This is a genomic window from Azospirillum thiophilum (assembly GCF_001305595.1).
In the GTDB taxonomy this organism is placed as follows: domain Bacteria; phylum Pseudomonadota; class Alphaproteobacteria; order Azospirillales; family Azospirillaceae; genus Azospirillum; species Azospirillum thiophilum.
Map to the genome: position 1 here is coordinate 57672 of NZ_CP012406.1, position 57307 is coordinate 114978.

A 57307-nucleotide genomic window follows, 5' to 3' on the forward strand; every position below is an offset into this window, starting at 1 on the left:
GCGGTGCGCTATCCCTATCTGGATTATTCGACGGTGGAGAAACGCCATGCGGCCTGCGTGGCGGAACTGGCGGTCAACCGCCGCACCGCGCCGTCGCTCTACCGCGGGCTGCTCGCCGTCCGCAGCGGGGCCGGCGGCCGGCTGACCCTCGATCCCGAACCGGTCGAGGATGTTGGGGCGGCTCCGGCGGACGGGGCAGCGGCAGGGGCAGCGGCGGGCGAACCGGTGGACTGGCTGGTGGCGATGGCCCGCTTTCCCGCCGACGCCCTGCTGGACCGCATGGCCGGGCGTCACGCCCTGACCCCGGCCCTGATGCGCCGGCTGGCCGAACGCATCGCCGCCTTCCACGCCGAGGCGGAGCCCCGGCCCGACGGCGGCGGGGTGGCGGCGATGCGCGCGGTGGCGGACGGCAATCTGCTGGATCTGCGCGCCGCCCCCGACCTGTTCCCGGAACGGGAGGTGGAGCGGCTGGCGGAGCGCACCGCGGCGGCGCTCGACCGGCTGGCGCCGCTGCTGGAGGAGCGGCGGCGGGCCGGCTTGGTCCGGCATGGCCATGGCGACCTGCATCTGCGCAACATCGTCCTGCTGGACGGCGAGCCGACCCTGTTCGACGCCATCGAGTTCGACGAGGCGCTGGCGGTCGCCGACGTCTTCTACGACCTCGCCTTCCTGCTGATGGACCTCGACCATCGCGGCCTGCGGCCCTTGGGCAATGCGGTGCTGAACCGCTATCTGGAAGAGACGGCCGATTACGGTGGGCTGGCGGCGCTGCCGCTGTTCCTGTCGCTCCGTGCCGCGGTCCGTGCCAAGGTGCTGGCCGCCGCGTTGCGGCTCGGCGGCGGCGGGGGCGAGGAGGGGGCGGTGGCGGAGGCGCGGCGCTACCTGGAATTGGCGCTGGCGGCGCTCGATCCCGTGCCGGCGCGGCTGGTCGCGGTCGGCGGCCTGTCGGGAACCGGCAAGACCCGGCTGGCCGAAGGGCTGGCGCCCGGGCTGGGCCCGGCGCCCGGCGCGGTGGTGCTGCGCAGCGACGTCCTGCGCAAGCGGCTGTGCGGCGTTGCCGACACCGGCCGCCTGCCGGCGGAGGGCTATGCGCCGGCGATGACCGGGCGCGTCTATGACGAGCTGTACCGGCGGGCGGCGGCGGTGCTGGCCGCCGGCCATGCGGCGGTGGCCGACGCGGTCAGCGCCCGGCCCGACGAGCGCCGCCGCCTGGAGGCGGTGGCGGCGGCGGCAGGGGTGCGGTTCGACGGGCTGTGGCTGGAGGCGCCGCTGGCCACGCGGGTCGAGCGTGTGACAGATCGTCGCAATGATGCCTCCGACGCCGATGCGGGCGTGGCCGAACGGCAGGACTCCTACGATCTGGGGAGGATCGGCTGGACGCGCCTGGATTCTGGCAGGGTTGCAGCGGATGTGCTGGACGACGCCCGTGGAAGGTTGTCCTAATTCCGGAACGGACGGCGTGTCAGGGCCGGGAGTGGAGAGTTGGGGGGTTGCGGCTTCGCCCCGGGCCGCGGACCGTCGCGTCGATGGGATGCATCGATGGGGCAAATGACGGCTGGGGGAATCGTCCGTCGCACCGGCGGGCGGACCGCCGCCGTCCGGGAAGGGCCGCTCGAACCGGTCCGGGAGGAGTCCATGACCTACAAGACCATCCTTGTGCCGCTGTGCGGCAGTGACAACGATCCGGTGGCCCTGAAAGGCGCGGTCGCGGTGGCGCGCGATTTCGACGCCCATCTCGTCGCCCTGTTCGTCCGCCTCGACCCGCGCGATGCCGTGCCGATGCTGGGCGAGGGCATGTCCGGCGCCATGGTCGACGAGATCATGCGCGCGGCCGAGACGGAATCGGACAACCACCGTGTCGCCGCCCGCCGCCATTTCGATGCGGCCATCGCCGCCGCCGGATTCGAGTTGCGCGACGCCCCCAGCGGGATCGAGGCGCCGTCGGCGTCCTGGCGCGAGGTCGTCGGCCGGATCGAGGACGTGGTGCCGGCCGAAGGCCGCCTGTCCGACCTGATCGTCTGCGCCCACACCACCGTCGAGGCCGACACCCAGGGCTACACCACCATGGAGACGGCCCTGCTGGGATCGGCCCGGCCGGTTCTGCTGGTGCCGAAGGAACTGCCGCCGGAGATAGGCCGCAGCGTCGCAATCGCCTGGAACGGCAAGATCGAATCCACCCGCGCCGTCGCCGCCGCGCTGCCCTTCCTGCGCAGCGCCGACCGCACCGTCGTGCTGACCGCCGAGACCTCGGTGACGGAGGCCGCGACCGGACGTCGCATCGCCGATTATCTCGCTTGGCAAGGGGTTAATCCTGAGTTAACGGTATTGCATCCGGGATCCGAGTCGGTTGGAGAGGCGGTCACCAAGAAAGCCGTCGGGCTGGGCGCCGACCTGTTGGTCATGGGCGGCTACGGTCACAGCCGGATGCGTGAGATGATCCTGGGCGGTGTCACGCGCTACGTGCTGAATCATGCCGGGCTGCCGGTTCTGATGGCCCACTGATAGTCAGCCGATCCTGCCGCATGGGGTTCCTGCCGCCTGAGTTAGGCGGGGGTTCCATGCGGCGATGGCCGTTTCCGCCGGATCGGCATGTCCCTGGCCGCAGGGAGGCCCGGCCGTTCCCGGGAGGAACGCGCCATGTTGACGATCAAGGACTGCATCGCTCTCAGCGACCTGACAGAGGCCGAGATCGACGCGATTGCCGAACACGAACACCTGCCGGAGATGGTGGCGGTGGAGATGGGCCATTGCCTGGCCCACTGCGCCGGCGGCCCGGACCGCATCGCCCACATCATCGCCGACGACATCGCGGAGGCCTGCGCCCACGGGCGCACCGCCCACGCGGTGGAGTTGATGCACACGCTGCGGGAATTCGTCGATACGCATCCTCAAGGGCATTCGGAGGAGCATCGGGAGGGTTGAAGTTCCGGAGCGGCCGGGCGGGAACAGTCGGGGTCCGGCGGGGTTCTTCTGGCAACCCTTCACGCAATGCCCCCAGACTTCCAAGGACCCCGACGATGGCCCGCAAGACCACCGAAGCCCAGCCCGATAGCAACATCTTCGCCCGCATCAAGGCCGATCACGACACCATCCGCAGCCTTCTCGACCGCACCGAGGAGGCCAACGGCAGCGGCCGTGCCGTGTTCGAAGACCTCCAGCGCGAACTGTGGGCCCATTCCAAGGTCGAGGAAGGCGTGTTCTACGCCTCGCTGAAGAAGGCGAAGGAGGCGAGGTCCGAGACCATCGAGGGGCTGAACGAGCATCACCTGATCAACGGCCTGCTCGACGAGCTGAACGCGATGAAGACGACCGACAGCGGTTGGAAGGAAAAGCTCCAGGTGCTGGGCGAACTGGTCCGCCACCACCTCGACGAGGAGGAGGAGGAACTGTTCGAGGAGGCCAGGGACGTCCTGGACGACGACCGCGCCGCCGAGCTTGGCAGCCTCTATGCCGACCGCAAGGACCACATGATGGCCGGCCTGGCGCCGCTGTAAGGCGCCCGAATCTCCGGAGATCCCCTCCCCGATGCAGGAAAGGCCCCTCTCCGGCATCGGGGAGGGGCCTTTCGCGCGTCAAGGAACCGGCACCCGCGCCGCCTTAGGAATCGTAGGCCATCAGCGAGACGCTGGGCACGTCGATGCGGTCGCGGCCATTCAGGAAGGTCAACTCGACCAGGAAGGCGGCGGCGCACACGTCGGCGCCGACCTGGCGCAGCAGGCTGATGGCGGCGGCCATGGTGCCGCCGGTCGCCAGCAGATCGTCGAGAACCACCACGCGCTGTCCCGGCTTCACGGCGTCGGCCTGTACCTCGATGGTGTCAGTGCCGTATTCCAGGTCGTAGGAATGAGCGATCTTGTCGCCGGGCAGCTTGCCGTGCTTTCGCACCATCACGAAGCCGATGCCGAGCGCCAGCGCCAGCGGGGCGGCGACCAGGAAGCCGCGCGACTCGATGCCGACCAGAAGCTCCGGCCGGTGCGGGCGCACGGCGTCGGCAAGCCGGTCGATCGCCGCTTTCCAGGCCTCGCCGTTCGCCAGCAGCGGCGAGACGTCGTAGAACAGGATGCCGGGCTTCGGAAAATCCGGAATGCCGCGGATGTGGTCTTTCAGGTTCATCACGTAACCGGTCCAAGTAGGAATAAAGCATTTCTTTTAATTCCAGATGCGCCTTCCGGGAAAGGAAATTTCTAAATTCTGCGATAACTATATAAATAAGCTGCAAAGCTATGAATAAATAAATCAAAAATTTTGATTCCATCAATAATTCATGAATAATATTCATGCAATACAAACGTATTCACCGAGATAATATTGGCAGTTCTCAAAAATTTAACTTTTTCTGGATATATATGCATATGATAAAATTGGAATTTTTACCAAAAGGAGAATCTCTGTGGCCAAAAAATCCGATCCCTCTTTGATAAAAAAGCTGTCATCCGTCTTGTTCAAGAAAGATTCTATTGTGATGTCGCAGGATTACCTCGCCTATTATGACGTGATGATGGGGCATCATCCAGGTATCGATTATGCCAGTCCAACAGGAACTCCGGTTTATTCTCCATTCGATGGAAAGATATCCGTCTCCGGAGATACCAATAGGGATGGGGTGCCGGATGATAAATATGGATGCGTGATAATGGAGATAACGGTAACGCCTAATCAGAAATATGCTTTCATGTTTGCGCATCTCTCGGTGATATCTGTAAAGAAGGACAATTACGTATATCGGGGCGATATTATTGGTTACAGCGGGAAAAGAGGCACCGGTCGGTCTCATCTTCATGTCGAATGTAGAGTGAGCGGGAAAAAAATGATGGCAAAATATTTTCCGACTGAGAAAGATAATAAAACAAACTACAATCCAACGTTTATATTGGAACTATGGGAGGCTTATAACCTGAAAGAGACTGAAATTCCCTTTCCGATCAGAAGGCCGGTGTATCTGGCTTAAAAGTGATTTGGAATAAAAAATCGACCGGAATCTTGACCCGGAAGCCCATTATCGGCCATTCCTGACGACACAAACCTGCTTTGTGTAGAGAAAAATGGCTGATGCGTCTGCCCGGCCCGGTCACGGCAGCACCGATGTGGGTTGGATCGAGTCCGGACCGATGGATGGATCCGGATGGCGGATCGGCGCGTCCGGACGCTGGACGCTGGCCGCCGCCGGACCGGCGTCGGACGCGCTGGAGCGGGCGCCCCGGCCGGCCGGCGGGGCCGCGGTGCGGCTCGACCTCGCACGGGTCGAGGCGCTCGACACCGTCGGCGCCTATCTGCTGAACCGGGCGGCCGAGCGGTTGTCGGCGGCCGGCCATGCGGTGGCGGTGGTCGGGCTGCGGCCGGAGCATGCCGCCCTGTTCGGCGCGGTGCGCGATGCCGGCAAGGCGCCGCCCCACCCGATCGAGCGCGAGCATCACCCGATCATCGACATGATCGTCCGCACCGGCGAGACGACGGTGAATGCAGCCAGGGAGGTGCTCGACCTCGTCGGTTTCCTCGGGCTGGTCACCGTCACCTTCGCCCGGCTGATCCTGCGCCCGTCGCGCCTGCGCCTGACCTCGGTGATGTTCCACATCGAGCAGACCGGGCTGAACGCCCTGCCGATCCTGGGGCTGCTGTCCTTCCTGATCGGCGTGGTGCTGGCCTTCCAGGGGGCGGACCAGCTGAAGCGCTTCGGGGCGGAGTTGTATGTGGTCAACCTGCTGGGCATCTCGGTCCTGCGCGAGATCGGCATCCTGATGACGGCGATCATCGTCGCCGGCCGCTCCGGCTCGGCCTTCACCGCCCAGATCGGCACCATGAAGGTCAACCAGGAGATCGACGCCATCGGCACCATGGGGCTGGATCCGGTGGAGCTGCTGGTGGTGCCGCGGGCGCTGGCCCTGATGATCACCCTGCCGCTGCTGGCCTTCTACGCCGACGTGATGGGGCTGTTCGGCGGCGCGGTGATGGCCTATGCCACGCTGGACATCACCTTCGGCCAGTTCATCCGCCAGCTCCATGTCGCGGTCGGCATCAACACCGTCCTCGCCGGGCTGATCAAGGCGCCGGTCTTCGCCCTGGTCATCGCCATGGTCGGCTGCTACGAGGGGCTGAAGGTCTCCGGCAGCGCCGAGAGCGTCGGCATCATGACCACCAAGGCGGTGGTGGAGGGCATCTTCCTGGTGATCGTCATCGACGCGGTGTTCTCCGTCCTCTTCTCGATGCTGGGGGTGTGATGGACGCGTCCGCGCAAGGGAACGGCGCCGGCGGGCACAGGCCAGTCATCCGCGTGCGCGGGCTGGTCACCCGTTTCGGGACGCAGACCGTCCATGACGGGCTCGACCTTGACGTCGAGAGGGGCGAGGTGCTGGGCGTCGTCGGCGGCTCCGGCACCGGCAAGTCGGTGCTGCTGAAGGAGATCCTGGGCCTGATCGAGCCGGCGGACGGCCGGATCGAGCTGCTGGGCCACGACATCGCCGGCCTCGACCGCGCCGAGCGCACCGCGCTGCAGGCCCGCACCGGGGTTCTGTTCCAGAACGGCGCGCTGTTCAGCTCGATGACGGTGGCGGAGAACGTCATGCTGCCGCTGAAGGAGCACACGGACCTGCCCCCGTCGCTGATCGCCGAGCTGGCGCGGGTCAAGATCGCCATGGCCGGCCTGCCGCCCGATGCCGGGACCAAGCATCCGTCGCAGCTGTCGGGCGGCATGATCAAGCGCGCCGGGCTGGCGCGCGCCCTGGCGCTCGACCCCGACATCCTGTTCCTCGACGAGCCGACCGCCGGCCTCGACCCCATCGGCGCCGCCGCCTTCGACACGCTGATCCGCGGCCTGCAGCGCAGCCTGGGGCTGACCGTCTTCATGGTCACCCACGACCTGGACAGCCTGACCTCGATCTGCGACCGCATCGCCGTGCTGGTGGACAGGAAGATCCGGGTGGGGACGCTGGCGCAGCATCTGGCCGATCCGCACCCCTGGATCCACGATTACTTCCACGGACCGCGCGGCCGCGCGGCCCTCGACGCGAAAGAGCGCAACGACGCTCCGCGCCTTGCGAAAGGGTAAGGTCACGCCATGGAAACCCGCGCCAGCTACATCCTGGTCGGCAGCTTCGTGCTGGCGCTGGTCGCCGGCCTGCTGGTCTTCACCGCCTGGATCGCCAAGGTCCAGCTGGACGAAACGCGCGAGACCTACCGCATCTACTTCACCGGATCGGTCACCGGGCTCCAGCAGGGCAGCCCGGTGCGCTACCGCGGCGTGCCGGTCGGCACCGTGTCGGACATCCGGCTCGACCCCGACAACGTGACCAGGGTGCGGGTGACCGTCCAGGTGCAGAACGGCACGCCGGTCATGTCCGATTCCATCGCCTCGCTGGAGGTGCAGGGCATCACCGGCGGCGCCTATGTCCAGATCACCGGCGGGGCGGAGGGGGGCAAGCGGCTGACCGCCACCGATGCCGACGGGGTGCTGACCATCCCGTCGCGCCCCAGCTCGCTGACCGCGGTGGTGGACAGCGCGCCGCAACTGGTCAACCGGTCGCTGGAGGTCATCACCCGGCTGGGCGACCTGCTGAACGGCGAGAACCAGAAGGCCATCGGCGACATTCTGGCCAATGCCCGCACCGCCAGCGCCGAGCTCGCCCGGGCCAGCGCCGGGCTGGAGGAGACGATGGCGCAGGCGCGGCGGACGCTGAACGGCTTCGAGGCATCCGGCCCGCAGTTCGACCGCACGATGGAGCAGGCGCGCGACACGCTGGCAACCGTCGATGCCGCCGCCAAGAGCCTGACCGGCGAGACGCGCGAGCTGATGCGGTCGCTGAAGCGCAGCTCGGACACCCTGAACGGCATGCTGGCCGAGAATCGCGAACCGGTGCGCGACTTTACCGCCACCGGCCTGTATGAACTGACCCTGCTGATCTCCCAGCTGCGCGACCTGTCCGGGCAGCTGTCGCGGGTGGTCACGCGGATCGAGAACGACCCGTCGAACTTCCTCTTCGGCGGGACGCGGCAAGGCGTGGAGGTGCGTGGGAAATGAGGCGGACGGCGAACGGGCGCGGGATGGCGTGGGGTGCGGTGTTGGGAGTGGCGGGTGCAGCCCGGCGCGGGATGCCGGGGCGCCGGATATGGTCCGCCCTGCTGTTGCTGGGGCTGGCCGCCTGTTCCACGCTGAACCCGACGGCACCGCAGCTCTACACCCTGACCCCGCGCGCCGCGGTCGGCCCCGGCCCCAGGGCCGACTGGCAGTTGCTGGTCGAGACCCCGGCGGCGGCGGCGGGGATCGACACGCCGCGCATCGCGCTGGCCCGCACGCCGACCTCGCTCGACTATTTCGCCGACGTGTCCTGGGCCGACCGGGCGCCGAACATGGTGCAGGGGCTGATCGTCCAGACCTTCGAGGACAGCGGGCGCATCGTCTCGGTCGGGCGCGACACCGTCGGGCTGCGCTCCGACTATGTGCTGAAGTCGGAACTGCGCGATTTCCAGGCCGAATACGCCGATCCGGGGGCCGCCCTGCCGGACCGCGTGCATGTCCGGCTGTCGGCCAAGCTGGTCGCCATGCCGCGCCGGTCCATCGAGGCGGGCGAGACCTTCGAGGCGACGGCACCGGTGCGCGGCCGGTCCTTCACCGACGTCGTCGCCGCCTTCGACGAGGCGCTGGGCCGCGTTACCGGTGATCTGGCGGGCTGGGCGCTGTCGCAGCGGCTGAAGCCGGCAGGGAGCTGACCGGCAAGCCGGCAGCCCGGCTGCAACCGCAGGTGCCCGAGCTGAAAACCCCTTGTCACGTCATCATATCCGCGTACGTAATAGGGGTGTTCGCGCAGCGCAGGATCGGGCGATGACGGATTTGTCGGAAGTGTCCCGCGAGGAGTTGGAGGCGATGGCCGAGGCGGGGCAAGAGGTGCGCCTGTGCCAGCGCGTCCTCGCCAAGACCGGGGACACGGTGGTCGGCGAGCTTCTGCGCGGCCACGGCACGCTTTACGAGTGGAAGCATTATCCGCCGGGCGACGTCTACGACGCCGAGTTCCACGCCCAATACTACTATCACTGCCATCCCGAGGGCGAACGGCCGCCGGGCGAGCATGGCCATTTCCACAGCTTCCTGCGCCCGCACGGCATGCCACCGGGGGTGCGGCCGGCGGAACTGCCCGATTTCCAGCCGCCCGACAACGACAACGACGCGCTGTCGCACCTGATCGGCATCGCCATGGATCCGGCCGGCCAGCCGGTGCGGCTGTTCACCACCAACCGCTGGGTGACGGGGGAGACCTGGTACAAGGCCGACGACGTCATCGCCATGCTCGACGCCTTCGAGATCGACCATGCCCGGCCGTCCTGGCCGGCCAACCGCTGGATCACCGCGATGATGCGGCTGTTCCGCCCGACCATCGTCGAACTGCTGCGCGAGCGCGACGGCGCCGTCCGGCGCTGGGCCGACGCCCACCCCGACGCCTATGTCTACGAGGACCGCGGGTTGGAGGTCGCCTCCCAGCGCCACATCTCCGTCGAGGAGCAGATCGCCGGAGTGGCGCTGCACCTGCGCGGCGCGCGGCGCCGCCGCTCCATCCTGCCGGAACCGCCCAGCTTCGCCGACGCGTCCTGAGCGCTCCCCCATATGGCTGGAAGGCCTATGACGCAGGAGCGTTAAGGAAGGCTCAACCGTTTGGGAAGATCCTGGGAGCCGTGGGCATGTCTCCGCCCGCAGGCCCGCGGGTACGGCGTCTTCCGCAAAGGACAGATGGAGACGGACCAGGGCAGGAAATCAGGGCAGGAAGGGTCCGGGACCCATGAGCGACGCTTTCAAGACGGCTTATCTGAGCAAGGGCGACGTGGCGCGGCTGCTGGCCGATCCGTCGCCGAACAGCAGGACCGATCTGGCCGCCAAGATCGCGCATCAGTTCGACAGCCCCGAGCTGTCCGAGGCGGAGCGCAAGCTGGCGGAGGACATCATCCGCCTGATGGTCAACGACACGGTGCTGCGCGTCCGCCAGACCCTGGCCGAGAACCTGAAATCCAGCCCGTCCCTGCCGCGGGAGATCGCCCTGACGCTGGCCCGCGACGTCGAGGCGGTGGCGATCCCGGTGCTGAGCGTCTCCACCGTGCTGACCCCGGCCGATCTGGTGGAGATCCTGCACTCGGGCGCCGAGGCCAAGAGCACGGCGATCGCCCGGCGCCCGACGGTTCCGGCCGAGGTCGCCGACGCGCTGATCGAAAGCGGATCCGAACGCGCGGTGGCGGCATTGGTCGCCAACGAGGGGGCGGAGCTGGGCGAACACAGCCTCAGCCGCGTCATCGACCGTTTCGGAGCCAGCGAGGCGGTGCAGGACCCGCTGGTCCACCGCTCCAGGCTGCCGATCACCATCGCCGAGCGGCTGGTCGCCGTGGTGTCGGAGCGGCTGCGCCAGCATCTGGTCGCGCATCACGAGCTGCCGTCGAAGGTCGCGTCGGAGCTGATCCTGCAAAGCCGCGAGCGGGCGACCGTGGCACTGTTCACCGGGGAGAACGACGAGGCCGCGCTCGACCGGCTGGTGGTCCAGCTCGCCGGTACCGGCCGGCTGACCCCGTCGCTGCTGGTCCGCTCGCTGTGCACCGGCGACATCGCCTTCTTCGAAACCGCCATGTCGCGCATGGCCAACGTGCCGATGACCAACGCCCGGCTGCTGATCCACGATGCCGGCCGGCTGGGGCTGAAGTCCCTGTACGACAAGGCGAAGCTGCCGCCGGCGCTGCTGCCGGCCTGCCGCATCGCCATCGACGTGCTGAAGGAGACCCCCTATGACGGCGAGCCCGGCGACCGCGAGCGCCACCGTCGCCGCGTCATCGAGCGCATCCTGACCCAGTACGAGGATCTGGCACCGGAGGATCTGGAATTCCTGCTGGCCAAGCTGGGCGACATGATGCAGCCGGAAAACGCATCGGCGTGACCGGCCCGACCGTTCCCGCCGATGCGCCCGCTCCGGCCGGCAATTCCCCGGCTGCGCCGGCCGAGGCCTCGCCGGAAGACACCATCCGGCGGCTGGAGCGGCGCGTCGCCGAGCTGGAGGCGGGATTCGGCCACTGCGAGGCGCGGGCGGGCGATGCGCGGTTCCGCTCCCTGGTGCAGACGGCGGCCAGCATCATCCTGGTCCTGGACGACGACGGCCGCATCCAGGAGGCCAACCGCGAGGCGGAACGCGCCTTCGGGCTGGAGCATGGCCGAGCCGTCGGCCGGTTCCTGACCGAGATGATGGACGAACGGCCGGCCGGCGTCTTCGCCGCCCAGCTCGCCGTCGCCATGGAAGGCACGGAAATCCGCAATTTCGAGCAGCTGCTGCGCGGGCAGGACTGCATGAACGAACGGGTGCTGCTGTGGAACCTCAACCGCCTGCCGGAAGCCGACGGCGTGCCGCCGGGCATCCTCTGCGTCGGCCAGGACATCACCCGGCGCAAACGGGCGGAACTGGCGCTGCGGCAGGCACGCGACGAGCTGGAGATGCGCGTCGCCGAGCGCACCCGCGCCCTGATGCAGGAGGTCCAGGAACGCCGCCGGGCCGAACAGGCGCTGATCCAGGCCAAGGAGCTGGCGGAGCTGGCCAACCGGGCCAAGAGCGAATTCCTGGCCAACATGAGCCATGAGCTGCGCACGCCGTTGAACGCCATCATCGGCTTTTCCTCGATGATGGAGAGCGAGATCGTCGGGCCGCTCGGCCATCCCAAATATCTCGACTATGCCAAGGTGATCGGCAAGTCGGGCCAGCATCTGCTGGCGGTCATCAGCGACATCCTGGACGTCGCCAAGATCGAGGCCGGCAAGCTGGAGATGCACCCGCAGCCGATGGACGTCCGCGACGCGGTGGAAAGCTCGCTGCTGCTGATCGCCGAACGGGCGGAGGAGGGCGGCCTCAGCCTGATCCACGCCATCGCCCCCGACACGCCCCGGCTGCTGGGCGACCCGGTCCGGGTGAAGCAGATCCTGCTGAACCTGCTGTCGAATGCCGTGAAGTTCACCCCGGCCGGCGGAAGTGTCGCCCTGCGGGTCCGCCCCGACCGTGGCCGCATCCTGGTCGAGATCGCCGACACCGGCATCGGCATGAGCGCCGAAGGCATCGCCGTCGCGCTGCAACCCTTCGGTCAGGTCGACAGCCAGCTGTCCCGCCGGTCGGGCGGCACCGGGCTGGGCCTGCCGCTGGTGCGCTCCTTCGTCGACCTGCTGAACGGGACGCTGGACATCCGCAGCCGCGAGGGCGAAGGCACGACGGTCAGCGTGCGGCTGCCGGTCGCCCCGCCCTATGACGGGGAATAGGGCGGTTCCTGTTCAGCCGGCAGCCCCTTGGGCACCGTGAAGCGCTCCGTCGGGATCTCCCTGCGGATTTTTCTGCCGTTGCAGGCGAGCGCCGCCTGCACTACCTCCATGCTCACGGCCGGTGGCCGGTATCGGCTCAGTGCGCGGCCATCGGGGTCGGCGCCGGTGGCTTTCGCCAGAATGTGCAGCGGATCACAAGCCTCCGGCCATGGGAGGCGTTGCACGGGGGCAAGGCCATTCAATCGGGATTCCTGAAGATGCAGTCCGCCGCCATGGCGCACGGAACGGTGCAGGCGCATTCCCCGGCGGCACCGTCCGCCCCGGCCGTCGCCGTGGTGCTGGGCATCTCCGGCGTCGATCCGCTGGAGTGGGATGTCTGCGCGGCCGGCCATGGGCCGTTCGTCAGCCACGCCTATCTGCGGGCGGCGGAGGACAGCGGGCTGGCCGGGCCGGCGAACGGCTGGCGGCCCGTCCACCTCATCGCGCGGGAGCCGTGCGGCGAGGCCGGGCCGGGCCGGCTGCTCGGCGCGGCGCCTCTTTATGTGCGCGACCGGTCCACCGACGAATATTGGCCGGACCAGGCCTGGGTCGATGGCTTCGCGGCGGCCGGTGGCCGCTATTTCCCCAAGCTGTTGACGGCGGTTCCCTTCGCGCCGGTGACCGGGCCCCGGATCCTGCTGCGGGACGGCGCCCCGCCCGGCGTCGCCGATGCGCTGGTCGGCGCGATGGTGTCGCTCGCCCATCGCCACGGCATGTCCTCCATCCATGCGACCTTTCCGGACGAAGCCGACCGCGCCCGTTTCGAGACGGCGGGATGGCTGACCCGCCATACCATCCATTACGAGTGGCTGAACGACGGCTACCGGGATTTCGCCGACTTCACCGCCGCCCTGTCGAAGCACCGGCGCGAGAGGCTGCTGTGGGAGCGTCGCAAGGTGCTGGCCAGCGGGGTGCGGTTCCGCGATGTGCCGGGCAGCCGGGTGAGCGAAGCCGATGTGGCGACGTTCCTGGAATTGTTCGACGACCTTCACGCCCGCCGGTCGACCCGCCAACCGCTGACCGCCGGATTCATCCTGCGGCTGTGCGCCGGTCTGGGCGATGCCGTGATGCTGACCTTCGCGGAAGCCGGCGGCGTGGCGGTCGGGGCGCTGCTGACCGTCGAAGGGGACGGCCGTCTTCATGTCCGCAACTGGGGCTGCCGGGAAGAGGCCCGCCTGATCCATTTCGAAGCCTGCTATTACCGCAAGATCGAGCGGGCGATCGACCGCGGCCTGCCCGTGGTGGACGGTGGTCACGGCGGACCGCACAAGGTGGCGCGCGGCTTCCGGCCCAAGCTGGTCCATGCCTGCCACTGGTTCCTCCATTCCAACATGCACAGCGCCGTGGCCGAGGGAATCGACCTGCATAACGCCAAGATCCTTCCCGTCTTCGCCCAGGAACAGGCCCGGTCCCCCTTCCGGCTGCCGGTCTTTCAAAATCCGGCTGGCCGATAGCCGCTTGCGCGGTTCCGTCCGGCGCGCCACTTTCCCGTTTCTGGATGGCAAGACGGACGGGGTGGGACATGGCGACGAGCCGCGACGGGCTGAAGACGCGCATCGGGCAGGCGCTGGGCGAGGCGAAGGCCGATCTGGTCATCAAGAACACCCGCTTCCTCAATGTCGTGACCGGCGAGATCGCCGCGGGCGACATCGCCGTCTGCGGCGAGGTCATCGTCGGCACCTATGAGTCCTATGACGGGGTTGAGGAGATCGACGGGCGCGGGCTGACCGTGGTTCCGGGATTCATCGACACCCATGTCCATTGCGAATCCACCTGCGTCACCCCGCAGGAGTTCGACCGCTGCGTCCTGCCGCGCGGCACCACCACGGCAATCTGCGACCCGCACGAGATCTGCAACGTGCTGGGCGAGCAGGGCCTGCGCTATTTCCTCGACAGCGCCGGCGGGACGGCGCTCGACCTGTTCGTACAGCTGTCCTCCTGCGTGCCGGCGACCGAGCTGGAGACCTCGGGCGCCCGGCTGGAGGCGCCGGACCTGATCCGGCACATGGACCATCCCCGCGTGATCGGGCTGGCCGAATTCATGAATTTCCCCGGCGTCTTCCACAAAATCGACGGGGTGCTGGACAAGCTGGCCGCCTTCGACGGCCGCCACATCGACGGCCATGCCCCGCTGGTGAGCGGGAAGGAGCTGAACGCCTATCTGTCCTGCGGCATCCGCAACTGCCACGAGACCACCAGCGCTGCGGAAGCGATGGAAAAGCTGCGCAAGGGCATGCAGGTGCTGATCCGCGACGGCTCGGTGTCGAAGGACGTCCACGCCCTGGCCGAGGTGATTTCGCCGGAAACCTCGCCCTTCCTCGGCTTCTGCACCGACGACCGCAACCCGCTGGACATCGCCGAGGAAGGGCACATGGATCACCTGATCCGCAGCGCCATCCGGCTCGGCGCCCCGGTCGCCCATGTCTACCGCGCCGCCACCTGGTCGGCCGCCCGCGGCTTCCGGCTGTACGACCGCGGGCTGGTGGCGCCGGGGCACCGCGCCGACCTCGTCCTGCTCGACGACCTGGAGGAGTGCGCGGTCAACCGCGTCATCCGCAGCGGCCGGGTCGTCGGCCCGCACAGCTTCGAGGGCCGCCCGGCGGTGACGCCGGTCGGGCTCGACTCCGTCCGGCTCGACCCGGTGGCGGTGGAGGATTTCGCGGTGCCGGCCGGCGGGTCGGTCCAGTCGGTGATCGGACTGGAACCGGGAAAGATCCTCACCGAACACCGCCGCATCGAGGTGCCGGCGGTGGATGGCCGGATGGTCGCCGATCCGTCGCGCGACCTTCTCAAGATCTGTGTCTTCGCCCGCCACGGCAGCAACCGCAACATCGGCCGCGGCTTCGTCCAGGGCTTCGGCTTCACGGAGGGGGCGCTGGCCTCCTCGGTCGGGCATGACAGCCACAACATCTGCACCGTGGGGGCCAAGGACGAGGACATGGCCATCGCGGTCAACCGGCTGATCGAGCTGCAGGGCGGCTTCGTCGCCGTGCGCGACGGCCGCGTCGTCGGCGAACTGGCGCTGCCGCTGGCCGGGCTGATGAGCCTCGACCCGTTCGAGACGGTGGAGGCGAAGCTGCGCGCCTTGCGCGCCGCCGTCCGCGCCATGGGCTGCCCGCTGGCCGAGCCCTTCCTGCAACTGGCCTTCCTGCCGCTGCCGGTCATCCCGCACCTGAAGATCACCGACCGCGGCATGGTCGATGTCGACCGCTTCGAGCTGATTGCCGCATGATTCACCTTCTTGCTTAATGTGCAGGCAAAAGCCTGGAGGTTGGGCGGGCGGTGGCGGGGGCTGCCCATTGGATGAGCGAGGAAATGCCGCTGGCTGACCACTGGCACGGGCTTTGCCAAGTGGTCATATTATTCGACGTCCGTCATCGAGCGAGCCCGACCCGCCATGACCCATCTGGCCCCGATGATCCATCAGTCGCATGACCTGCTGCCGGTCCGGCCGCCGGAAACCGTGTCGATGCGGACACGCGACGGCGTGCGGCTGGATGCCGACCTCTACCGGCCCGACGCCGCCGGCAGCTGGCCGGTGCTGCTGCTGCGCGTCGCCTGCGGCCGGCGCACGGCGCTGACCAGCCATTACGCCCATCCGCGCTGGTACGCCGCGCGCGGCTATGTCGTGGTGGTGCAGGACGTGCGCGGCTGCGGCACCTCGGACGGCCGCTTCCGCCCCTTCGAGGCCGAGCGGGAGGACGGCGCCGACGCCGTCGCCTGGGCGGCCTCGCTGCCGGGGTCGTCGGGGGGGGTGGCGACGTATGGCTGCGGCTATGCCGGGATGGCGCAGTGGCTGGCGCTGGCCGAGGCGCCGCCGGCCCTGCGGGCGGTGGCGCCGGCCTTCGCCGGCTGGGACGTCTTTTCCGACTGGGCCTATGAGGGCGGCGCCTTCCGGCTGGCCGACGCCATGGGCTGGGCGTTGCGCGCCGCCGCCGAGGCCGCCCGCCGGGTGGAGGACGGCACCGGCCACCGGCTGCTGTCCGACGCGGCGCGGCGGCTGCCGATCGACGACGAGATCCCGTCGCGGCCCCAGGCGCTGCGCGATTACGCCCGCTATTCCCATTACGACGACTGGCTGACCAATCCGGTGCCCGGTCCGGCCTGGGCCGCGCTGTCGCCCAAGGCGATGGCGGCGGCGATGCCGGCCGAGGTGGCGGTGCTGCAGGTCGGCGGCTGGTACGACCCGCGGCTGGCCGGCACGCTCGACGCCCATGACCTGCTGGCGGCGCGCGGGCGTGCGCCGGTTCGGCTGGTCGTCGGCCCCTGGACCGCCGACGGCCCCGCCGCCGCGCCGGGCGAGACGCCGACGCTCGACACGCTGCACCTGTCCTGGTTCGACCGGGTGCTGAAGGGGGAGGGCGCGGACCGCGGCGGCCCGGTGCGGCTGCACGATGTCGAGACCGGGCGCTGGCACGATTTGCCGGCGATCCCGCCGGCCGAGGCGGTGCTGCATCTGGCCAGCGATGGGCTCGCCAACCGGCAGGGCGGGCGGCTCGGCCTGGAGCTGCCCGATCTGGCCGGGCTCGACGTGGTGGTGCACGACCCGCGCAGGCCGGTGCCGACGGTTGGCGGCCATGCGGTGCCGGAGGCTGCCGGCCGGCCCGACCGCGCCGCAATCGACCGCCGGCCGGACGTCGCCACCTACGGCAGCCTGCCGCTGGACGAGCCGCTGACTCTGGCCGGCCGGGTGGCGCTGGATCTGTGGGTGGAGGCCGACGCCCCGTCCTTCGACATCAGCGCCGTGCTGTCGGTGGTACGCCCCGACGGGCGGGTGCTGCCGCTGACCCAGGGCCATGCACGGGTGGAGCCGGGCGACCCGACCCGGCCGCTGACCATCGCCATGCGGGCGGTCTGCGCCACGCTGGCACCGGGATCGGCGCTGCGGCTCAGCCTTGCGGGCTCCTGCTTCCCGGCCTATCCGGTCAATCCCGGCACCGGGGCCGAGCCGGGCGAGACCCGCCGGGTCGACGCGCTGCCGATCACCCTGCTGATCCACAGCGGCCCCGACCGCCCGTCGCGCCTGCGGCTGCCCGCCGGTCCGCAAGGGCGGGGTTGAAGTCCGGGGTCAGGGCGTTCCGCTCTCTCCCTTGGCCACGGCATCGAGGCAGAAATCCAGGCTCTGCGACAGGAAGCGCAGCATCAGGTCGCGGAACGGCGTCTTGTCGCCGACCGACCAGGCCCGCTCGACCAGATCGAGGTAGAGGCTGCGGTCCTCCGCCCCCACCACCACCGGGGGGTAGCCGGCGCGGTTCAGGATCAGGTTGCACAGCAGCAGCGCCGTGGCCCGGTTGCCGGTCTCGAACGGGCGGATCGCGCTCAGCCGGTGATGCGCCTCGAAGGCGATGTCGGGTGGCGTGTCCGGGCCGGCTTCCGCCTTGCGCATCCAGGTCGACAGCGCCGACATCGAGACGCGCAGCTTGGCCGGGTCGGGCGCGGTGCCGGCCGGATCGTCCTTGGGCGGACCGTTGCGGTACTTGCCGGCGGCATCCTCGATGCCGTGGTAGAGCACGGCATGGAAGCCGGCGACGGTGCGTTCGGTCACCGCGCCGGCCGGCGGATCGAAGGACAGGCGGGCCATCAACTCCAGCGCGCCGCGGTGGTTGAGGACGAAACGCTGCTCGTCCACCGCGCGGTGGCGCAGGATGCTGCCGCGCTCCAGGATCGTCTTGATCTCGGCGCGCTTGACCGGCACCTCCTCCAGCGCCGCGGCGGCGGCGGTGAGGTCCAGCTCGAACCGGTCGGCGATGCCGTGGACGACCTCCTGCGGCAGGGGCCGCGCCTCGTCCAGCGCCCGTTTCTTCTCCGCGATCTCGTCGAGCAGGGCCATCGGGTCACTCTGTTGCTGGGGACGGGGGCTTGGGGGCTGTGGAGCTGGAGGGGCCTTTGCGCATCGTGCCGCGCCTCCCTGCGGGGATTTGCCGCCTGGACGGGCACGGTTGCCGGTTTTAGGATCCCTGTCAAGCTGTCCACAATCCAGCCATGGCCGGCCGCAACCGCTTGATTCCGCGGATATGGGTGGGGGAGATCGCTGCGATGACCTACGTCGCCTGGGACGAATCCATGAGCGTCGGCGTGCCCGTGCTGGACGACGAGCACCGGCGCCTCCTCGACCTGTTCAACGGCCTGCTGGAAAGCGGCATCACCCCCGACAACCACGCCGAACTGTCGAGCCTGCTCGCCAGCCTGCGCGACTATGTCGCCGTCCATTTCGCCCGCGAGGAGGCGATGATGGAGCGATGCGGCTATCCCGACCTGGACAGCCACCTCGCCGCCCACCGCTATTTCGCCGACGAGGTGGAGAAGCTGGGCCGCGACTTCGACGGCGACAACGCGACCATGCTGCGGGTCGACCTGATCCTGCTGCTGAAGGACTGGTTCGTCGAACACATCCAGCGGACCGACAGCCGGTACAAGCCCTTCGTCACCGGCGCCTGACTCTCCGTCCCCGTGCGTCCCCCTCGGGGGCTCTCCCTCACTGCTTCGCCGCCGCCTTGCGGTCCGGCATGCCGGTTTCCAGCTTGGCCTGGATCGCCGCCTTGTCGGTGTCCTCGTCGGCGTTGCGCAGCGCGCGCATCCATTGGAAGCGGGCCTCGTTGCGGCGGCCGGCCCGCCAATAGGCGTCGCCCAGATGGTCGTTGATGGTCGGGTCGCCCGGCTTCAGCTCCACCGCCCGCTCCAGCCTGGCGACCGCCCCCTCGTAATCGCCCAGCGTGTAGAGCGCCCAGCCCAGGCTGTCGACGATGTAGCCGTCGCGCGGGCGCAGCGCCACCGCGCGCTCCACCATCGCCTTGGCCTTGTCCAGATTCTGGCCGCGGTCGATCCAGCTGTAGCCGAGGAAGTTGAGCAGCGACGGCTCGTCCGGCTTCAGCGTCAGCGCGGTCCGCAGGTCTGCCTCCGCCTGGGCCCACTGGTTCGTCTTCTCGTAGGACATGGCGCGGGCGTACAGCAGCGGCCAATGCCGCTCCTGCGGCGTGCCGATGCGCTCCAACGCGGTGCCGTAGGCGGTGATCGCCTCGCCATAGCGCTTGGCGTAGCGGTAGATGTCGCCCAGCCGGGAGACCGCGTCGGTGCGCTCCGGCCGTTCGGCCGACAGGGCCTTGAGAAGCGCGATGGCATCGTCGTCGCGGTCCATGCGGGCGAGGCTGTCGGACTGGCGCATGCGGGCGGTCCAGCCCAGCAGCGGATCCGCCTCCAGCGGCCGGTATTCGGCCAGCGCCTCCTCATGGTGGTCGCGCGCCGCCATGATGTCGCCGATCAGCAGGTGGGCGAGCGCCAGATCGTCGCGCAGATGCAGGGCGATGCGGCCGAACAGCAGCGCCGGCTCGTCGGCATTCTCGTGATGCAGGGCGCTGCCCAGGTCGAACAGTGCCTCCGCCAGGCCGGATCGGGCGTCCGGCACCGGGCGGACGCCGTCCGGCGCGTTCGTCATGGTGGCGATCGCCGGCTCCACCAGCAGCCCGTCGGGGTTGGTGGCCTGGAAGGTCTGGTAGAGCTTGCGCGCCTCGTCCCTGCGGCCGGTGCGTTGCATGAAGTTGCCGACGATCTGCACCACCCGCAGCGGCGCGTCGGTGTCCGTCACCTTGGCGTAGCGGGCCGCCGCCTCGTCGTTGCGGCCGGCGAGGTCGAGGATCAGCCCGGCATGCAGGTTGTAGAGCGCGCCGAAGCCCTGGATGGGGGCCAGCGGCTCCAGCGCCGCCAGCGCCTCGTCGGTCCTGCCGCGCGCGACCAGCAGCCATGCCCGGGTCAGAGGCGTCAGGAACCGGCCCAGCCCGTCGGACGGCAGGCGGGCGGCATAGCCGTCGGCCTCGTCCAGCCGGCCCTTGGCGAGCGCGTCGGCGGTCAGCAGGGTCAGCGCCATCTGCGGTTCGCCCTGATTGGCCGGACCGTCCTGATTGGCCGGACCGCCCTGGCCGCCGAGCAGCCGGCCGGCATAGCCGAGCGCCGTGTCGATCCGTCCCTCGCCCAGCCGCAACAGGAAGCTGCGGCGCAGCAGGGCCGCGTCGTCGGGGTCGGCGGCCAGCGCCTGGGCGGTGAAGCGCGCCGCCGCGCTCCAGTCGTCCTGGTGCTGGGCGTAGCGGCCGGCCAGATAGCTGCCGGTGGCCGAACCGGTGCCGTCCCCCGGCTGCCCGGCGGCAAAGGCGGGGGTGAGGGCGGCGGGCGCCAGTACACCCCCGGCGATCAGGGCGGCCAGGGGGATCGCCAGCAACCGGCTTCGGAAACTCGTCATGCTCTCGTCACCTCGTCTTCCGAGTCGGTATCCCATCATCTTCGGTGCGCCATGGGCAAGTGACTTTCGTCTCCTGTTCCCCTTCTCCCCCCTGGGGAGAAGGCCGGGATGAGGGGGTTCGGCGACGCCGAAGGCGTTCGGCCATGCCGCCCCCCTCACCCTAACCCTCTCCCCGGGGGGGAGAGGGGATCACGTCGATCCAGTCCCGCCGCACCCGTTCGATCCGCCCGGCGCGCAGGACGTCGGCGGCGTGGGCGTCCATGTGGGCGCGCAGGGGCTCCGGCATGCCCGGCGACAGGGTGGCGCCCTCCACCGACCAGCGGGCCATCCAGGACAGGGTGCGCAGCCAGACCAGCCGGCGCAGCGGCTTCAGCCAGGGCCGCACCTCGTCGGCGAGGTCGCCCGGCACCGCCATCGCCCAGGCATCGACGAAGGCGTCGATGTCGGCCGGCGCCAGCTCCGCATCCACCGCCGGATCCCACCTTGTCGAGGTGTAGAGGCTGGCATGGGCGAGGTCGGCGGCGGGATGGCCGTATTGCAGCTTCTCCAGGTCGGTGAACCACGCCTTGCCATGGCCGTCGATCAGGAAATTGCCGGGATGCACGTCGATCCCGACCGCGGTCAGCGGCATCGGGGTGTCCCGCGGCGGGGCGAGGTCGCCGGCACGGGCCGCCGCCAGCTCCTCCGCGATCAGGGCCCTGGCGTCGGGCGACAGGCCCGCGCGGTCGAACCACTCGGCCTGCCGCTCGACCTGGGCCAGCAGGGCGGCGACCGGATCGGGCGGGGCGGGAAGCGGCTCGAAGACGTCCGGCGGCGCCATGCGGTGCAGCGCGGCGAGCGCGCGGGCGATGGCCGCCATGTCGGCGGGCAGGACGGGGCTGCGTCCCTCCACCTCGCCGACCACGAGTGCGCCCAGCGGCAGCCCGTCGCCCGGCGGCAGCAGGCCGGCGAAGCGCGGGGTGTGGCCCGACGGCTCGGCCCGCCGGAAGGCGGCGGCCTGCCGCTCCAGCGCCGTCCAGGGATCGAGGCCGAGCTGGCTCCAGCGCGGGATGCGGGCGACGAGGCGTCGGCCCTTCAGGCGCACATGGTCGTGGGCGACACCCTTCAGCGGCATCGGCTCCAGCATGCCGGGGTCGAGGTCGGCCAGCCGCGGCAGCGTCGTCAATGCTGCATGCAGCGCCTGCGGCGTGAAGCCCCCGGTTCCGCTCACGCCATGTGCTCGCGCAGGCGGGGCATCAGCTCCACGAGGTTGCAGGGGCGGTGGCGGTTGTCGAGCTGCCAGACCAGGATGTCGTCCCAGGCGTCGCGGCAGGCGCTGGGCGAGCCGGGCAGGGCGAAGATGTAGGTGCCGTTGGCGACGCCGCCGGTCGCCCGGCTCTGGATGGTCGAGGTGCCGACCTTGGCGTAGCTGAGGTAACGGAACAGCTCGCCGAAGCCGGGGATCGCCTTCTCATAGAGCGCCTCGACCGCTTCCGGCGTCACGTCGCGGCCGGTGACGCCGGTGCCGCCGGTGGTCAGCACCACGTCGATCCGCGGATCGGCGATGAAGGCCTGGACCTGGGCGCGGATCGCGGCGATGTCGTCCTTGACGATGGTGCGGGCGGCGACATGATGGCCGGCCCCGGCGATCCGCTCGGCCAGCGCGTCGCCGGAGCGGTCGTCGGCGGCGACGCGGGTGTCGGACACCGTGACCACGGCGATGTTCACGGGAAGGAAGGGGCGGCTCTCGTCGATCTTCGGCATGGCGGCGCGCTTATGTCCTCGTGTCGGGCCGGAGCCCGACACGAGGGCACCAGCGGTCAGGGTATCGGGTCGGTCTCGCTCCGTTCGGCGACCGTTTCAACCGGGGCGGCGGGCTTGGCCGCCGGCACCATGTCCGGCTGGACCGCGACCTGGGTCGGGCGCACTTCCACGGACAGGTAGGACGGCCATTTCCCGTCGGCGACGGCGTCGAGCGAGGCGGTCTCCTGGCCCAGCCGGAGCCGGTAGATCCAGAAGTTCGCCATCACCTTCTCCACATAGTCGCGCGTCTCGCCGAAGGGAAGGCTTTCGATGAACAGCAGCGGGTCGGTGATGTCGCTCAACTCGCGGCGCCAGCGCGCCAGCGTCCCCGGCCCGGCATTATAGGCGGCGGCGGCCAGGAACAGGTTGCCGTTGATGTCCGGCATGCCCAGCAGCTCGGTCAGGTAGCGCTGGCCGAGTTCCATGTTGCGCGACGGGTCGAACAGCGCGTCCCGGCCGGCATCCTCGCCGCTGATGTCGGCGTTGCGCTCGCGGACATGCTGGGCGGTGCTGGGCAGGATCTGCATCAGCCCGGCCGCCCCGGCGGAACTGACCAGCCGCGGGTCGAAGCGCGATTCCTGGCGCATCACCGCGAAGACCAGCGCGCGGTCGATCGCGAAGCCGTCGCGCGGCGTCCAGTAGGGCAGCGGATAGAGCGCCGCGGCATAGGGCGCGCCGTCCGGACCGGCGACCGCGTTGCCCAGGCGCAGAGACAGGGTCGGCAGGCCGGCACGGTCGGCCAGCGCCACCATCGCCTGTTCCACCAGCGGGTCGCCCTGCGGGTGGATGCGTTGCAGCTCCAGCCCGGCCAGTTCGCGTTGGCCGACCTGCAACAGGGCAATGGCGCGGGCGCCGGCCGGCTTGGCCGCCACCGCAGCCAGCTGCCGCCCGCTCAGGTCCGGGGCCTGCCAGCGCACCTCGGCCAAGCTGCCCAGGCCCAGGCTGTCCAGCCTGCGCAGAGCGATCAGGCCGTAGAAGGTGTGGGGATAGCGGGCGGCGGCGGTCAGATGCTCCGCCGCCTCCTTCGCCTTGCCCTTGCGGGCCAGCGCGCGGGCGGCCCAGTAATCGGCGGCCGCCGCCCTCCAGGGCGAGCGCGGGCCGGCGGCGGCCATGCCCTCGAAATGGCGGGCGGCGCGGTCGGTCTGCTTCAGCCGCCATGCCGCCAGCCCGGCGATCCAGTGGGCTTCCGGCAGCACGTCGCCGGAACGGGCGGCGCTGGCCGAGGCCAGGGTCAGCGCCTGCGCCGTCTCGCCAGAGTAATAGAGTGCCGAGGCGATGCGGGCGCGGGCGGCGTCGTATTGCACGGTGTCGAGCTTGCCGCCGAACTCGTCCTCGCCCAGCAGGCTCAGCGCGCTGCCGGTGCGGCCGGACCGCAGCAGCTCCTCGACCCGGGCGACGGCGGCGCGGTCGCTGCGGGCGCGCGACACGGTGCGGCTGCGCGGCGCAACGGTGACGCTGTCGTCGTTGTCGCCGTCATCCTCGTTGGCGGCTACGGTGCGCAGGCCGCCCAGCCGTTCGAGCGAACCGACGAGACGAACGCGCTCCTCCCCCCGCGGCGGCTTCGGCGCCCGCTGGCCGGCGGGCTGGCGCTTCTGGGCGAGGCTGTGGACGCGCTCCGCCCCGGCGAGGTCGCCGTAATCCTGCATCCAGCGGGCGAGTTCCTCGTAGCCGGCGCGGCGGTCGGGGTGGAGGTAGCGCTGGCGCAGCACGTAGCCGACCAGCCGGCGGTCCTTCAACTGGCGCAGCTCGGCGTCGGCGGCGTCCCAATCGGCCCTCTCCTGGAGGGCGAAGATGCGGCGGTAGCGGCCGGCATCCTCGGCGTCGAGCTGCACCGCGCGGGCCTCGGCATCGTCGGCGAGCAGCAGGGCCGGGGCGGCGGGATCCGCAGCGGGGTTTCCAGCGGTGTCGGTCGCCGGGTCGATGGCGGGGGCATCTTCGGCGGTCGGCGCGGTGGGGGCGGCATCGCCGTATAGGCTGCCGATGTCTGTACCGATGTCCGGAACGCCGAAGTCGGGCGGGCCGAAAGCGGGCGCGACGGGTTTGGGGTATCCGAAATCGAACTCGTCCGGATCGGGCAGGCTGGGATCGGGCAGGCCGGGATTGGCCAGGGCGGCGCTGGGCCGGGCGGAATTGGGCACGGAATCCGGGCCGGGCGGGACGACGGCGTGACCGTCCGGCGCGTGGATGATGAGGGCGGCGCAAGCGGGCCGGAACCCGACCGCACCGTTGGACCCCATGGTGTATGCCACCGTGAGACCCAGCACCCCCAGAAGGTTCCGCCGCAGCGGGACCGCGTTCGCGGCCCGGTATGCTGCACTGCAAAATATCCGGAGCATGGCAATGAGATACCCCACCATCCGGCGATCCGCAAGCAACGGATTCAAACGGATTGTGCCTCGCCGGGTAATCGCCAGTGCAAACAACGGGTTAAGGGGGCTGGGAAAAAGGCTCTAGCCCGATGGGAAGGTGCCTTCCGGCTTCGCTCCATTACATTTGTGTCATACAACCTGCCGAGTCATACGAACGATTTTGCCGGCGCTGTGACATTGCGGCTTTGTTTATGGATACTTGATTTCTTCTTCGGCAATTCTTTGCTGCAACGCAAGCATGTCCCGCCACGCTTCCCGCTTTGCAATCGGGTTGCGCAGGAGGTACGCCGGATGGAGCATCGGCATCAGCGGAATGGGGGTGCCGGCGCCCTCGTAGCTGCGCCACTGGCCGCGCAGGCGGGTGATGCCCTCGGCCCGGTTCAGCAGCGTCTTGGCCGACACGCCGCCCAGCGCCACCAGCAGCTTCGGCCGTACCAGCTCCACATGCCGTTCCAGGAAGGGCAGGCAGGCGGCGATCTCCGACTGGGTCGGGCTGCGGTTGCCGGGCGGGCGCCAGGGCAGGATGTTGGCGATGTAGACCTTGCCGCGGTCCAGCCCGATCTGCGCCAGCATGCGGTCCAGCAGCTTGCCGCTGACCCCGACGAAGGGCTTGCCCTGCCGGTCCTCGTCCTCGCCCGGCGCCTCGCCGATCAGCATCACCGGGGCCTGCGGGTTGCCGTCGGCGAAGACGGTGTTCATCGCCGTCGCCTTCAGCGGGCAGCCGTCGAAGGCGCGCAGCGCCGCTTCCAGCGCGTCGAGCGACTGCGCTTCGCCGGCGCGGGCGCGGGCATGGATGCCGGCCTCGCTGGCGCCCAGCGGCTGGTCGGGCGACTCGAACGGCAGCGCCGGCCGGGGGGCAGGACGGGGGGCGCCCGGGATCCCGCCGCTTCCCATTCCTCCGGCCATTCCTCCGGCCGTCTGGGCACCTGGAGTCATGCCCGGCGGCGCCGCGCGCAGGGGGGTGCGGGCGGTGAAGGCGGACCAGTCGATCGGCTCGTCGCCGATGGCCTCGTCGCAGCCGACATCGGCATGCCAGCGCAGCGCGTCGAGGATGTCGCATACGTCAATCATCGTTTGACCTTACCACAGATCGTGTGGTCTTTCATGTCCAGATACCCAATTTGGGTGCGGGGCAAACCGTGCTACAAGCACGCGCCCGCAAAACAAGGGCGTCCGAGGGGACAAACACCCGAACGAGACCGGTGGGAGAGATGGTGTGATGGAACGCGAACCGCGCGAGGTCATGGAGTATGATGTTCTGATCGTCGGCGCCGGCCCTGCCGGGTTGAGCGCGGCGATCCGCCTGCGCCAGCGCGCGGTCGAGACCGGCCAGGAGATCAGCGTCTGCGTGATCGAGAAGGGGTCGGAGGTGGGCGCCCACCTGCTGTCCGGCGCCGTCTTCGAACCGCACGCGCTCGACGAGCTGATCCCCGACTGGAAGGAGAAGGGCGCCCCCCTCACCACCAAGGCGCGCGAGGACCATTTCCTGTTCCTGACCGAGACGAAGGCCTTCAAGTCGCCCTTCGCCCCGCCGCAGATGAACAATCACGGCAACTACATCATCAGTCTCGGCAACCTCGCCCGCTGGCTGGCCACCCAGGCCGAGGAGCTGGGCGTCGAGATCTATCCGGGCTTCGCCGCCGCGGAAGTGCTGTACGACGATGCCGGCGCCGTCAAGGGCGTCGCCACCGGCGACATGGGCATCGGCAAGGACGGCGAGAAGACCGGCAACTATACGCCCGGCATGGAACTGCACGCCAAGCAGACCATCTTCGCCGAAGGCTGCCGCGGTTCGCTGACCAAGACCCTGTTCGAGAAATTCGACCTGCGCCGCGACTGCCAGCCGCAGACCTACGGCCTCGGCATCAAGGAGCTGTGGGAGATCGACCCGGCCAAGTCGAAGCCCGGCCTGATCGTCCACACCATCGGCTGGCCGATGGACCCCAAGACCTATGGCGGCTCCTGGCTCTACCACATGGAGGGGAATCTGGTGTCGGTCGGCTTCGTCGTCGGCCTCGACTACTGGAACCCGCACATGAGCCCGTTCGAGGAGTTCCAGCGCTACAAGACCCATCCGGCGATCCGCCCGACCTTCGAGGGCGGCCGGCGGCTGGCCTATGGCGCCCGCGCCCTGAACGAGGGCGGCTTCCAGTCGATCCCGAAGCTGACCTTCCCCGGCGGCCTGCTGATCGGCGACGGCGCCGGCTTCCTCAACGTGCCCAAGATCAAGGGCAACCACACCGCCATGAAGTCCGGCATGGTCGCGGCGGAGTCGGTGTTCGACCATCTGACCGGCGGTGCCGAGGGTGCCGAGGTCATCGCCTATCCGGAGCGGCTGAAGCAGTCCTGGGTGTGGCCGGAACTGAATGCGGTGCGCAACATCCGCCCCGGCTTCCAGAAGGGCCTGTGGGCCGGCCTCGCCAACGCCGCCTACGAGACGGCGCTGAAGGGCAAGTCGCCCTGGACACTGAAGCACCATGCCGACAACACCACCCTGGTGAAGGCCAGCGAGGCGCCGAAGATCGTCTACCCCAAGCCGGACGGCAAGGTGACGTTCGACCGTCTGTCCTCGGTCTACCTGTCCAACACCAACCATGAGGAAGACCAGCCGGCGCACCTGACGCTGAAGGACAAGTCGGTTCCGATCAGCGTCAACCTCGCGCTGTACGACGCGCCGGAGCAGCGCTATTGCCCGGCCGGCGTCTATGAGATCGTGCGGAACGAGGACGGCTCCGACCCGCGGTTGCAGATCAACGCGCAGAACTGCGTCCACTGCAAGACCTGCGACATCAAGGATCCGACCCAGAACATCAACTGGGTGGTGCCGGAAGGCGGCGGGGGGCCGAACTATCCGGGCGGCATGTAAGGCAGGCGTATGTGAGGGCCGGGGCGACGTCGCGGAGAGGCCGCAAGCGAAGGGATAGGGAGTGCCCGCCTCCGGTGCCGGTTGCGTCGCCGGGCACTCCTATCTATAAGGCAAGCGGCAACCTTTCTGCGACGGCGCGATGATCGTTTCCTGCCCGACCTGTTCGACGCGCTACACCCTGTCCGACGAGTCGCTCGGACCCGATGGCCGCAAGGTGCGCTGCGCCCGCTGCGGCCACACCTGGTGGCAGATGCCGGAGGGGCAGGAGCAGGACGCGGTGGTGGCCGACGCGCCGACGGAGATCCGGCCAGCCAAATCCGCCACCAAATCCGCGGCCAAGCCCGCCGGCAAACCGGCTGCAAAGGGCAAGTCGCCGAAGGCCCCGCGGGCGAAGCCGACACGCGGCACGGTGATCGGCTTCGCCCTGCTGGCCGCCCTGCTGGCCGGCACCGCCGCCGGGGCCTATCTGGGGCGCGACGCGATCGTGCAGCGCTGGCCGGCAACGGCCCTGCTCTATGAAACGGCCGGGCTGCCGGTCGAGCCGCCGGGCTTCGGGCTGGAGCTGCGCAACATCCGTTCCGAACAGAAGCTGGAGGGCGGGGCGGCCGTCCTGCTGCTGGACGGCGAGGTCGCCAACACCAGCGATGTGGAGCGCATGGTGCCGCCGTTGCGTGCCATCACGCTCGGTCCCGACCGCAAGCCCCTGCAAAGCTGGACCATGGAGCCTTCCGCCGCCACGCTGGCGCCGGGTGCGGTGGCGACCTTCCATCACAGCCAGCCCGGCCCCGGCGCGGTGACCGAGGTCACCATCACCTTCGGCAGCCCGCCGCCCGGCCTGGACGCCGCCGGCCACCCGGTGGAAACGCCGGCCGAAAAGGCCGCGGAGAAGCCGGCGGCTGCGCCGGCTGCCGACAAGCACGCCGCGCCGGCCAAGCCGTCCGGGCATTGAGTTTACGGCCTCAGCGGTCCGGGATGCCGTATTTCCGCAGCTTGTTGGCGATCATCGTGTGCGAGGTCGCGAGCCGGGCCGCCAGCTTGCGGCTGGAGGGGAAGCGCGGGTAGAGCCGGCGCAGCAGCGTCCGCTCGAACCCCGCCATCGCGTCCTCCCAGCTGTCCGCCCAGTTCTCCGCTTGGTCGGCGGGCCCCGCCGACGCCGGTATGCCGGCCCCGGCCAGCTCCAGGTCGGCGGCGTCGAGCGTGCCGCCGTCGCTCATGGTCACGGCGCGGAAGATGACGTTTTCCAGCTGGCGGACATTGCCGGGCCAGCGGTTGGCCAGCAGCGCCGCGGAGGCCGCCGGGGTCAGCCGGCCGGGCGGCCGGCGGGCCTGGGCCGCAGCGCGGGCGATGAAGTGGCGGGCCAGCAACAGGATGTCGCCGCCGCGCTCGCGCAGCGGCGGCACGTCCAGCGTCAGCACGTTGAGGCGGTAGAACAGATCCTCGCGGAAGCTGTGGTCGGCGACCATCGCGTCCAGCGAGCGATGGGTGGCGCTGACGACGCGCACATCCACCTTCTGCTCGCGCTCGCCGCCGACCCGGCGGAAGCTGCCGTCATTGAGGAAGCGCAGCAGCTTGGCCTGGAGATAGGCGGACATCTCGCCGATCTCGTCGAGGAAGACGGTGCCGCCATGGGCCAGCTCCAGCAGCCCCGGCTTGCCGCCGCGCTGCGCCCCGGTGAAGGAGCCGGGGGCGTAGCCGAACAGCTCGCTCTCCGCCAGATTCTCCGGCACCGCGGCGCAGTTCAGCGCCAGGAAGGGCTTGTCGCGGCGCGGGCTGGCGCGGTGGCAGGCATGGGCGATCAGCTCCTTGCCGGTTCCGGTCTCGCCCAGGATCAGCAGCGGCGCCTCCATCGCGGCGACCCGCGCCGCCCGCGCCTTCAATGCCCGCACCGGCGGCGATTCGCCGAGGATGCGGTCGAAGCCGCCGCCCGATCCGAACTCGTCGAAATTCTGGATCGCGTCCAGCCTTTCGCCCAGGCGCGAGGGGGTGAACAGGGTGACGACCGCGCCCGCCGCCTCGACATCGACGATCGGCGTCACCTCCAGCAGGAAGGGCTGGCCGTTCAGCGTCACCTCGCGGCCGGACATGCGGAAGCCGCCGCCGGTCAGCTCGGCCGTCAGGCCGGGTTCGCCGAACAGCGCGCCGAGGTCGAGGCCGGCCAGCCGCGATTCCGGCACCCCGGCCACCGCGGCGGCGGCGGCGCTCGCCACCACCACCCGGCCGGCGCGGTCGACCGCCAGCACCGGGTCGGGCAGCGCCGCCAGCAGCGCGTCGAGATGCAGCCGCCGCCGGGTGCCCGGCAGCATGTCGATGGCGGCAACCGAGCGCACCCCGGCGATGGTGCGCAGGGCATCCGCCAGGGCGGGCAGCGCCGCCGGGTCGAGGCCGGGGGCGTCGATGTGGATCAGCGGCGGATCGACCTCGACGCCGACGACGTTGAGCCGGCGGATCGCCAGCACGGCGAGGATCTCATGGGCGATGCCGACGCGGTCGGTGAAGATGACTTCGATGCGCATGGGGCGAGGGGGGTGTCGTGGATGGAACGGTGTGGCCCCCTCCCTAACCCTCTCCCGCCCAGCGGGGGAGGGTTAGGGAGGGGGCATCCGGCAACCACTGTACACAAAACGTTACGCCGTATCAAAATCTTTACACCGACTCAACCCATTGAATCACAACGATCTTGGGCGGATCGTCCATTATTCCGTAAACATCCGCATACACCCCACTCCCCACCACACCCGCCGCACCGCAGCAAAACCGCCATTTCCCGGTCTGGCACGCCGTTTGCGAACCCTGTCGCCCAAGCGAAGTCATCCATCCCTCGGGAGCCAGTCTCATGCGCGTCATCGTTCTGGGCAGCGGCGTCATCGGTGTCACCACCGCCTATTATCTGGCGCGGGCCGGGCATGAGGTGACCGTCGTCGACCGTCAGGCCGGCCCGGCGCTGGAGACCAGCTATGCCAATGCGGGCGAGGTGTCGCCGGGCTATTCCGCCCCCTGGGCGGCGCCGGGCCTGATCCTGAAGGCCGCCAAATGGATGCTGATGAAGCATTCGCCGCTGGTGATCCGGCCGAAGCTGGATCCGGCCATGTGGTCCTGGTGCCTGAAGCTGCTCGCCAACGCCAACGAGGCGAGCTACCAGCTCAACAAGAGCCGGATGGTCCGCGTCGCCGAATACAGCCGCGACTGCCTGAAGGCGCTGCGCGCCGAGACCGGCATCACCTATGACGAGCGCACCCAGGGCACGCTGCAGGTCTTCCGCACCCAGAAGCAGATGGACGCCGCCGGCTACGACATGGCGGTGCTGGAGCGCTACGGCGTTCCCTACAGCCTGTTCGACCGCGACGGCCTGACCTCGGTCGAGCCGGCCCTGGCCCATGTGAAGGACAAGCTGGTCGGCGCGCTGCACCTGCCGGGCGACGAGACCGGCGATTGCTTCCAGTTCACCGGCAAGCTGGCCGACTATGCCGCCAAGCGCGGGGTCGAGTTCCGCTACGGCGTCTCGATCCGCGGGCTGGAGAGCGACGGGCGCAAGATCACCGGCGTCCTGACCGACCAGGGCACGCTGACCGCCGACAGCTACATCGTCGCCATGGGCAGCTATTCGCCCAAGCTGGTGAAGCCGCTGGGCATCGACCTGCCGGTCTATCCGGTGAAGGGTTATTCCCTGACCCTGCCGATCACCGACGCCGCCCACGCCCCGGAATCGACGGTGATGGACGAGACGCACAAGATCGCCGTCACCCGGCTGGGCGACCGCATCCGCGTCGGCGGCACGGCGGAGCTGGCCGGCTTCGACCTGACCTTGCGCCAGGGCCGCCGCGGGGCGCTGGACCATGTCGTCAGCGACCTGTTCCCCAAGGGCGGCGATCTGTCCAAGGCCGAGTTCTGGACCGGCCTGCGCCCCAACACCCCGGACGGCACGCCGATCCTGGGGCCGACCCATGTCCGCAACCTCTACCTCAACACCGGCCACGGCACGCTGGGCTGGACGATGTCCGCCGGCTCGGCCCGCGTGCTTGCCGATCTGGTCGGCGGCCGCCGGACCGAGATCGACATGGAGGGCCTCAGCGTCGAGCGCTACGGCCGCAAGGCCGCGGTCGCGGTGACGCGCCCGGCCGCCGTCCGCCCGGCCTGAACGGCCTTTTCCACCTTTGCGACCCGCGCCGCCCGGCGGACGCGGGTCATCGCCAGCTCCAGCAGGGCGGCGTCGGCGATCTCGGCCCCATCGAGCCGGTGACGCCCGCGCCGCCCTTCGCATTTCTCCACCCGGTGGCCGAGCCGCCGCAGATGCAGGATCGCCTCGTAGAGCCGGGTCGCCGGTTCGGCGGTGGGGCGATGCGTGCTCATGGCCGCACCACCAGGACGATCAGCCGCTTGGGTCCATGGACGCCGTAGGCCAGCGTCTGCTCGATGTCGGCGGTCTTGCTGGGGCCGGAGACCAGCAGCGCGTTGGTCGGCATCGCCTGTGCCCAGTCCTGCGCGCGCATGGCTTGCAGGAAGGTGTCGTAGAGCGCATCGGCGCGCAGCAGCGCGATGTGGATGTGCGGGACCAGCGACAGGGTTCGCGGCTCCTCGGCGGTCGGCCACAGGATCAGGCTGCCGGTCTCGGCGATGGCGCCGCGGGTGGTGGTCAGGCCGGCTTCGATGGAGCCGAAGAGTTGGGGCTTGAGGTCTTCGATGGGGCGGTCGTAGGGGATCAGGGTGGGGGGGGCTCCCTCTCCCGCCCCGGGAGAGGGAAGGGGCCCAAGCGAAGCTTGGGAAGGGTGAGGGGTGGTGCAAGGGTCAAGGGATCCATGTCCGGATTGCCCCTCACCCTCCCCACGGCTTGCGCCGTGGGTCCCCTCCCTCTCCCGGGGCGGGAGAGGGCTTGTTCCCCACCCCTCGACCAGCCGCATTCCCGCCTCGGTCTCCGGGGCGTAGAGCAGCGAGCCCACCCCTTCGCGCGCCAGGAACTCCCGCAGCACCGCCGGCCAGTCGGTCTCAGTCGCGTCGAGGAACTCGGTGTGCACCGCCTCCATCAGGCGGCGGATGCGCGGCAGCCGCTCCTCCGGCGCCCAGCGCTTGGTGTCGATGGGCGCGAAGTCGGAGACCGGCGGCGTCAGCGGATGGGCGTCGCGGCCGGCGCGCAGTTTCGTCAGGATCGAGTTGCGGGCGTCGGATTTCGGGTCAGGCATCGGGAATCCCCTTGGCGCGGGCGAGGTCGTGCAGGGTGCGGGCCGCGAAGCGGGGCTTGGTCCGGACATTGGTCCAGTCCTTCAGCAGCGGCAGCGACGACGGCGCCGCGTTGCCGACCCTGCTCATCGCCAGCGTTGCGACGCGGTAGGCGGCGGGGGAGGCGTTCATCGCCGCCCAGCCGCTCCACACCATCGCTTCGGTTCGGCTGGCCTTGGCGCCGCCGCCCTTCACCGCGCCGCCGGGACGCACAGCCTCGACCCGCAGGCGGCCCATGATCTCGACGATCGGGATCTTCACCGGGCAGATCTCGACGCAGGCGTTGCACATGGTGCAGGCGTGGGGCAGGGCGCCGCGCTTGTCCAACCCCTCGATCTGCGGCACCAGGATCTTGCCGATCGGGCCGGGATAGGGGGCCTCGTAGGCATGGCCGCCCACCTTGGTGTAGACCGGGCAATGGTTCATGCAGGCGCCGCAGCGGATGCAGCGCAGCGTGTCGCGCAGTTCCGGATCGGCGTAGATCGATGACCGCCCGTTGTCGAGGATGACCAGATGCACCTCGCGCGGGCCGTCCTTCTCGCCCGGTCTGCGCGGACCGGAGATCATGTTGACGTAGGTGGTGATCGGCTGGCCGGTGGCGGAGCGCGGCAGCAGGCTGATGACCGGCGGCACGTCCTCCAGCTTTTCGACCACCTTCTCCAGCCCCATGAAGGCGATGTGGACCGGCGGCACCGTGGTGCACATGCGGCCGTTGCCCTCGTTCTCGATCAGGCAGAGCGTGCCGGTCTCCGCCACCGCGGCGTTGACGCCGGACATGCCGACGTCGGCGGCCTGGAACTTGGCGCGCAGCACCCGGCGGGCGAGGTCGGTCAGGTAGGCGGCGTCCTCGCGGCTCTCGGCGTCCTTGATCCTGCGCTTGAACAGATGGGCGATCTGTTTCGTGTTCAGGTGGATCGCCGGCATGATGATGTGCGACGGCATGGTGCCGTCCAACTGCACGATGTATTCGCCGAGGTCGCTTTCCAGCACCTCGATGCCGTCCTTTTCCAGGACGGCGTTCAGGTGCATTTCCTCGGTCACCATCGACTTGCCCTTTACCACCAGCTTGGCGTCGACCCGGTGCAGGATGTCGAGCGCGATGGCGTTGGCCTCGTCGGTGGTGGCGGCCCAATGGACGGTGATGCCGTTGCGGGTGCAGTTTTCCTCCAGCTTTTCCAGCAGCTCCGGCAGCTTTGACAGGGCGCGCAGCCGGACCGAAGCGGCGAGCCCCCGCACGCCGTGCCATTCGCCCGCGTCGGGGAACTGGGCGGCGCGCTTGCCCATCAGCCCGTCCATGGCGCGGCGGAAATTGCCGCGCAGCTGCGGGTCTGCCAGGGCGGCGCGCGAGGCGGCGGCGAAATCCGTGCTGTCACTGGCCATGGATGCGCTCCTTCAGGAACTGGGCGATGTGCTGGCCGCCGACGGGCCTGTTGCCGGCCGGCCGGCCGGCGGATTTGTCAGCCGCTTCCAGCGCGCCGGCGATGTTCAGCAGGCAGCCGCAATCGCCCGACACCACGCGTGCGGCGCCGGTGTCCGCGATGTCGGCCAGCTTGTCGCCGACCATCGCGGCGGAGATCTCCGGGTGGCGCACGGCGAAGGTGCCGCCGAAGCCGCAGCATTCCTTCTCCCGCTTCAGCTCGACCAGCTCGACGTTGGCGAGCTGGCGCAGCAGGGACTTCGGCTCCTCGACCACGCCCATCTCGCGCTGGGCATGGCAGGAGGCGTGCCAGGTGACGCGGACCGGCTCGCCCTTGTCGGTCAGCCGGACATCGAGCACCTGGACCAGGAACTGGGTCAGTTCCCAGACCCGGCCGGCGACCTGGACCGCCTTGGCCTCGTCCGGCTCGCCGCGGAACAGGTCGGGCCAGTGCTTCTTCATCATGCCGGCGCAGGAGCCCGACGGCACGACGATGGGATCCTCGCCGGGGAACAGGCCGAGCTGGGCACGGGCGACCTTCAGCGCCTCGGCACGATAGCCGGAATTGTAGGCGGGCTGGCCGCAGCAACTCTGCCCCTGCGGGAAGACCACGGTCAGCCCCTGGGATTGCAGCAGCTCGATGCCCGCCATCCCGGCATCGGGGAAGAACAGGTCGACGAGGCAGGTGCCGAAGTAATAGACGCGGGTGGGCTTGGGGGTGGGCTGGGGGGTGGCGGACATCTGGCGTTTCCTCACCGTCTTGGTACTGCCCCCACCCCGACCCTCCCCCGCTGGGCGGGGGAGGGGGACAGGAGCTTTGTCGGCGTTCAGCGGCAATCCCCTCCCCCGCGTTAGCGGGGGAGGGTTAGGGAGGGGGCAATCGCCGACCTAGAAAGCCGGCTCCGCCACCCGCGCCTTCTGCTCCACCTTTGCCGTGGCGCAGGCATCGACCAGATAGACGATGGAGCGGTAGGGCACGCCCGCCGTGTCGGACAGGCCGATCTCGCAGGTGCGGCTGGTGGAATAGCCCGACGCGCAGCCGTCCGGCACCGAGGCCGGCAGGTGGCGCAGCGCATGGGCGTTCAGCTCCGGCGTGGTGAAGCCCTTGTCGCCGGCGAAGCCGCAGCAGCCGACGTCGGGCGGCACCACCACCGTCTCGGCGCAGGCCCGCGCCACCGCGGTCAGCGCGCCGTCCAGCCCCATCCGGCGGGTCGAGCAGGTCAGGTGCAGCATCACCGGCCCGGCCGTCTTGGCGATCTCCAGGCGGGGCAGGGCGAACTCGCCGAGGAACTCGGCGACGTCAAGGATGCGCAAGCCGCTGTCGGCCGCCCGCTTCCTGAGACGCAGGGTGCAGGGGCTGGTGTCCATCACCACCGGATGGCGGCCGCCGTCGCTCGCCTTCGCCAGCGCCGCCAGCATGGCGTCGGCCTTGGCGTCGGCGGCCTCGATCAGCCCCTTGCTCTCCAGCGGCATGCCGCAGCACTGGCCGTCGGCGGCCTCCGGATAGACGATGCGGAAGCCGGCCTTGCGCATCACCGATTCGACCGCTTCGGGCAGCGGGCGTTTCTGCGGGTCGCTGGCCGCCGGTCCCATGGTCCGGCTGACGCAGCTCGGCGCATAGACCACCGTCGGGCGGTCGTCACCGGCCGCCGGATCGGAGGTCAGCGCGAAGGAGGCGGCGGTGGGCAGGCTGTGCGGCAGGGCCGGCAGATGGCCGCCGGTCAGGGCGCGGGCCGCCGCCTGCACCACGCCATGGCCGACGGTGCGGCGGGCGAGGTCGGCCAGGCGGAGGCCGGAGCGGGTCAGGCCCAGCGTGCCTTCCATATGATCGGCGACCAGCGACCCGGCCTTGCGCGCCAGGGCGCCGCGGCGTTCGCCGCGCATCGACTTGATCAGCAGGCCGGTCTCGATCCCGACCGGGCAGGCGGTGGCGCACAACCCGCAGGCGGCGCAGGTGTCGATACCCTGGTACTCGTAGGCGGCGCCGATCGCCGCCAGCCGGCCGGGGTCGTCGCCGGACGCCTCCAGCCGGGCGATCTCGCGCCGGCCGACGATGCGCTGGCGCGGCGACAGGGTCAGGCGATGCGACGGGCAGGTCGGCTCGCAGAAGCCGCATTCGATGCAGGTGTCGACCAGCGGGTCGGCGGGCGGCAGCGGCTTCAGGTTCTTCAGATGGGCCTCGGGATCGCCGTTCAGGATGACGCCGGGATTCAGCAGCCCGTCCGGATCGAAGATGTCCTTGATCTCCTGCATCAGGCCATAGGCCTGCGGACCCCATTCCATCGCGACGAAGGGGGCCATGTTGCGGCCGGTGCCGTGCTCCGCCTTCAGCGAGCCGTCATAGCGCTCGACCACCAGCACGGCGACGTCGTCCATGAAGCGGCGGTAGCGGTCGATCTCGGCCTGGGTGTCGAAGGCTTGGGTGAAGACGAAGTGAAGGTTCCCTTCCAGCGCGTGGCCGAAGATGATCGCCTCGTGGTAGCCGTGGCGGACGAACAGATCCTGCAGGTCGCGCGTCGCCTCGGCCAGCCGGGGCAGCGGGAAGGCGACATCCTCGATGATGACGGTGGTTCCGGTCTGGCGGATGGCGCCGACCGCCGGGAACAGGCCTTTGCGGATCTTCCAGAAGCCGTCGCAAGCCTTGGCGTCGGTGGTGAAGCGGCTGTCGCCGATGGTGACGCAGTCGGCCAGCACCGCGCCGATGGCCATGACGTTGGCGTCGAGCGCCGCGGCGCTCTCCGCCCGGGTCTCGACCAGGACGGCGGCGGCGTCCGGGCCGAAGCCCCTGATCTGCGGCGGCATGCCCGGCTTGTCCTGGATCGAGCGCAGCGAGGCGCGGTCCATCAGCTCCGCCGCGTCGACCGGGGCGGCCTTCAGCAGGGCCACCGCATGGCAGGCCTCGCCGATGTCGGGGAAGAACAGCAGGGCGCTGGCCTTGTGCGGATGCTCCGGCACAGTGCGCAGCGTGATGGAGGAGATGAAGCCCAGCGTCCCTTCCGACCCGATCATCAGGTGCTGGAGGATATCGACCGGATCCTGGTAGTCGACCAGGGCGTTCAGGCTGTAGCCGGTGGTGTTCTTGATGCGGAACTTGTCGCGGATGCGGCCCGCCAGAGCCTCGTCGCCGCGGGTGCGGGCGCCGAGCCCGGCCAGCCGGTCGAGCAGCGCGCCGTGGCTTCGCTGGAAATCCTGGCAGCTGGCCGGGTCGGCGGTGTCCAGCACCGTGCCGTCGGCCAGCACCAGCCGCATGCTTTCCAGCGTGCGGTAACTGTTCTGCGCGGTGCCGCAGCACATGCCGCTGGCGTTGTTGGCGGCGATGCCGCCGATCTTGGCGGTGGCGATGGAGGCCGGGTCGGGGCCGATCTTGCGCCCCAGCGGGGCAAGGCGACGGTTCGCCTCCGCCCCGATCACGCCGGGCTGCAGGGTGACGGTGGTTGCCGCCGGGCCGATGGCGCAGCCCCGCCAGCCGTCGCCCAGCACCACCAGCACGCTGTCGCTGACCGCCTGCCCCGACAGGCTGGTGCCGGCGGCGCGGAAGGTCACCGGCACCGCATGGCTGCGGGTGATGCGCAGCAACCGCACCACCTCCTCCTCCGTCTCGACCAGCGCGACGATCTTCGGGATCAGCCGGTAGAAGCTGGCGTCGGTGCCGTAGGCCAGCGTGCGCAGCGGATCGGTGATCAGCCTTGTCCCTGGCCGGGCCGCGGGAAGGACGGTGGCCAGTTCGGCAAGCACGCGGTCGTAGGGAGCGGCCAAGGTCGCTTGCGGGGGGGCGGCGGTCGGCATCGGCGGCGGCTCCTGCTGGTGGGGGAGGGAATGGTCCCGGCCGCAAGCCGTGCCCGCCCCATGCCGGAAGGCCATTCGCCGGCCGGGGGGGGCGGACATCCGTTGTCCATGCGGTGAGTGCTGGATAAAAGATTTTACCAAATTGTGCAATGACTGAATCGTTTGCCAGACGACCCGCTTCGGCAGCGGCCCTGCCCGCGACGCGAAGGCCGGCCTGCATGCCCATCCGGACGGCCGCTCTGGACGCATCTTCGATCCACCGCTATTGAAGAGGGCGCAGGACATGCAGGAGGGAGCCGCCGATCCGATGCAGGGGACGATCAAACCGGCCAAGCTGGCCGACGCCATTGCCGAGCATCTGGAACGGCTGATCCTGGAAGGCGCGCTCCGTCCGGGCGAGAAGCTGCTGGCGGAACGCGAGCTGGCGGTGAAGTTGGACGTGTCGCGCCCGTCGCTGCGCGACGCCATCGCCAAGCTGGAGGAGCGCGGCCTGCTGGTGACCGGCCGCGGCGGCACCCATGTCGCCGGCTTCCTGTCGCAGATCGCCGACCCGCTGATGACGCTGATGCGCAACAAGCCGGACGCGTCCTTCGATTATCTGGAATTCCGCCGCTCCATCGAGGCGGAGGCGGCGAGGCTGGCGGCGCAGCGGGCGACCGATGTCGACCGCGACGGCATCCGCGCCATCGTCGCCCGCATGAAGGCCGCTCACGGCAAGGACGACAGCTCGGAGGAGGCGGAGGCGGACGCCGACCTGCATCTGGCGATCTACGAGGCGGCGCACAATGTCGTCATGCTGCACATCATGCGCACCCTGTCCAACCTGCTGCGCAACGACGTGTTCTACAACCGTGCCGACCTCTATTCCCGGCCGGGGGTGCGCGAGCTGCTGCTGCAACAGCATCTCGCCATCGCCGACGCGGTGCTGGCCGGCGATGCCGCGGCGGCGCAGGCGGCGGCCTACGGCCATGTCGAGTTCACCCTGCAGACCCTGCGCGAGATCCGCGAGCACAACGCCCGCGTCCAGGTCTCGCTGCGCCGGATCGGCCGGACCGACCTGATCGACAGCGGGGCGTGAGCTGTTTCGGCCGGCCCAGTCCTCGACCCGGTTTCACGCTGACAGTGGATGGAGCCTTTTAACGCCTTACGGCAAACGCTGACAGTGGGTGGAGATCCATTGGTCCAGCGGTTGAACGTAGGTTTCGTAGAGGCCGTCGAGCCAAGGATTCGCAGCTTTGAACAGCAGCTCCCGCACCGATCGCGCCTGGGAGCAATCCGACGCCGCGATCTGGTCGGTTGGTTGCAGCAGTGCCCCGGAGCCAAGGAGCGAAGAGAGTGCGCGATAGTAGGCGCGGCGATCCCGCATCGGTTCCGGACTGCCGGGACGCGGGCCTTCTACACCTTGCGGTAGGAAGGTCGCAGCATTCGCACTGGAAGACTGACGCCACACCTGTTGGCCATCCGGATAGGAGATCAGGCATGCCAGATGCGGGGACAATGGACGTCGGTCCAAAACGGGATGATCGGTCGTGCCGGGGGCCTGATTGCGCCCGAATGCCACCATAAGGTACAGGCGCGCGCCGTGCCATTGAAGGACCGGAAGCGTTTCGTACCACTCGTCCTTGATGCTTGATTGATAGGCGGTGCTGTTCCGCATGTCGCGGATGATCGTCTCGACCCATTTTTCGTCGGGCTGCATCGTTCGGATTTCCGTCGGGTGAAGCGTGATATCAGTTATCGGGCCAGATCGGATTGTCGGTGACGTTCATCGATCCGGACCCGCTGTCGAGGACGTCCTCCAACTCGTCGACCGAAAGACGGTATCTTTTATCGATACCGGTATCATTCACAAAAACACCGGTGAGATTGCCATTTTGGTCATAATCGCCGTGAGTCAATACAACGGCATGACGGCCGGTCGGTGTCGGAGGGGGAACGCGCCCATTCCATAGAACCTGCACATCGGCTGAAACAATCACGCCTTTCCTATTGCGAAGAGCATCGTCAACCTCTTCAACCGATGTCGGTTTTATAGACGAGTCAACACCATAAGATTTCAATATGCATTGACGATCCTGTGCATTTGTTCCACCGGATTCCTGAGGGTGTGGAGTTGATTTATCAACATTGCATGTTTTTATGGCATCTTCCAGAAATTCAAGCTCGGTCTTTTTCAAGCATAAGCCCAGTGCTTGCTCAACTATTTGCCTTGAAGATTGGACGCCGCAATTTTGATAGCTCTGCTGCCCAGGGAAGATGGCTTCTGCAGAGGCCTTCCATTCCTGACCGACGATTTCCTGGAGAGGACAACTCTGTATGGCGCTTTTATAGGGTCCAGCGCCAAAAAACTTTTTAACGCTGCGAAATGATTTCTTCAAGTGATAACTAATTCCAACGCTCATGATGGAATTCTCTTCTTGGTTTACTAGTTATAAATCCGATAGCACTGTTCAATTCTTTCTTCGATAGAGGCTGTTTTATTTTTTAATATCGCTTCGATTGTTTTTTTGGCGGACTTCGGGTCATCCGAAGCGTCGGCGAGTAAATACAAGATCACGCAACAGGCTGCATTTTCTTCGCTTTTGATACCAATGGATGCCGCTGTTTTCATTACGAGTTGGATCGCATCTTCGACTGGCAACGCCAATCCGTCCGGGCCGGCTTCCGCAAGTTGTTCTGCTAGAAAAAAGCGCAGCCTCCGACAGAACTCTTCTTCGCGAAGCTGCTCAAATATACGGCATTGGTCCTGACGGATTGTCAGCATACAAATCATTTCCTATAAGTTGTACTATTTTCAACGAATTTCCGAGAAATTGATTCATAAATAAAAAATACCATTTATACATAAAAATCAAGCCTGACAATACGAAAAATTGATAAAATTGGTTCTTAACCAACTTGATTCTCGGGCGGCCGGAGGAACATCGCCGTATGGAGGAATCTGTCCGCCCCTCATTCCCCGCGGCATCGGCGGCTTGGGCTGCCCCCTGACTGGTGATTTCCGCCACGGAGCGATACACTCCCGTCCTCAAGACACGGACTTTCCGTATAGATCGAGTGCCGCCTGTGCCTGCATCCAAGAAGCGCCGTATCCTGCTGATCGAGGATACGGTCCCGCTCGCCAAGCTCTACATCGAGTTCCTGCGCGCCGACGCCCACGAGGTCGTGCATTGCACCCGCGGCGGCGAGGCGCTGGACGCCGCGGCGGCCGCGCCGCCCGACGCGGTGATCCTCGATCTGAAGCTGCCGGACATGGACGGGCTGGAGGTGCTGCGGGCGCTGCATCACCGCGATCCCGGCATCTCCGTCGTCATCATCACCGCCCATGGCTCGATCGATCTGGCGGTGGAGGCGATGAAACTGGGCGCCTTCGACTTCATCGTGAAGCCGTTCAACGCCGACCGGCTGAACCTGACGCTGCGCAACGCGCTGGAGCGCCGTACGCTGGCACGGATGGTCGAGGGCTACCGCAAGGATCTCGACCGCGGGCGCTTCCATGGCTTCATCGGCAGCTCGCCCGAGATGCAGGCGGTCTACCGCATGATCGAGAGCGTGGCGGCCAGCCGCGCCAACGTCTTCATCACCGGCGAGAGCGGCACCGGCAAGGAGGTGGCGGCCCAGGCCATCCACCGCGCCAGTCCGCGGCGCGACGGCGCCTTCGTCGCGCTGAACTGCGCCGCCATTCCGAAGAACCTGCTGGAATCGGAGATCTTCGGCCATGTGAAGGGCGCCTTCACCGGGGCGGCGACCGACCGGCCGGGGGCGGCGCTGCTGGCCGACGGCGGAACGCTGTTCCTGGACGAGATCTGCGAGATGCCGGTGGATCTGCAGGCCAAGCTGCTGCGCTTCGTCCAGACCGGTGCCGTCACCCCGGTCGGCAGCGGCCGGGAGGAGCGGGTCGACGTGCGCTTCGTCGCCGCCACCAACCGCGACCCGCTGGCCGAGGTCCAGGCCGGCCGCTTCCGCGAGGATCTGTACTACCGCCTGCACGTCATTCCGCTGGCCCTGCCGCCGCTGCGCGACCGCGGCGACGACGTGATCGACATCGCCCGCGCCTTCCTGGTCGATTATGCGCGGGAGGAGGGGAAGTCGCTGTCCGTCTTCGCCGCCGAGGTCGAGGCGCGGCTGCGCGCCCATGATTGGCCGGGCAATGTCCGGCAGTTGCAGAACGTGATCCGCAACGTGGTGGTGCTGCATGACGGATCGCAGGTGACGCTGGACATGCTGCCGCCGATGGCGGCCTGCGCCGACGCGCCGGCCGCCATCGGCACCGCGCCCGGACCGGGCGGGCCGGAGGCCGACGCCACCGTCCTTCCCCTGTGGCGGGTGGAAAAGGACATGATCCGCAAGGCATTGCGGCTGGCCGGCGACGACGTGCCGCGCGCCGCGCTGATGCTGGAGATCAGCCCGTCGACCATCTACCGCAAGCTCCAGCAATGGCGCACGGCGGAGGAACGGGGCGCGGACGGGCGTGGTGCGGAAGGGCGGCCGGCCGGGGAGACGGCGGCGTGACGGAGCGGTCGGCCATCACCGGGGCCAACACCGGGGGCATCGCCGCGGCCGGTCCGGTTCCGGCCGCCCTGCCTCCCGACGAGCCCGAGCGGCTGGCGGTGCTGCACTCCTATTGCGTGCTCGACAGCGCGCCGGAATCCGGGTTCGACAACATCACCCGGCTGGCCCAGCATTTCTTCGGCACCCGCATCGCCCTGGTTTCCCTGATCGACAGCAGCCGGCAATGGTTCAAGAGCCGCGTCGGGCTCGATGTGGCGGAGACGGGGCGCGACCTTGCCTTCTGCGCCCATGCCATCCTGGACGATGGCGTGCTGGTGGTGCTGGATGCGAGCAGGGATCCGCGCTTTTCCGGCAATCCGCTGGTCACCGGCGCGCCCAACATCCGCTTCTATGCCGGCGCCCCGCTGATGGCCGGCGGGCACAAGCTGGGAACGCTGTGCGTCATCGACGACACGCCGCGCAGCGGTTTCGACGCCCGCGAGGCGGAGACCCTGACCCAGCTGGCCCGGCTGGTGGTGGACGAGCTGGAGCTGCGCCGCGAGGCGGCGCGGCGCGAACGGGCGGAGGCGGAGCTGCGCGACCGCTCGCGCCTGCTGAACCTTGCCGAGGAGATCGGGCAGTTCGGCCATTGGTACGTCGACTTCGTCACCGACCGCCGCCGCTGGTCCGACGAGGTCTACCGCATCATGGGCCTGACGCCGCAGGCCGGTCCGCCGACGGTCGAGATGTCGCGGGCCGCCTACCATCCGGACGACCTGCCGCGGCTGGCCGAGCTGGTCGAACGGGCCCGGACCGGCGGCGAGGGGTTTTCGGTCGAGGCGCGCGTCATCCGTCCCGATGGCGACCTGCGCCATGTCTTCATCCGCGGCATGACCGAAGCCGGGCCCGACGGCCGGCCGGTCGGCCTGATGGGCGTCGTCCAGGACATCACCGAGGCCAAGCGCGAAGAGGCGGAGCTGCGGTCGAACCGCGAGCTGCTGGACCTCACCGTGCAGGCGACGCGGGACGGCATCTGGGACTGGGCGCTCGACACCAATACCATCTGGTTCTCGCCCACCTGGAAGGAACAGCTCGGCTACCGTGACGACGAGCTGGAGAACAGCCTGGAGATGTGGGCCGGCCTGATCTTCGAGGAGGACCGGATCGCGGCGCTGGAGACGGTCCGGGCCTACAATGCCGGCCGGATCCCCAATTTCGAGATGGTGCAGCGCTTCCGCCACAAGCAGGGTCACACCGTCTACATCCTCAGCCGCGCCATCCACATCCGCGACGCCTCCGGCCAGGTGGTGCGCATGGTCGGCGCCCACACCGACATCACGCGCGACAAGAAGTCGGAGGAGGAACTCCGGCTCGCCAAGCAGACGCTGGACGACGCGATCGAGGCGGTGCCCGAGGGGCTGGCCTATTTCGATGCCGACGACCGGCTGATCCTGTGCAACGAGCGATACCGCGAGGCGCATCCGCGCACCGCGCCGCTGCTGACGCCCGGCCGCCCCTTCGAGGCGATCCTGCGGCTGGCCATCGCCAACGGGGAATTCGCCGGCAACCCCGAGGGCGCCACCGACGAAGCCTGGATCCAGGCCGAGCTGGCCCAGCACCGCAACCCCGGCCCGCCCTTCGAGCGGGAGCTGCCCGACGGCCGCTGGATCCTGGTGGCGGAGAACCGCACCTCCAGCGGGGCGCTGGTCTGCACCCGCACCGACATCACCGAGCGCAAGCGCTTCGAGGCGGAGCTGCAGCGCCAGGCTGCCGACATGTGCGCGCTGGCCGAGGGGCTGGACGCCGCCCGCGAGGAGGCCGACGCGCTGCGCGCCCGGGCGGAGGCGGCGACCCAGGCCAAGTCGGAGTTCCTGGCGGCGATGAGCCACGAGATCCGCACGCCGATGAACGGCATCATGGGCATGACCGAACTGCTGTTCGACACCCCCCTGACGGAGGAGCAGCGCCAGTTCGCCCAGGCCATCCGCAGCTCGTCCAACGCCCTGCTGACCATCATCAACGACATCCTGGACATCTCCAAGCTGGAGGCCGGCCGCGTCACCGTCGAGACGCTGCCCTTCGATCCCGCCGATCTGGTGGAAGGGGTGGTGGAACTGCTGACCCCGCGCGCCCAGGAGAAGGGCATCGAGATCGGCTTCTACATCGACCCGATGCTGCGCCGCACCCTGCTGGGCGACCCGACCCGCATCCGCCAGATCCTGGTCAATCTGGTCGGCAACGCGGTGAAGTTCACCGATGTCGGCTCGGTCGCGGTGGAGCTGGAGGCGCTGGACGCCACCGACGCCCATCTGGTGCTGCGCATGACGGTGACCGACACCGGCATCGGCATCGCGGCCGATGCGCTGCCGACCCTGTTCAACAAGTTCCAGCAGGTCGACGGGTCGATCACCCGCAAGTTCGGCGGCACCGGGCTGGGGCTGGCGATCTGCCGCCAGCTGTCGGAGCTGATGGGCGGCGGCATCGCGGTGGAGAGCACGCCCGGTGCCGGCAGCCGGTTCCAGGTCGACCTGCCGCTGACCCTGTCGGACGAGGCGCTGCCGCCGGCGGAACGGCCGCTGGCCGGCCGCTCCGCCCTGGTGGTCGACGATCTGGCGGTGAACCGTCGCGTGCTGGCCTCGATGCTCGACAGCCTGGGCGCCCGGCCCTCGACGGTCGACAACGCTCCCGACGCGCTGGAGGCGCTGACCCGGGCCGCCGTCGGCGGCCGGCCCTTCGACATCGTGCTGATCGACCAGACCATGCCCGGCATGGGCGGCGACGCGCTGCTGGCCGCAATCGCCGGCAATCCGCTCCTCGCGGACAGCCGGCGGGTGCTGGTCACCGCCCTGGCGCCAGCGGCGCGGGCCTATGGCGGGCCGGTCCAGGGGCTGGCCCACGCCGCCATCGGCCGGCCGCTGCGCCAGGGCGCGCTGTGCGCCTGCCTGTCCGGGCTGTTCGCGGTCGACGGACCGGCTGCGGACCGGCAGGACAGCCTGCGGGTGGCAGCCGAAGCCCGGCGGGCGGAGCCGGCGCGCAGCGGCCGCATCCTGCTGGCGGAGGACAACCGCACCAACCAGCTCTTCGCCACCACCCTGCTGCGCAAGCTCGGCTATACGGTGGAACTGGCGGAGGACGGGGAGCAGGCGGTGGCCGCGGTCTGCCGCGGCGGCATCGACCTCGTCCTGATGGATGTGCAGATGCCCGGCATGGACGGGCTGGAGGCCGCGCAGGCGATCCGGGCGTTCGGCGGCCCGCTGGCCGGGCTGCCGATCATCGCGCTGACCGCAGACGCCATGCCCGGCACGCGGGAGCAGTGCCTGCGCGCCGGCATGAGCGACTATCTGACCAAGCCGATCAGCCGCGCCGGGCTGGTGACGGCGTTGGACGGCTGGCTGGGCCGGAAGGACGGGAGGCAGGAGGGCGGGCAGGACGGGGGCGCGGCGAGGATTCCCGATACGGCCCCTGATACCGCCCCCAATGCGGCCTCCTCCGGGAAGGCTCCGGCCGGTGGCGCCGCGGACGACGAGATCCTTGCCGGGGATGTGCAGGACGGTGAGCCGCTCGACGGGTCGGTGCTGGCCGATCTGGCCGGGACCGTCGACCCCGGCAGCCTGGCCCTGATCGTCGACAGTTTCCTGGACGACGTTTCCCGCCGGCTGGAGCGGCTGTCGGCGATGGCGGAGGCCGCCCGGGACGGCGCGCTCGATCTCCCGGCGCTGGCGGGCGAGGCCCACGACCTGTCCAGCCTGTCGGGCAGCTTCGGCGGGATGACGGTCATGCATCTCGCCTGGCGGCTGGAGGTGGTCTGCCGGTCCGGCGACCGGACCCAGGCCGTCCGGATCCTGCCGCTTCTGGTCCGAGAGGCCGGCCGGCTGGAAACCGCCCTGCGCGAGCGCACCGGCGGGGTACGGCCGGCGGCCTGAGCGCCGGCCGTACCCCCTTTTGCCGGTGCCAGGCTTGGCTCAGCCGGTGCCCGGCTGGGCCGAACCGTCGGTGTCCTCGGCCCGTTCGCGCAGCTCCTCCGACGACAGGCCGGCCGGGGTGGCGTCCTGGAGGGTGCCGTCGCCCGGCGTCTTGGTCATGTCCTCGCGCGGGGAGCGTTCGCCGGCCGGCGTCCCGTCATGCTTCGCCGGAACCGGCTTCTCCGGGGAGGGGCTTCCTTCGGAGGGGGTGCGTGTTTGAGACGTGTCGGTCATGATGTCCTCTGCTATCTTCCGGGGGAGTCAACGACATGGGACGGGTGCGGGTTCCGCCCCCGGGCCGACCCTTCGGAGACCGGGAGAAGACGGCGCGGCGCCTTCGGCGTCAAAGCGCGCGGGCATGGGCCAACCACCAAGGTCCGGCGGCGGCGGTCGACAGGCGCCGTCCGGCCGGCCAGCAAGGAGTGCGAGAAGGTCATGGAATCGAGCAAGCACACGCCGCACGGCGATGTGACCCAGGTCGGCACCGTCACGCTGACCGACGACGCCACCGGCAAGACGCTGAAGCTGCCGCTGCTGGGCGGGTCCACCGGCCCCAACGTGATCGACATTCGCAAGCTCTACGCCGAGACCGGCTATTTCACCTATGATCCGGGCTTCACCTCGACCGCCGCCTGCGATTCGGCGATCACCTACATCGACGGCGACGAGGGCGTGCTGCTGCACCGCGGCTACGCCATCGCCGATCTGGCCGAGAATTGCGACTTCCTGGAGGTCTGCCACCTGCTGCTGAACGGCGAACTGCCCGACCCGCAGCAGAAGGCCGATTTCGAGCGCACCATCACCTACCACACGATGGTGCACGAGCAGCTGTCCAAGTTCTACAGCGGCTTCCGCCGCGACGCCCACCCGATGGCGATCATGTGCGGCGTTGTCGGCGCCCTGTCGGCCTTCTATCACGATTCCACCGACATCTTCGACCCGGTGCAGCGCAAGATCGCCGCGCACCGCCTGATCGCCAAGATGCCGACCATGGCCGCCATGGCCCACAAATACACGGTCGGCGAACCCTTCATGTATCCGCGCAACGACCTGACCTACGCGGAAAACTTCCTCTACATGACGTTCGGCACGCCGTGCGAGCAGTGGAAGGTCGACCCGATCCTGTCGGAGGCGATGGACAAGATCTTCATCCTGCATGCCGACCACGAGCAGAACGCCTCGACCTCCACCGTCCGTCTGGCCGGCTCGTCGCACGCCAACCCGTTCGCCTGCATCGCGTCGGGCATCGCTGCCTTGTGGGGTCCGGCCCATGGCGGCGCCAACGAGGCGGTGCTGAAGATGCTGGAGGAGATCGGCTCGGTCGATCGCATCCCCGAGTTCGTCCGCCGCGCCAAGGACAAGAACGACAGCTTCCGCCTGATGGGCTTCGGCCACCGGGTCTACAAGAACTACGACCCGCGCGCCAAGATCATGCGCGAGACCTGCTATCAGGTCCTCGACCGCCTGGGCATCAGGGACGAGCCGCACCTCGCCATCGCGATGGAGCTGGAGCGGATCGCCCTGTCGGACGAGTATTTCATCGAGAAGAAGCTCTATCCGAACGTCGATTTCTATTCGGGCATCATCCTGAAGGCGATGGGCTTCCCGACCAGCATGTTCACCGTGCTGTTCGCGCTGGCCCGCACCGTCGGCTGGATCAGCCAGTGGAAGGAGATGATCGAGGATCCGGCCCAGAAGATCGGCCGTCCCCGCCAGCTCTTCACCGGCCACGCCGCCCGTCGGTTCGTGCCGCTGGACAAGCGTTGAGCGGAATGGCCTTCCCCCTCGCCCCGACCCTTTCCCCGGAGGGGAGAGGGGGAAGACCGGTTCCATCGTGACCAGGCCCCTCCAGCTCGGCCTGTCGGTCGCCATCGTGGCGGTGACCGGCGGGACGCCGCGCGTGGTGACGGTGCGCAGCGGCTTTGCCGTGCCGGAGGACCATCGGCGCGGCGACGAGCCGTTGCCGCACCGCGACGCGCTGCCCGGCGCACCCTTCGAGCCCGACCGCTTCCGCACCCTGCAGGATGGCGTCCGTGCGGTGGCGGAGGGGCTGTCGGGCGTCGCGCTCCGCTATGTCGAACAGCTCTACACCTTCGGCGACCGTTACCGCGACCCGCATGAGCTGTTCGGTGGGCCGCGCTCGGTCGTGGTCGGCTATCTGGCCCTGGTCCGCGATGGCCCGCTGGGCGGCGACGCCTCGGCCGAATGGCGCGACCTCTACGATCATTTTCCGTGGGAGGATTGGCGCGACCGCCGCCCGCAACTGCTGGACGGGGTGATCGCCCCGGCGCTGCGCGGCTGGGTCGATGCCGCCGGCGACGAGGAGACCCGCCGGCGCCGGGCCGAGCGGGCGCAGATGGCCTTCGGGCTGGACGGCGCCGATTGGGACATGGAGCGGGTGCTGGAGCGCTACGAGCTGCTCTACGAGGCGGGCCTGGTGGTGGAGGCGTTCCGCGACCGCGACCTTGCGGCCCGTATCGAGGATGGGACGGGCGCGGCGTCGGCGGCCGGTTCGTTTGTGCAGACCGGGCCGATGCCGCGCGCGCTCGGCCGGCCGATGGCGCGGGACGGGCGGCGCATCCTCGCCACCGCGCTGGAACGGCTGCGCGGCAAGCTGCGCTACCGTCCCATCGTCTTCGAGCTGCTGCCGCCGACCTTCACCCTGCATCAGTTGCAGCTGGTGGTGGAGGCGCTGTCGGGCGAACGGGTGCACAAGCAGAATTTCCGCCGGCTGATGATCTCCGGCGGCTTCGTCGAGCCCACCGGCAGTTATGAGAGCCAGACCGGCGGCCGCCCGGCCGAGTTGTACCGCTTCCGTCGCCAGGCCATCCACGAACGCACCAGCGCCGGGGCCATTCCGTCCGCGGATGGATAGAGTGAATCCGCCGGAAACTTCGCCGCGCGGCATCGGGCACAGTTGTCAACGGGCGGCTGTAAGGGGATACTCCTGCAATGGTTTTATTTCCGGACTGTCCATGTCGCACCGCATTCTGATCGCCGACGACCATCCGCTGATGCGCACCGCGCTGACCCAGACCATCGGGCAGGCGATAGCCGGAGCCGTCATCCTGGAGGCGTCGCGCTTCGATCAGATCAAGCCGCTGCTGGACACCGGCGAGCCGCCCGACGTCATCCTGCTCGACCTGCACATGCCCGGCATGAGCGGCCTGATCGGCCTGATGATGCTGCGCTCCGAACATCCGGCGATTCCGGTGATCGTCGTTTCGGCATCGGAAGATCCGGTGACGATCCAGCGCGCCATCGATTACGGCGCCTCCGGCTTCGTGCCGAAATCCGCTCCCAACACCCAGATCGTCGAGGCGATCCACGCCGTGCTCGACGGCGAGCTCTGGCTGCCCGAGATCAAGGGCGGTCCCGAGACCGACGCCCCCGACCCGGCCCAGCGCGCCGCCACCCTGACGCCGCAGCAGCTCCGCGTGCTGGCCGGCATCGCCGAGGGCAAGCTGAACAAGCAGATCGCCTACGAGATGAACGTCGCCGAGACGACGGTGAAGGCGCATGTGACCACGATCCTGCGCAAGCTGGGGGTGCTGACCAGGACGCAGGCCGCGGTTCTGGCTAGCCAGCTGGCGCTGTCGGCCGCCCCGCCGCCGCCGGTGGAGTGACACAGTAGGCAAGAATAGGGCAGCGGATCGTGCTTACTGCTGCATCGCGTATGCAATATTAAGTTTCGATCATGAATCCATAACGCTCGGCAAGATTGATGAGCGGGCCAAACACACACGTTGCAGAAGTAACGGTTATGTATACATAATTTGAAGATACGACCAGGAATATGCCGGGATAAAGTATAGCGAGGCCAACAGTTACTCCGGTGGAAAAAGTAAGGCCATCAAGAAGGTGCCGAAGAAGATTTTTCGACACAGCCAATCTCTTATGTCTTATTGAATCAAATATTATGATAAGTATGCAATACCCCGCAGATAAAAGGAAATATGTTATTCCAACGCCACTGTCCGATAAAGGGCTGATTGCATTGATATCGCTCATTATTACATAACGCTTTCTTTTTTTGCTTTTGATTCTAATGCAGCCTCTTTCTCAGAGACTTGAGTAAAGTGCGCGGCAATTAGTGCGCCCAGAACGGCCCCTACAATCGGAATGATATTTCCAAGTGGGCCGCTGAAAAGTCCGCCAAGAAGGCGAGGGCCAATAGCCTCAAGGCCAATGGCGGTCATACCGGCGGCGCCGAGCCCAGCCTTAAGCTTTTCCAGTTTTGGGAATAGTGAGATTTTACCTGCTGACATGTTCTGCCTCGCCCCATACCCATCCGGTAGCATAGCCAGTTATAAACATAGCATAGCCTGTGGTTGGAATGAAGGTCATGCGCCGATAATGGATTTTGCGAGATCTTTGTTCCCTAAGTTTCAGAGCAATTTCCGTCTCACCCCACCAGCCGCTGCCCCTCCGCCAGTAACTGCCCAAGCAGCGCCCTGAGCGCCCCCGGCCGCACCGGCTTGTAGAGCAGCCGGCAACCCGCCGCCTCGATGTCCTCGCGCACCGAGGCGTCGCGGTCGGCGGTGACCACGGCGGCGGGGATGTCGCCGCCCAGCGTCTCGCGCAGCCCCCGCAACGCCTCCACCCCGGTCAGGCTGCGGTCGAGATGGTAGTCGGTCAGGATCACGTCCGGCCTGCGCCCCTCCAGCTTGGCCAGCGCCAGATCGGGGACGGCGGCGGTGACGACGCCACAGGACCAGCTCGACAGCAGATCCTCGGTCGCGCGGGCGATGGCGGGTTCGTTCTCCAGGCAGAGCACCAGCACCCCGCGCAGGTCGCGGCCGCGCGGGCGCGCCACCACGGCGCGGGCGGCGACCGGCTCGTCGGTCAGCGGCACCAGCACCGAGAAGGCGCTGCCGAGCCCGACCCTGGAGCGGACCTGCACCGTATGGTCGAGGATACCGGCCAGCCGCTCGACGATGGCGAGGCCGAGCCCGAGCCCCTTGCCACGGTCGTCGGCGTCGTTGTCGAGCTGGCGGAACTCCATGAAGATCTCCGGCACCTTGTGCTCGGGGATGCCGGGGCCGGTGTCCCACACCTCGATCGACAGGACGCCGCCGCGCCGCCGGCAACCGAGCAGGATGCGGCCGGTGCGGGTGTAGCGCACCGCATTGGCGAGATAATTCTGCAGGATGCGGCGCAACAGCGTCGGGTCGCTGCGCACGATGGCCGAACATTCCACCACGCGCAGGGCCAGCCCGTGGCGGCTCGCCAGCACGGTGAACTCCTCGCCCAGCGGCTTCAGCAGCTCGTCGATACGCATCGGCACCGGGTTCGGCTTCACCACGCCGCTGTCGATCTTGGAGACGTCCAGCAGGTCGCCCAGGATCTGCTCCACCGACCGCAGCGAGGCATCGATCTGGCTGATGGCGCTGTCGCCGTTGCGCTCCGACAGGGCCGACAGGAACAGGCGGGCGGCGTGCAGCGGCTGCAGCAGGTCGTGGCTGGCTGCGGCGAGGAAGCGGGTCTTGCCGCGGTTGGCGCGCTCGGCCTCCGCCTTGGCTTCCGACAGGTCGTGGGTGCGCTCGGCGATGCGGCGTTCCAGCGTCTCGTTGGCTTCGCGCAGGGCGGCGGCGGCGCGGTGGCGTTCGGTGACGTCGGTGTAGACCGCGACGAAGCCGCCGCCCCCCGGCTTTGGCCCCCCCGGTTTTGGGCCAGGCATCGGGTTGGTGGCGATCTCCAGCACCGTGCCGTCGGGCCGCACCCGCTCGTAGACGTCGGGCCGGTTGCGGCGGCGCGGGTCGGAGCGGCGGGCGAGCAGCGTCTCGACCTCGCCGTTGCGGCCATACTCGCCGCGGCGGTCGATCAGCCCGACGATCTCCTCCAGCGAGGTGCCGACCTGGACGAAGCCGTCGGGCAGGTCGAGCAGGACCAGGAACTGGTTGTTCCAGGTGGCGACGCGCCACTCCTCGTCGAACACGGCGATGCCCTGGGGGACGTTCTCCACGGTGGCGCGCAGCAGTTCATGCTGCTTCAGGATGGCGCGCGACGCCTCGTCGATGATCGAGCGTGCGTCGGTGCGCGACAGCCGGCGGTCGGACAGCAGCCCGGCCACCACCACGCGGGCCGATGCCGAGCCGACGGCGCCGGCCAGCAGCCGCTCGGTCAGCTGGATCGCCTCGCCGTCGGTGCGCGTCAGCAGGGCGGTGGGCAGGTCGCCGTCCTCCACCCCGGTAAAGCGGCAGAAGGCGGCATCGGCCCGCGCCTGTCCGACATAGCGCACCGCCAGATCATGCAGGTCGGCCAGCGTGGCGCCGCGCGGCCCGTGCGCCTCGCCATCGGTCGCACGGCGCAGGCTCATGAAGCGCGCGGCCTGCTGGCGCTCAAGCGTCGACGGACGGGTCAGCAGCGACACCAGCACGAACAGCAGCAGGTTCGGCCCCAGGCTCCACAGCGCGGCATTGGTCAGCGGGTCGATGCCGGCGATGCCGGCCAGCGCCACCGGACTGAGGCCGGTCAGGCCGAAGGGGCCCTCGCGCAGCGCGCTCGACGCCAGCCAGCCGGCATCGGCGAAGGACGGCAGCAGCATGGTGTAGGCCCAGCCGAGGAAGCCGGCGCAGATGCCGGCGAAGGCGCCGCTGCGGCTGGCCCGGCTCCACACCAGCCCGCCGAGCAGGGCCGGGGCGAACTGCGCCACCGCGGTGAAGCTCATCATGCCGATGGTCGCCAGCGGAAAGGCCGGGCCGATCAGCCGGTAGCAGCCATAGGACAGCAGCACCAGCACGATCACCGCCGAGCGGCGCACCAGCAGCAGGATGCCGGCCGGATCGTCGCGCAGGCGGCGGTTGTCTGGGCGCAGCGCCATCAGCAGCGGGACGGCGATGTCGTTGCAGATCATGGTGCTGAGCGCCACCATCTCCACCAGGATCATGCTGGTGGCGGCCGACAGCCCGCCGATGAAGGCGGCCAGCGCCAGCCACGGCCAGCCCTGGCTGAGGGGGATCGAGACCATGAAGGTGTCGGCGTTGGTGGTGCCGTCCGGGAACAGCATCAGCCCGGCCAGCGCCACCGGCAGCACGAACAGGTTGATGGCGACCAGATAGGCCGGGAACAGCTTGGCCGACGAGCGCACGTCGCCGCCATGGGTATTCTCGACCACCGCGACGTGGAACTGGCGCGGCAGGCACAGGATCGCCAGCGCCGACAACAGGCAGGCGACCCACCAGTCGGCGCCGATGCTGTCGAGCCGGATCATCTCCAGGAATTCCGGATGGCTGATGGCCGCCTCGACGAAGGCCGCCGGGTTGCCGAACATGGAGAAGGCGATGGCCCCACCCACCCCCAGCGCCGCGGCCAGCTTCACCACCGATTCCGCGGCGATGGCCATCATCAGGCCGCGATGGTGCTCGTTGGCCGACACGCTGCGCACGCCGAACAGGATGGCGAAGGCCGCCATCAGCAGCGCCGCCATCAGCGCGGTGCCGCCCGGCATCTGGTTGACGTCACTCCCCAGCGCGGCGCCGGCCAGGATCTCGAAGCTGACGCTGATCGCCTTCAATTGCAGCGCGATGTAGGGCAGCAGCCCGATCACCGCGGCGATGGTGACCAGCGCCGCCAGGCTGCGGCTCTTGCCGTAGCGGGCCGACAGGAAGTCGGAGATCGAGACGACGTTCTCGGACTTGGCGACGCGGACGATGCGGGCCAGCACCGGCCAGCCCAGCCCGATCATCAGGATCGGGCCGATATAGATCGGCAGGAAATAGAATCCCCCGGTCGCCGCCCGCCCGACCGCGCCGTAGAAGGTCCAGGAGGTGCAGTAGACCCCGAAGCTGAGCGCATAGAGCCAGGGGGTGCGCCGCTCGCCGCCATGGGTGCCGGTGCGGTCGCCGTACCAGGCGATGGCGAACAGCGACAGCAGATAGGCCAGCGACACGGCCAGGATGAACCAGCTTTCCATGGGGCTTTTCGCATCCCGTTCTTGGACTTCTTCTCCCTATGGCGGTGGAGGTTATCACAAGATTGCGCGGACGGGCGGAGGGAAACCCCTCCGCCCGTCCGCTCATTCAGGACTGCGACCTCAGGATTTCAGCCGGTCTCAATCATGTTCGTAGATGTCCACATCCTTGGTCTCGCGGACGAACAGCATGCCGATCACCAGGGTCGCGGCGGCGATGATGATCGGGTACCAGAGGCCGGAATAGATGTCGCCGGTCGCCGCCACGATGGCGAAGGAGGTGGTCGGCAGGAAACCGCCGAACCAGCCGTTGCCGATGTGGTAAGGCAGCGACATCGAGGTGTAGCGGATGCGGGTCGGGAACATCTCGACCAGCATGGCGGCGATCGGGCCGTAGACCATGGTCACATAGAGCACCAGCACCGTCAGCAGGGCGATGACCATCACCGTGTCGATGCGGGCCGGGTCGGCCTTGGCCGGATAGTTGGCCGCCTTCAGCGCGTCGCCCAGCCCCTTGTCGAAGGCCGCGCCGGCGCTCTTGGCGTCGGTCGGGGTGGCAGGCGCGGTGGCCGGGGCATGGCCGAGCGACACGGTGGCGGTCACCTGCGGCGCGGCCGAATAGCCGGCGATCACCGTGCTGCCGACCTTGATCGAGGCGACGGTGCCGGCGGGGGCCGCTTCGTTGGTGTAGGGGATGCCGCGCTTCACCAGCGCGCCCTTGGCGATGTCGCAGGAGCTGGTGAACTGGCTGGTGCCGACCGGGTTGAACTGGAACGAGCACTCGTTGGGATCGGCGATCACGACCACCGGAGAGGTGGCGATGGCCTCCTCGAGCGCCGGGTTGGCGTAGTGGGTGATGCCCTTGAACAGCGGAAAATAGGTCAGGCAGGCCAGCAGCAGACCGGCCATGATGATCGGCTTGCGGCCGATGCGGTCGGCCAGCGTGCCGAAGAGCACGAAGAAGGGCGTGCCGATCAGCAGGGCCGCCGCGATCATCAGGTTCGCCGCCTGGGCGTCGACCTTCAGCGTCTGGGTCAGGAAGAACAGGGCGTAGAACTGGCCGGTGTACCAGACCACCGCCTGGCCGGCGACGAGGCCGAACAGGGCGAGCAGGACGATCTTCAGGTTCTTCCACTGGCCGAAGGACTCGGTCAGCGGCGCCTTGGAGTGCTTGCCCTCCTCCTTCATCTTCTTGAAGGCGGGCGATTCGTTCAGCATCAGGCGGATCCACACCGAGATGCCGAGCAGCACGATGGAGATCAGGAAGGGAATGCGCCAGCCCCAGGCGTTGAAATCCTCCGCCGACATCGAGACGCGGCAGCCCAGGATGATCAGCAGCGACAGGAACAGGCCGAGCGTCGCCGTGGTCTGGATCCAGGAGGTGTAGTTGCCGCGGCGGCCGTGCGGCGCATGCTCGGCAACATAGGTGGCGGCGCCGCCATACTCGCCACCCAGCGCCAGGCCCTGGAGCAGGCGGAGGACGATCAGGATGATCGGGGCGGCGATGCCGATCGAGGCGTAGTTGGGCAGGATGCCGACGATGAAGGTCGACAGGCCCATGATCAGGATGGTGACCAGGAAGGTGTATTTGCGGCCGATCATGTCGCCGAGGCGACCGAAGACCAGGGCGCCGAAGGGCCGGACGGCGAAGCCGGCGGCAAACGCCATCAGCGCGAAGATGAAGGCCGCCGTCGGGTTCACGCCCGAGAAGAACTGTGCGGCGATGACGGCGCTGAGCGAGCCGTACAGGTAGAAGTCGTACCACTCGAAAACGGTTCCGAGCGAGGACGCGAAGATGACCTTCTTCTCCTCGCCCGTCATCGGTCGGACGGCATCAGCCGTCGAAGCCGCATAGGCCATTGTCTTCACCCTCCCAAGTGAATAGTCCGGTCGTATGGTTGGTTTTTAGTGAGCGGCGCATTGCAGCCGCAGGGACTGATGACTGAGCGCCGATCTTGGTTTTCAGGCTGATAGTGTGGTGTACAAACCATCGGCGTCACCCCCGACCATGGTCGGGGGTATCAGGGGCTGCGATGCTGCGCTACCTTGATCATTCTGGTAGGTGCCAACCCACCACCCGGCTTCCCTACTGGAACACCGGGGCGTAGAGCAACCCGCCCTGGGTCCAGGGCCGGTTCGGCCCGCGCTCCAGCTTGAAGGGGGAATGGGCTCCCAGGTTGCGCTCGAAGATCTCACCGTAGTTTCCGACCTGCACGATCGCCTGATAGGCCCAGTCGGGCCGCAGCCCGGCCTTGACCGCCACCTGCGGCAGACCGGACAGCAGCCGGCGCATCTCGCTGCTGCCGGTGATGCGCTGGAAATTGGCGTTGGCCCCGGTGACGCCGGCATCGTCGGCCAGGAACAGCGCGTACATCGTCCAGCGCACCGCCGCCATCCACATCCGGTCGGCATTCGGCGTCAGCGGCGTGATCGGCTCGCGCGAGGGCAGGGACGAGAGCTCGGGCGAAGAGCTTGCGGAGGCCAGGGGCGCGTCGGCGATCTCCATCGACCCGCGCGGCTGCTCCAGCACATGCAGCGCGGTGGTCAGCGGCGCCCGGTCGGCGCTGAGCGCCGCGCAGTCGCGGCTGAGGAAGGCTTCCAGCGCGTCGGGCCAGCCGGGATAGAGGCGCAGTTTCCATGGCCGGTCGCCGCGGGCCAGCAGCGCCTCCAGTTCGGCCTGGGTCGTGGTGCCGACCGGCACGCAGATCGTCAGCTCGCCGCTCTCCAGCGCCGACCGGCCGTCGGGCAGCCGCCATGCGGCGATCCCCTGCACGTCGTGGAAGACAGGCGGGCCGAAATCGACGGCATAGGTGGCGTCGCGCGTCAGCGTCCACGAGGTCTGGGCAAAGGAAACGTCGACATCTCCGGCGGCGACGGCGGCGAACTCCTGCGGTTTCGACAGGCGGCGGATCTCGATGGCGTCGGCCTTGCCCAGCACCGCGGCGGCCAGCGCGCGGCACAGATCGACCATGAATCCGACCGGCCG

General features: G+C 68.8%; 47 protein-coding genes (2 of these 47 only partly in view). 25 read left to right on the plus strand and 22 right to left on the minus strand.

Going from position 1 to position 57307, the window contains the following annotated elements:
- The 4 genes from AL072_RS28635 to AL072_RS28650 form a co-directional block, all read left to right on the plus strand.
- A protein-coding gene (locus tag AL072_RS28635) for a bifunctional aminoglycoside phosphotransferase/ATP-binding protein (RefSeq protein WP_045584916.1) crosses the window boundary here: on the plus strand, window positions 1–1443 show its 3' portion. Its footprint begins 165 nt before the window's first position; only the last 1443 of its 1608 coding nucleotides appear in the window; its start codon lies off the left edge, out of view; it ends in the stop codon at window positions 1441–1443.
- Between the two features lie 192 nt (window positions 1444–1635).
- The gene (locus AL072_RS28640) at window positions 1636–2502 is read left to right on the plus strand and encodes a universal stress protein (RefSeq protein WP_045585257.1); all 867 of its coding nucleotides are present in this window, start codon (window positions 1636–1638) and stop codon (window positions 2500–2502) included.
- A gap of 135 nt (window positions 2503–2637) precedes the next feature.
- The gene (locus tag AL072_RS28645; protein ID WP_045584917.1) at window positions 2638–2922 is read left to right on the plus strand and encodes a hypothetical protein; all 285 of its coding nucleotides are present in this window, start codon (window positions 2638–2640) and stop codon (window positions 2920–2922) included.
- 95 nt (window positions 2923–3017) lie between these two features.
- Window positions 3018–3494, plus strand: coding sequence for a hemerythrin domain-containing protein (locus AL072_RS28650; protein ID WP_045584918.1), 477 nt, complete (start codon window positions 3018–3020; stop codon window positions 3492–3494).
- Window positions 3495–3597: 103 nt separating this feature from the next.
- Here AL072_RS28650 and AL072_RS28655 read toward each other — a convergent pair whose 3' ends face one another.
- The gene (locus AL072_RS28655; RefSeq protein ID WP_045584919.1) at window positions 3598–4113 is read right to left on the minus strand and encodes an adenine phosphoribosyltransferase; all 516 of its coding nucleotides are present in this window, start codon (window positions 4111–4113) and stop codon (window positions 3598–3600) included.
- A gap of 277 nt (window positions 4114–4390) precedes the next feature.
- Between AL072_RS28655 and AL072_RS33870 the strand changes: the two genes are divergently transcribed.
- From AL072_RS33870 to AL072_RS28705, 11 genes are all read left to right on the plus strand, one after another.
- Entirely contained in the window at window positions 4391–4948 is a 558-nt protein-coding gene (locus AL072_RS33870; protein ID WP_144428405.1) for a M23 family metallopeptidase, read from the plus strand.
- A 160-nt stretch (window positions 4949–5108) separates the two neighbouring features.
- A complete protein-coding gene (locus AL072_RS28660; RefSeq protein ID WP_245637071.1) occupies window positions 5109–6215 on the plus strand; it encodes an ABC transporter permease in 1107 nt (368 codons plus the stop codon).
- A complete protein-coding gene (locus AL072_RS28665) occupies window positions 6215–7042 on the plus strand; it encodes an ABC transporter ATP-binding protein (protein ID WP_045584921.1) in 828 nt (275 codons plus the stop codon). Before AL072_RS28660 ends, AL072_RS28665 begins: the two co-directional genes overlap by 1 nt.
- Window positions 7043–7051: 9 nt before the next feature.
- Window positions 7052–8011: an MlaD family protein gene (locus AL072_RS28670; protein ID WP_045584922.1), complete on the plus strand. Its 960-nt coding sequence runs from the start codon at window positions 7052–7054 to the stop codon at window positions 8009–8011.
- Window positions 8008–8700, plus strand: coding sequence for an ABC-type transport auxiliary lipoprotein family protein (locus AL072_RS28675; RefSeq protein WP_082109260.1), 693 nt, complete (start codon window positions 8008–8010; stop codon window positions 8698–8700). The genes AL072_RS28670 and AL072_RS28675 overlap by 4 nt, the downstream gene beginning before the upstream one ends.
- A 112-nt stretch (window positions 8701–8812) precedes the next feature.
- Window positions 8813–9577, plus strand: coding sequence for a DUF6969 family protein (locus AL072_RS28680; RefSeq protein ID WP_045584924.1), 765 nt, complete (start codon window positions 8813–8815; stop codon window positions 9575–9577).
- A gap of 184 nt (window positions 9578–9761) precedes the next feature.
- Window positions 9762–10898, plus strand: a complete 1137-nt coding sequence (gene spbR, locus AL072_RS28685; RefSeq protein WP_045584925.1) for a SpbR family protein — start codon at window positions 9762–9764, stop codon at window positions 10896–10898.
- The gene (locus tag AL072_RS28690; protein ID WP_045584926.1) at window positions 10895–12256 is read left to right on the plus strand and encodes a PAS domain-containing sensor histidine kinase; all 1362 of its coding nucleotides are present in this window, start codon (window positions 10895–10897) and stop codon (window positions 12254–12256) included. Before spbR ends, AL072_RS28690 begins: the two co-directional genes overlap by 4 nt.
- A 257-nt stretch (window positions 12257–12513) precedes the next feature.
- Window positions 12514–13749 carry a GNAT family N-acetyltransferase gene (locus AL072_RS28695; RefSeq protein WP_245637072.1) on the plus strand — a complete coding sequence of 412 codons (1236 nt, stop codon included), beginning with the start codon at window positions 12514–12516 and terminating at the stop codon, window positions 13747–13749.
- A gap of 68 nt (window positions 13750–13817) precedes the next feature.
- Window positions 13818–15527 (plus strand): adenine deaminase, encoded by a 1710-nt coding sequence (gene ade, locus AL072_RS28700; protein ID WP_045584927.1) that lies wholly within the window; start codon window positions 13818–13820, stop codon window positions 15525–15527.
- A gap of 165 nt (window positions 15528–15692) precedes the next feature.
- The gene (locus tag AL072_RS28705; RefSeq protein WP_045584928.1) at window positions 15693–17354 is read left to right on the plus strand and encodes a CocE/NonD family hydrolase; all 1662 of its coding nucleotides are present in this window, start codon (window positions 15693–15695) and stop codon (window positions 17352–17354) included.
- Between the two features lie 9 nt (window positions 17355–17363).
- Here the strand turns inward: AL072_RS28705 and AL072_RS28710 are convergent, their stop codons facing one another.
- A complete protein-coding gene (locus AL072_RS28710; RefSeq protein ID WP_045584929.1) occupies window positions 17364–18125 on the minus strand; it encodes a Fic family protein in 762 nt (253 codons plus the stop codon).
- 206 nt (window positions 18126–18331) lie between these two features.
- Here AL072_RS28710 and AL072_RS28715 point away from each other — a divergent pair, with 206 nt between their 5' ends.
- Window positions 18332–18733 (plus strand): bacteriohemerythrin, encoded by a 402-nt coding sequence (locus AL072_RS28715; protein WP_045585259.1) that lies wholly within the window; start codon window positions 18332–18334, stop codon window positions 18731–18733.
- Between the two features lie 37 nt (window positions 18734–18770).
- On the opposite strand, the gene AL072_RS28720 is transcribed toward AL072_RS28715, so the two are convergent.
- The 5 genes from AL072_RS28720 to AL072_RS28740 form a co-directional block, all read right to left on the minus strand.
- The gene (locus AL072_RS28720) at window positions 18771–20525 is read right to left on the minus strand and encodes a tetratricopeptide repeat protein (RefSeq protein WP_045584930.1); all 1755 of its coding nucleotides are present in this window, start codon (window positions 20523–20525) and stop codon (window positions 18771–18773) included.
- A gap of 160 nt (window positions 20526–20685) precedes the next feature.
- The gene (locus tag AL072_RS28725; RefSeq protein ID WP_052710328.1) at window positions 20686–21735 is read right to left on the minus strand and encodes a phosphotransferase; all 1050 of its coding nucleotides are present in this window, start codon (window positions 21733–21735) and stop codon (window positions 20686–20688) included.
- The gene (gene moaB / locus AL072_RS28730; protein WP_045584931.1) at window positions 21732–22268 is read right to left on the minus strand and encodes a molybdenum cofactor biosynthesis protein B; all 537 of its coding nucleotides are present in this window, start codon (window positions 22266–22268) and stop codon (window positions 21732–21734) included. Before moaB ends, AL072_RS28725 begins: the two co-directional genes overlap by 4 nt.
- A gap of 56 nt (window positions 22269–22324) precedes the next feature.
- Window positions 22325–24571, minus strand: coding sequence for a lytic transglycosylase domain-containing protein (locus AL072_RS28735; protein WP_045584932.1), 2247 nt, complete (start codon window positions 24569–24571; stop codon window positions 22325–22327).
- Window positions 24572–24865: 294 nt separating this feature from the next.
- Window positions 24866–25747, minus strand: coding sequence for a uracil-DNA glycosylase (locus tag AL072_RS28740; RefSeq protein WP_045584933.1), 882 nt, complete (start codon window positions 25745–25747; stop codon window positions 24866–24868).
- Between the two features lie 148 nt (window positions 25748–25895).
- Here AL072_RS28740 and AL072_RS28745 point away from each other — a divergent pair, with 148 nt between their 5' ends.
- Window positions 25896–27542 (plus strand): electron transfer flavoprotein-ubiquinone oxidoreductase, encoded by a 1647-nt coding sequence (locus AL072_RS28745; RefSeq protein ID WP_045584934.1) that lies wholly within the window; start codon window positions 25896–25898, stop codon window positions 27540–27542.
- Between the two features lie 139 nt (window positions 27543–27681).
- The gene (locus AL072_RS28750; RefSeq protein WP_045584935.1) at window positions 27682–28491 is read left to right on the plus strand and encodes an MJ0042-type zinc finger domain-containing protein; all 810 of its coding nucleotides are present in this window, start codon (window positions 27682–27684) and stop codon (window positions 28489–28491) included.
- 10 nt (window positions 28492–28501) lie between these two features.
- Here the strand turns inward: AL072_RS28750 and AL072_RS28755 are convergent, their stop codons facing one another.
- Window positions 28502–30055 carry a sigma 54-interacting transcriptional regulator gene (locus tag AL072_RS28755; RefSeq protein WP_045584936.1) on the minus strand — a complete coding sequence of 518 codons (1554 nt, stop codon included), beginning with the start codon at window positions 30053–30055 and terminating at the stop codon, window positions 28502–28504.
- Between the two features lie 320 nt (window positions 30056–30375).
- Between AL072_RS28755 and AL072_RS28760 the strand changes: the two genes are divergently transcribed.
- On the plus strand, window positions 30376–31677 hold the full coding sequence (locus tag AL072_RS28760) for a D-amino acid dehydrogenase (RefSeq protein ID WP_045584937.1): 1302 nt from the start codon (window positions 30376–30378) through the stop codon (window positions 31675–31677).
- Here the strand turns inward: AL072_RS28760 and AL072_RS28765 are convergent.
- The 5 genes from AL072_RS28765 to AL072_RS28785 form a co-directional block, all read right to left on the minus strand.
- Window positions 31620–31889 carry a hypothetical protein gene (locus AL072_RS28765; protein ID WP_045584938.1) on the minus strand — a complete coding sequence of 90 codons (270 nt, stop codon included), beginning with the start codon at window positions 31887–31889 and terminating at the stop codon, window positions 31620–31622. The genes AL072_RS28760 and AL072_RS28765 overlap by 58 nt on opposite strands.
- Window positions 31886–32716, minus strand: a complete 831-nt coding sequence (locus AL072_RS35850) for a LutC/YkgG family protein (RefSeq protein WP_045584939.1) — start codon at window positions 32714–32716, stop codon at window positions 31886–31888. The genes AL072_RS28765 and AL072_RS35850 overlap by 4 nt, the downstream gene beginning before the upstream one ends.
- Entirely contained in the window at window positions 32709–34133 is a 1425-nt protein-coding gene (locus AL072_RS28775) for a LutB/LldF family L-lactate oxidation iron-sulfur protein (protein ID WP_045584940.1), read from the minus strand. Before AL072_RS28775 ends, AL072_RS35850 begins: the two co-directional genes overlap by 8 nt.
- Complete coding sequence (locus AL072_RS28780; protein WP_045584941.1) at window positions 34123–34911, minus strand: (Fe-S)-binding protein; 789 nt, start codon at window positions 34909–34911, stop codon at window positions 34123–34125. Before AL072_RS28780 ends, AL072_RS28775 begins: the two co-directional genes overlap by 11 nt.
- A 147-nt stretch (window positions 34912–35058) precedes the next feature.
- Window positions 35059–37956, minus strand: coding sequence for an FAD-binding and (Fe-S)-binding domain-containing protein (locus AL072_RS28785; RefSeq protein ID WP_045585261.1), 2898 nt, complete (start codon window positions 37954–37956; stop codon window positions 35059–35061).
- 307 nt (window positions 37957–38263) lie between these two features.
- Between AL072_RS28785 and AL072_RS28790 the strand changes: the two genes are divergently transcribed.
- Window positions 38264–39034, plus strand: a complete 771-nt coding sequence (locus tag AL072_RS28790) for an FCD domain-containing protein (RefSeq protein WP_082109305.1) — start codon at window positions 38264–38266, stop codon at window positions 39032–39034.
- A gap of 66 nt (window positions 39035–39100) precedes the next feature.
- On the opposite strand, the gene AL072_RS28795 is transcribed toward AL072_RS28790, so the two are convergent.
- The 4 genes from AL072_RS28795 to AL072_RS35020 are packed head-to-tail and all read right to left on the minus strand — an operon-like array spanning window position 39101 to window position 40964.
- Window positions 39101–39655, minus strand: coding sequence for a hypothetical protein (locus AL072_RS28795; RefSeq protein WP_052710329.1), 555 nt, complete (start codon window positions 39653–39655; stop codon window positions 39101–39103).
- Between the two features lie 31 nt (window positions 39656–39686).
- Window positions 39687–40358 (minus strand): hypothetical protein, encoded by a 672-nt coding sequence (locus AL072_RS34610; protein WP_144428406.1) that lies wholly within the window; start codon window positions 40356–40358, stop codon window positions 39687–39689.
- Window positions 40359–40381: 23 nt separating this feature from the next.
- Complete coding sequence (locus tag AL072_RS34615; RefSeq protein WP_144428407.1) at window positions 40382–40720, minus strand: hypothetical protein; 339 nt, start codon at window positions 40718–40720, stop codon at window positions 40382–40384.
- Window positions 40683–40964, minus strand: coding sequence for a hypothetical protein (locus tag AL072_RS35020; protein WP_158511104.1), 282 nt, complete (start codon window positions 40962–40964; stop codon window positions 40683–40685). The genes AL072_RS34615 and AL072_RS35020 overlap by 38 nt, the downstream gene beginning before the upstream one ends.
- 58 nt (window positions 40965–41022) lie before the next feature.
- Here AL072_RS35020 and AL072_RS28800 point away from each other — a divergent pair, with 58 nt between their 5' ends.
- Both AL072_RS28800 and AL072_RS28805 read left to right on the plus strand, forming a co-directional pair.
- Window positions 41023–42468, plus strand: a complete 1446-nt coding sequence (locus tag AL072_RS28800; RefSeq protein ID WP_045584943.1) for a sigma-54-dependent transcriptional regulator — start codon at window positions 41023–41025, stop codon at window positions 42466–42468.
- Complete coding sequence (locus tag AL072_RS28805) at window positions 42465–46370, plus strand: response regulator (protein WP_281178715.1); 3906 nt, start codon at window positions 42465–42467, stop codon at window positions 46368–46370. Before AL072_RS28800 ends, AL072_RS28805 begins: the two co-directional genes overlap by 4 nt.
- Before the next feature lie 39 nt (window positions 46371–46409).
- On the opposite strand, the gene AL072_RS28810 is transcribed toward AL072_RS28805, so the two are convergent.
- Window positions 46410–46643 carry a hypothetical protein gene (locus AL072_RS28810; RefSeq protein ID WP_045584944.1) on the minus strand — a complete coding sequence of 78 codons (234 nt, stop codon included), beginning with the start codon at window positions 46641–46643 and terminating at the stop codon, window positions 46410–46412.
- A 201-nt stretch (window positions 46644–46844) separates the two neighbouring features.
- Between AL072_RS28810 and gltA the strand changes: the two genes are divergently transcribed.
- The 3 genes from gltA to AL072_RS28825 all read left to right on the plus strand — a co-directional run bounded on the left by gltA (window position 46845) and on the right by AL072_RS28825 (window position 50035).
- A complete protein-coding gene (gene gltA / locus AL072_RS28815; protein ID WP_045584945.1) occupies window positions 46845–48176 on the plus strand; it encodes a citrate synthase in 1332 nt (443 codons plus the stop codon).
- Between the two features lie 67 nt (window positions 48177–48243).
- Window positions 48244–49284, plus strand: a complete 1041-nt coding sequence (locus AL072_RS28820) for an NUDIX hydrolase (protein ID WP_045584946.1) — start codon at window positions 48244–48246, stop codon at window positions 49282–49284.
- 100 nt (window positions 49285–49384) lie between these two features.
- Window positions 49385–50035, plus strand: coding sequence for a response regulator (locus tag AL072_RS28825; RefSeq protein ID WP_144428408.1), 651 nt, complete (start codon window positions 49385–49387; stop codon window positions 50033–50035).
- 387 nt (window positions 50036–50422) lie between these two features.
- Here the strand turns inward: AL072_RS28825 and AL072_RS34620 are convergent, their stop codons facing one another.
- From AL072_RS34620 to AL072_RS28840, 4 genes are all read right to left on the minus strand, one after another.
- Window positions 50423–50677 (minus strand): hypothetical protein, encoded by a 255-nt coding sequence (locus AL072_RS34620; protein ID WP_144428409.1) that lies wholly within the window; start codon window positions 50675–50677, stop codon window positions 50423–50425.
- A 137-nt stretch (window positions 50678–50814) separates the two neighbouring features.
- Window positions 50815–54324, minus strand: coding sequence for a hybrid sensor histidine kinase/response regulator (locus AL072_RS28830; RefSeq protein WP_045584947.1), 3510 nt, complete (start codon window positions 54322–54324; stop codon window positions 50815–50817).
- Between the two features lie 138 nt (window positions 54325–54462).
- Window positions 54463–56181: an MFS transporter gene (locus AL072_RS28835; RefSeq protein ID WP_045584948.1), complete on the minus strand. Its 1719-nt coding sequence runs from the start codon at window positions 56179–56181 to the stop codon at window positions 54463–54465.
- Window positions 56182–56407: 226 nt separating this feature from the next.
- Window positions 56408–57307 carry the 3' portion of a transporter substrate-binding domain-containing protein gene (locus AL072_RS28840; protein ID WP_245637073.1) on the minus strand. 198 nt of this gene lie beyond the right edge of the window, so 900 of the gene's 1098 nt are visible here — the last part of the coding sequence; the start codon falls outside the window, past its right edge; its stop codon occupies window positions 56408–56410.

What these genes read in the sequence shown, in the direction of transcription:
- AL072_RS34610 (WP_144428406.1), bottom strand. Translation starts at nt 40,358, where the DNA reads ATGAGCGTTGGAATTAGTTATCACTTGAAGAAATCATTTCGCAGCGTT.
- AL072_RS28765 (WP_045584938.1), bottom strand. Translation starts at nt 31,889, where the DNA reads ATGAGCACGCATCGCCCCACCGCCGAACCGGCGACCCGGCTCTACGAG.
- AL072_RS28655 (WP_045584919.1), bottom strand. Translation starts at nt 4,113, where the DNA reads ATGAACCTGAAAGACCACATCCGCGGCATTCCGGATTTTCCGAAGCCC.
- AL072_RS28775 (WP_045584940.1), bottom strand. Translation starts at nt 34,133, where the DNA reads ATGGCCAGTGACAGCACGGATTTCGCCGCCGCCTCGCGCGCCGCCCTG.
- AL072_RS28720 (WP_045584930.1), bottom strand. Translation starts at nt 20,525, where the DNA reads ATGACGAGTTTCCGAAGCCGGTTGCTGGCGATCCCCCTGGCCGCCCTG.
- AL072_RS28830 (WP_045584947.1), bottom strand. Translation starts at nt 54,324, where the DNA reads ATGGAAAGCTGGTTCATCCTGGCCGTGTCGCTGGCCTATCTGCTGTCG.
- moaB (WP_045584931.1), bottom strand. Translation starts at nt 22,268, where the DNA reads ATGCCGAAGATCGACGAGAGCCGCCCCTTCCTTCCCGTGAACATCGCC.
- AL072_RS28825 (WP_144428408.1), top strand. Translation starts at nt 49,385, where the DNA reads ATGTCGCACCGCATTCTGATCGCCGACGACCATCCGCTGATGCGCACC.
- AL072_RS28640 (WP_045585257.1), top strand. Translation starts at nt 1,636, where the DNA reads ATGACCTACAAGACCATCCTTGTGCCGCTGTGCGGCAGTGACAACGAT.
- AL072_RS28645 (WP_045584917.1), top strand. Translation starts at nt 2,638, where the DNA reads ATGTTGACGATCAAGGACTGCATCGCTCTCAGCGACCTGACAGAGGCC.
- AL072_RS28715 (WP_045585259.1), top strand. Translation starts at nt 18,332, where the DNA reads ATGACCTACGTCGCCTGGGACGAATCCATGAGCGTCGGCGTGCCCGTG.
- AL072_RS28750 (WP_045584935.1), top strand. Translation starts at nt 27,682, where the DNA reads ATGATCGTTTCCTGCCCGACCTGTTCGACGCGCTACACCCTGTCCGAC.
- AL072_RS28780 (WP_045584941.1), bottom strand. Translation starts at nt 34,911, where the DNA reads ATGTCCGCCACCCCCCAGCCCACCCCCAAGCCCACCCGCGTCTATTAC.
- AL072_RS28650 (WP_045584918.1), top strand. Translation starts at nt 3,018, where the DNA reads ATGGCCCGCAAGACCACCGAAGCCCAGCCCGATAGCAACATCTTCGCC.
- AL072_RS28695 (WP_245637072.1), top strand. Translation starts at nt 12,514, where the DNA reads ATGCAGTCCGCCGCCATGGCGCACGGAACGGTGCAGGCGCATTCCCCG.
- AL072_RS28810 (WP_045584944.1), bottom strand. Translation starts at nt 46,643, where the DNA reads ATGACCGACACGTCTCAAACACGCACCCCCTCCGAAGGAAGCCCCTCC.
- AL072_RS35850 (WP_045584939.1), bottom strand. Translation starts at nt 32,716, where the DNA reads ATGCCTGACCCGAAATCCGACGCCCGCAACTCGATCCTGACGAAACTG.
- AL072_RS28710 (WP_045584929.1), bottom strand. Translation starts at nt 18,125, where the DNA reads ATGGCCCTGCTCGACGAGATCGCGGAGAAGAAACGGGCGCTGGACGAG.
- AL072_RS28670 (WP_045584922.1), top strand. Translation starts at nt 7,052, where the DNA reads ATGGAAACCCGCGCCAGCTACATCCTGGTCGGCAGCTTCGTGCTGGCG.
- AL072_RS28835 (WP_045584948.1), bottom strand. Translation starts at nt 56,181, where the DNA reads ATGGCCTATGCGGCTTCGACGGCTGATGCCGTCCGACCGATGACGGGC.
- ade (WP_045584927.1), top strand. Translation starts at nt 13,818, where the DNA reads ATGGCGACGAGCCGCGACGGGCTGAAGACGCGCATCGGGCAGGCGCTG.
- AL072_RS28680 (WP_045584924.1), top strand. Translation starts at nt 8,813, where the DNA reads ATGACGGATTTGTCGGAAGTGTCCCGCGAGGAGTTGGAGGCGATGGCC.
- AL072_RS28760 (WP_045584937.1), top strand. Translation starts at nt 30,376, where the DNA reads ATGCGCGTCATCGTTCTGGGCAGCGGCGTCATCGGTGTCACCACCGCC.
- AL072_RS28755 (WP_045584936.1), bottom strand. Translation starts at nt 30,055, where the DNA reads ATGCGCATCGAAGTCATCTTCACCGACCGCGTCGGCATCGCCCATGAG.
- AL072_RS28790 (WP_082109305.1), top strand. Translation starts at nt 38,264, where the DNA reads ATGCAGGGGACGATCAAACCGGCCAAGCTGGCCGACGCCATTGCCGAG.
- AL072_RS28665 (WP_045584921.1), top strand. Translation starts at nt 6,215, where the DNA reads ATGGACGCGTCCGCGCAAGGGAACGGCGCCGGCGGGCACAGGCCAGTC.
- AL072_RS34615 (WP_144428407.1), bottom strand. Translation starts at nt 40,720, where the DNA reads ATGCTGACAATCCGTCAGGACCAATGCCGTATATTTGAGCAGCTTCGC.
- AL072_RS28660 (WP_245637071.1), top strand. Translation starts at nt 5,109, where the DNA reads ATGGATGGATCCGGATGGCGGATCGGCGCGTCCGGACGCTGGACGCTG.
- spbR (WP_045584925.1), top strand. Translation starts at nt 9,762, where the DNA reads ATGAGCGACGCTTTCAAGACGGCTTATCTGAGCAAGGGCGACGTGGCG.
- AL072_RS34620 (WP_144428409.1), bottom strand. Translation starts at nt 50,677, where the DNA reads ATGTCAGCAGGTAAAATCTCACTATTCCCAAAACTGGAAAAGCTTAAG.
- AL072_RS28785 (WP_045585261.1), bottom strand. Translation starts at nt 37,956, where the DNA reads ATGCCGACCGCCGCCCCCCCGCAAGCGACCTTGGCCGCTCCCTACGAC.
- gltA (WP_045584945.1), top strand. Translation starts at nt 46,845, where the DNA reads ATGGAATCGAGCAAGCACACGCCGCACGGCGATGTGACCCAGGTCGGC.
- AL072_RS28795 (WP_052710329.1), bottom strand. Translation starts at nt 39,655, where the DNA reads ATGCAGCCCGACGAAAAATGGGTCGAGACGATCATCCGCGACATGCGG.
- AL072_RS28745 (WP_045584934.1), top strand. Translation starts at nt 25,896, where the DNA reads ATGGAACGCGAACCGCGCGAGGTCATGGAGTATGATGTTCTGATCGTC.
- AL072_RS28705 (WP_045584928.1), top strand. Translation starts at nt 15,693, where the DNA reads ATGACCCATCTGGCCCCGATGATCCATCAGTCGCATGACCTGCTGCCG.
- AL072_RS28740 (WP_045584933.1), bottom strand. Translation starts at nt 25,747, where the DNA reads ATGATTGACGTATGCGACATCCTCGACGCGCTGCGCTGGCATGCCGAT.
- AL072_RS28675 (WP_082109260.1), top strand. Translation starts at nt 8,008, where the DNA reads ATGAGGCGGACGGCGAACGGGCGCGGGATGGCGTGGGGTGCGGTGTTG.